Genomic DNA, 57,272 nt, shown 5'->3' on the forward strand with positions numbered 1-57,272 from the left:
CAGGGGTGACCGGCACGGCAGGGGTGACCGGCACGGCAGGGGTGACCGGCACGGCAGGGGTGACCGGCACGGCAGGGGTGACCGGCACGGCAGGGTTGACCGGGGTGGCCGGCCGGTACCTGCTGGGCGTGGTCGCCTACTTCACCGGCCGCCTCGCCGACGCCGACGCCCTGCTGACCGGGGCCGTCGACCGGCTCGACGCCCGGCTGCTCGTCGGCCGCACCGGGCAGACGCCCGCGCTCGCCACCCACGACTTCCGCGCCCTGGTCCGCTCGCTGCGCGGCGACGCCGACGCCGCGCGGCGCGACCTGCAAGCCGCGCACGACCTGGCCGAGCGCGCCGACGACCCGTACGGCCGGGCCAACGCCGCGCTGTTCGCCGGGTGGACCGCCCTCCAGGAGCACGACGTGGTCGCCGGGGAGGCCGCGGCCCGCCGCTGCCGGGAGCTCGGCGCGCGGCAGCACATGCCGCACTTCGTGACCGTCGGCGACTTCTTCGCCGAGTGGGCGGCCGTGCGCGGGGGCGACGCGTCGCGCCTGGCCGCCGTGCGGACCGCCGCCGACGGCATCTACCGGCTCGGGTTGCGGTCCACCCGCACGATCACCACCGCCGCCGTGGCCGACGCGCACCTGGCCGTGGGCCGGTTCGACGAGGCCGCCGAGCTGGCGGAGGCGGGGCTGGCCGCCGCCGGGGCCGTCGGGGAGCGGGTGCTGGCCGCGGAGCTGCACCGGATCCGGGGGCTGGCCCGCGGCGCGGCGGCGGACCTGGTCACCGGGGCGCGCATCGCGGCCGAGCAGGGCGCGCACCTGGTGGCCGCCCGGTTCCCCCGTCCCTGAAGGTGCGGCGCGGGTCCGCACAGCGCTCCCACGCGATTCCCACAGCCCTCCGCTGGGATGGCCCGGCACGGTCGGGAGAACGGGGAGGAACAGGATGTTCGACGTGGTCGTGGTCGGGTGCGGGCCGGTCGGCGCGCTCACCGCCAACCTGCTCGGCGTGCGCGGCGCGCGCACGCTGGTCGTGGAGCGCTCCACCGAGCCGCACGGGCAGCCCCGCGCGTTCTCCTGCGACGACGAGGCGCTGCGGATCTACCAGCAGGCCGGGTTGCGCGACGAGGTGGCCGCGGACATGCACCAGCCCGCGGCGGCGGAGTACGTCAACGCCAGGGGGCGCGCGTTCGCCACCATCGCGCTGGACGAGGTCGACTTCGGGCTGGGCGCCGGGCCGCTGCACTTCTTCGACCAGCCCCGGCTGGAGGCGGCGCTGCGCGCGGGCCTGGGCCGGTTCCCCGACCACGTCACCCTGCGCACGGGGGTGGAGCTGCTGCGGCTCGGGCAGGACGGGGACGGCGTGACGCTGGTGCTGCGGGACGTGCGCACGGGCGCGGAGAGCGAGGTCCGCGCCCGGTACGTGCTGGGGTGCGACGGCGCGCGCAGCACCACCCGGGTCGCCGCCGGCATCGACCTGACCGGCACGTCGTACGCCGAGCCGTGGCTGGCGGTGTCCGGGGACGTGGCCCCCGGCGGGGTGCGGGTGCCGACGACCCGGTTCGTGTGCGACTGGCGGCGTCCGGCGTTCGTCTCGCCCGGCGCGTTCGGCACCCACCGGCTGGAGTTCGCGCTGCGCGACGGCGAGGACCCGGAGGCGATGACGCGGCCGGGGACCATCGCCGGGCTGGTCTCGCCGTACGTGGACCCGGAGCGGTTCGCGGTGACGCGGGCGGTCGTCTACACCTTCCACCACCTGGTGGCCGAGCGCTGGCGCGCCGGGCGGGTGTTCCTGGTGGGCGACGCGGCGCACCAGATGCCGCCGTTCCTCGGGCAGGGGCTGTGCAGCGGGCTGCGGGACGCGGCGAACCTGACCTGGAAGCTCGCGCTGGTGCTGCGGGGCGAGGCGGACGACGCGCTGCTGGACACCTACGAGCGCGAGCGCCGCCCGCACGCCGAGGAGATGGCCCGCACGAGCGTCCGGCTGGGCCGGGTGTTCCTGGTGCGGGACCGGTTCGCCGCGTTCGCGCGGGACGTGCTGCTGCGGGCCGTGCAGCTGGTGCCCCGGGTGCGGCGGGCCGTGCGCCGGTTCGAGTTCAAGCCGCGGCCCGCGCTGCCCGGTCGGCGCGGCGCGGTCGGCACGATGTTCCCGCAGCCGGAGGTGCTGGTCGACGGCGCGCGGCGGCTGCTCGACGACGTGCTGGGGGCGGAGTTCGCGGTGGTCGGGCCGGGGGTGGACCTGGGTACGGCGACCGGGTGGCGCGGTCCGGCCGCGCGGTTCGTGCGGGTGGTGCCGCCGGGTGGGGCGACCGGTGGTGGGATCACCGAGGTGGTCGACGAGGACGGCGTGCTGACCGCGTGGTTCGCCCGGCACGGCACGGACGTGGTGGTGCTGCGCCCGGACCGGTTCGTCCACGCCACGGAGGTGGACGCGGCCGGGGTGGACGCGGCCGGGGTGGTGCCGGCGGTGCGGTGAGCGGTCGGGGGCGGGGGTGGTGAGGGCCGGGGTGGTGAGGGCCGGGGTGGTGAGGGCCGGGGTGGTGAGGGCCGGGGTGGTGAGGGCCGGGGTTTCAGGCGGTCCGACCGGCCGGCGGTGGCGGCCGGCTGCCGGGTTGGACCAGTCCGCTGTGGTAGGCGGCGGCGATGGCCTGGGCCCGGTCGCGCAGGCCGAGCTTCATCAGGATGCGGCCCAGGTGCGTCTTGACGGTCGCCTCGCCCACCACCAGGTGGGTGGCGATCTCCGGGTTCGACAGGCCGTGCGCGACGAGCACCAGCACCTCGCGCTCGCGCGTGGTCAGCTCGCCCAGCTCGGCCGAGGTCGGCGCGCTGCCCGCGGGCCGGCTGGCGAACTCGCGGATCAGTCCTTTCGCGACGGTCGGGTCCAGCCACGCCTCGCCGGAGGCGACCGTGCGCACCGCGTCGACCAGCTCGCGCGGCACGGCGTCCTTGAGCAGGAACCCCGACGCGCCGGCCCGCAGCGCCGCGTACACGGCCTCGTCCACGTGGTAGGTCGTCAGGATGATGATCTTGGTGGCGTGGTCCTCGACCTCCGGGTCGGCGTTGACGATCCGCCGGGTCGCCTCGACCCCGTCCACGCCGGGCATCCGCACGTCCATCAGCACCACGTCCGGGTGCAGCTCGGCGGCCAGCGCCACCGCGTCCGCGCCGTCGTCGGCCTCGGCGACCACCTCGATGCCGGGCTCCGCCTCCAGCAGCATGACCAGGCCGGCCCGCACCAGGGGCTGGTCGTCCACCAGCATCACCCGGATCATCCCGCCTCCTCGACGTGCTCGACGCGTTCGGCGTGCTCGACCCGCTCGGCGTGCTCGGGCGCCCACTCCGGTTGCGGGGCGGGCGCGGGGAGCACGGCGGTGAGCAGGAACCCGCCCTCGGGGCGCGGGTCGGCGGCCAGCCGCCCGCCGACGATGGCCAGCCGCTCGCGCAGCCCGGTCAGGCCGTGGTGGGTGGACAGCGCGCGGTCGGGCGGCCGGCCCCGGCCGTCGTCGGCGACGGTCACGGTCAGCTCGCTGTCGCCCCAGCTCAACCGCACCTCGACGGTCGCGCCCGGTCCGACGTGCTTGGTCACGTTGGTCAGCGCCTCCTGGGCCACCCGGTAGGCGGCCAGGTCGACGCTGGCGGCCAGGCGGCGGGGACTGCCCTCCACCCGCGTGTGCACGCGCACGCCCGCCGAGGACACCGCGCGCACCAGGTGGCCCAGGTCGGCCAGGCCGGGCTGGGGCCGGCCGGCGAGGCCGTCGGGCGGGTGCCGGTCGTCGTGGTAGCTCAGCCGCAGCGCGGTCAGCATCCGGCGCAGCTCGCCCATGGCCTGCTCACCCGCCTCCTCGATGTGCCCGAGCGCCTGGTCCACCCGGGCCCGGTCGGTGGCGAGCACGCGCCGCGCGCCGGCCGCCTGGAGCACCATGACCGTGACCGCGTGGGCGACGATGTCGTGCAGCTCGCGCGCGATGCGGCTGCGCTCGGCCAGCACCGCCTCCCGCGCGGCGAGCTGCCTGCTGACCCGCGTCCACCGGCCGGCGGCCCAGACGCAGCCGTAGAGCAGCAGGGAGAACACCGTGGTGACCGGCATCGCCACGGCGCGGTCCCCCGGCGGGTTGGCCGCGGCCTCCTGCACCCCCGCCAGCAGCGCGAGCACCGAGCAGGTGACCACCGCGGCGGTCGACACCCGGCCGGGCCGGGTGAGGGCGACGGTGAACAGCGCGACGCCGGACACCGCGGTCAGGCGCACGTCGACCCCGCTGACCGGACCGGCGAGCACACCGGCCACCCACACGAACGCGAACACGGCCACCGGCCGGCGGCGGCGCAGCAGCAGGGCCGCCGCGCCGGCCGTGAGGAACGCGGCGGCCAGCCACCCGCGGGCGTCGCCCTCCCAGCGGTTGACCAGGGCGGAGAACACGTAGGCGTCCACCAGGCAGGCGGCCACCGCCAGGGCCAGGTCGACCGCCGGCTCCCGGGAAATCCGGGGCCGGGTCATCCCTTCTCCTCGCCGAAGCAGCCGCCGACGAGGCAGCACAGCGACGAGCAGGGGTCGGGGACGTCGTCCAGGTGGTGCTGGAACCTGATCCTGCGCTGGGCGTCCTCCACGGCGGGCACGGCGCGCAGCAGCTCGTCGGTGACGGCGTCGCGCAGCCCCTCCTCGACGACGCCGAGGGCCTCCAGGGCGGCCCACACGTCGTGGTCGTGCTCGGCCACGGACCGGTCGAGCGCCTCCCGGGTGACCCGCCGGCGCCGGGGCCGGTAGCGCGAGGCGTTGGCGGCGGAGACCCCGCCCGCCTCTCCCCCGCCGCCGGTGGGCACGAACCGCACCCGCACGCCCGCGAGCCGTTCCAGCCGCCGGTCGGTGTCCAGGCCGCCGGGGTCCGGGGCCAGGGGCAGCACCAGCAGGTCGATGCCCGCCGCGGCCCCGGTGAGCACGGCGGCGCCCGCCGGCACCAGCACCTCGTCCGGCGTGACGAGCACCCCGGTGACGAGGTGCCCCTCCCACGGCGCGGCCTCGAACCCCCGCGCCTGCACGGACACGACCAGTCGCACATCGGATCCGGCCATTGTTCCTCCCCGTTCTCCGCCTCGCCCCTTTGTCGTGGGGACCCGGCCGGGCGTGCTCCGCGTCGAGCGCGAGTCATTTCCCGGGCCGCTCCGACAATGGGACCACCCCCTGTCGGTCCGTATCGTCCCCCCGGCGGTTGACCTTGACCGTCCCCCCGCGGTCTTACCTCGATCGAGCGACGACGAGGGAGGAAGACCAGGCCGGGAATCCACCCCAGGACAGATGAAACACCTCCCCCGCATTCGACACCATTGCTCTCGAAATCGAACAGCGAGCATCGCGGGGGAGGCGGCCTCGATGTCGATCGAAACCATTCCGAGTGCTTTCGGGTCGGGATTGTCGGAACGGGTGGGCGCGCGGCCGGCGGCCCAGCAGCCGCCGTGGCCCGAGCACCGGGCCCGGCGGTTCCGGGCCCGGCTGGCGGCGCTGCCCGGCCTGGTCACCTCCGAGGAGGTGGCGGCGCTGGGTTCGGCGCTGGCCGAGGTGGCGGCCGGGAGGCGGCTGGTGCTCCAGGCCGGTGACTGCGCCGAGCCGTTCGCCGAGTGCCGGCCCGAGCACGTGGCCCGCAAGGTCGCGCTGCTGGGCCGGCTGGCGCGGGGTCTGGGCCGGGGGCGCCCGGTGGCGCGGGTGGGCCGGATCGCGGGCCAGTTCGCCAAGCCGCGGTCCAGCCCGACCGAGGTGGTCGACGGCGTGGAGCTGCCCGTGTACCGGGGCGACCTGGTCAACGCGCCGCAGCCGGACGCACGTGCCCGGCGGGCCGACCCGGCTCGGCTGGTCGCGGGCTACCACGCGGCGCGCGCGGCGACGGAGTACCTGCGCGAGCACGGCCCGTGGACGTGGACCAGCCACGAGGCGCTGGTGCTGGACTACGAGCTGCCGCTGGTGCGGCGCGACGAGCGGGGCGCGCGGCTGCTCACCTCGACGCACTGGCCGTGGATCGGGGACCGCACCCGCGACCCGGGCGGCGCGCACGTCGAGCTGCTGGCCTCGGTGGCCAACCCGGTGGCGTGCAAGGTCGGGCCGGGCACGGGTCGGGACGAGCTGCTGGCGCTGTGCGAGCGGCTGGACCCCGACCGCACGCCGGGCAGGCTCACGCTGATCGCCCGGCTGGGCGCGGACCGCGTGTCCGCGCTGCTGCTGCCGCTGGTGACCGCGGTGCGCGCGGCGGGTCACCCGGTGATCTGGCTGTGCGACCCGATGCACGGCAACACCGTCGTCGACGCCGACGGCCACAAGACCCGGTTCGTCGACGCGGTGGTCCGCGAGGTGGCGGACTTCCGGGCGACCGTGCACGTGGCCGGCGCGGTGGCCGGCGGCCTGCACCTGGAGGCCACGCCCGACGAGGTGGCCGAGTGCCGGTGGAACGGCTCGGCGACGCGCTCGGGGCCGCGCCGCAGCCTGTGCGACCCCCGGCTCAACCCGGAGCAGGCGCTCGCCGTGGTCGCGGCGTGGCACGGGATCGACTGAGACAGCGGAAGACCCTGGGGAGGACGAAGTGTTGCGCACCAACGAGACCACACCGTCGCTGTGTTCGTTCCGGACGGCGGCGGAGTTCGAGGGCACGGCGGGCGCGGGCGTGCTGGGGGCGGTCCGCCACGGGGACCGGGCCGGCCCGGTCCGGTGGGAGCACGGCCGCCCGGTGCTGCCGCTGCACATGGTGCGGCCGGGGGTGCCGGAGGTCGTGGAGGTCTGGGAGGCCACCGGGCCGGTGACCACCGGCGAGCACCGGGGCCTGCACTACGCCCACGACGGCGAGGTGCTGTTCGGCGCGGTGGACCTCGGGCCCTCGGCCGGGTGCGGCGGGGCCGCGCGGGCGGCGTACCTGGCGGCGTTCGACCTGGTGGACCGGTTGGGCTACCCGCACCTGTTCCGGATGTGGAACGTGATCGAGGGGATCACCGCCCCGGACGCCGACGGCGCCGAGGTCTACACCGGGTTCTGCGTGGGCCGGGCGCGGGCGTTCGACGAGTCGCCGCGCCCCATGCCCGCCGCCACCGGCATCGGCGCGCTGGGCGGCGGGGCCGGGTTCTACTTCCTGGCGCACCGCTCGCGGCGCGCCGTGCACCTGGAGAACCCGTTGCAGGTGCCCGCGCACGAGTACCCGGAGCGGTACGGGCCGCGGTCGCCGAGCTTCGCCCGCGCGACGTGGCTGGAGCCGGAGCCGGGGCGCGACCGGGGCGTGCTCTACGTGTCCGGCACCGCGAGCATCCTCGACGACGCCACGGTGTGCCCCGGCGACGTGGTGCGGCAGTGCCAGGTGACGCTGGCCAACATCGCCGCGCTGATCGGCCCGGAGAACCTGGCCCGGCACGGGCTGCCGGGCGGGTGGGCCCTGTCGGACCTGCGCCGGGTCAAGGTCTACGTCAAGCGCCCCGGCGACGTGCCGGTGGTGACGCGGCTGTGCCGCGAGGAGTTCTCCCGCCGGGCGGAGGTCGCCGTGTTCGCGGTGGACGTCTGCCGGCCGGACCTGTTGGTGGAAGTGGAAGGGATCGCACCGTGAACGACAACCGAGCGGACACGTCCGTCCTCGCCGAGCCCCGGGTCATCCGGGTGCTGGTGGTGACCGACGGCGAGGCGAGCTTCGACCGGGCCGACTTCGGCCTGGCCACACTGGTGGACGTGCTGGAGGAACCGGTCCTGCCGTGGGCGCGGGTCGAGGTGACCAAGGCGCACCGCGAGCGCAACCTGCCCGCGCTGTCCGCCGAGATCACCCTGTTCCGCTTCGACGGGCACGACCTGTCGCGGTACGACCAGGTGTGGTTGTTCGGCGTGGCCCGGGGCAACCGGCCGTCGCTGGAGGAGACCGAGCTGCGCGCGCTGGCGGAGTTCATGGACGGAGGTGGCGGCGTGTTCGCCACCGGCGACCACGAGGACCTGGGCGTGTCGCTGTGCGGCGGGGTGCCCCGGGTGCGCTCCATGCGCAAGTGGCACTGGCCGCGGCCGGGCCCGAACGGGGAGCCGGTGGCGCCGTCGATCGACGGGCCGGCGCGGCACGACACCCTGTCGGAGGGGCACGACCCGCTGTTCCAGCTCAACGACCAGTCCGACGACGTCCCGCAGGTGGTCACGCCGCGCATGTACGCCACGTCGGACTCGCCGAGGTGGGCGCACCAGTCCTACCCGCACCCGCTGCTGTGCGGGCCGCGCGGACCGATCCGGGTGCTGCCCGACCACCCGCACGAGGGCGAGTGCTACGTGCCGGAGGACCTGGGCGCGACGTTCTCCTTCGCCGGCTACGAGGTCACCGAGTACCCGGGCGGGCTCGCGCCGGAGGTGGTGGCGTGGTCGACGATCCGCTCCCGGCCGGCGGAGCGGGACCCGCGCAAGGGCAGGCTCGACGCGCGGACCTTCGGCGCGGTCGGCGCCTACGACGGGCACCGGGCGGGGGTGGGCCGGGTGGCGGTGGACGCCACGTGGCACCACTTCTTCAACGTCAACCTGGTCGGTGACCCGACCGTGCCCCGGGACCCGGTCAAGAGCGTCGGGTTCGCCGCGTCCGACTCGGGGCGGGCGGCGTACGAGGAGATCAAGTCCTACTACCGCAACCTCGTGGTGTGGCTGTCCGGGCCCGGCGCGCAGGAGGACCTGTGGTGGCGGGCGGTGTGGGCGGCGCGCTGGCACCACCGGGTGTCGATGGACCTGCGGCCGGGCTCGCTCGGCTCGCCGGACCTGGCGGAGCTGCTGCGGATCGGCGCGGAGGTGCGGGAGGTGCTGGCCACCACCGCGACGCGGGCCGACGCGGCGCAGTGGGCCGGGCGGTTCGGGGTCGGGGCGGTGGACGCGGCGCTGTGGGAGGCGCTGCGGCCGAGCCTGGACCCGTGGCTGCCGCGCTCGGGCGAGGAGCAGCCGGGGCACCTGCCGAACCTGGTGGCGTCGATGCTGCCGGAGCTGGTGCTCGACGCGGTGCTGGGCGCGGTGGTGCACGCGGTGGCGGCCGAGTTCCCGGAGCCGACCGAGCAGGCCCGGGAGCGGGCCGGCGGCGTGGAGTGGCCGGGGGTCGTGGGGCCGGCGGTCGCGCGGGCGCTGGAGGCGGTGTCCGGGCAGGTCGCGCGCACGGACGAGGTGCTGCGGTCGGTCGGTGTGACGCTCGCGACCGTGCGCGCGGCCGGCGGCTGACGGGTTTTCCGGGCACCGTGGGTGGTGGAAGTCGTTCCCGAGGGGGGTCTTGGGAACTTTCGTCAGGGGGGAACATGAGTCAGGAACTGTTGAGACCGCCGGAGACCCCGGCGCGGGAGGTCCCCGACCGGGGGTTCACGGCGCTGCGGGTCGCGCTGGGCGTGGTGTTCGTGTGGTTCGGGGCGTTGAAGGTCACCGGCGACTCGCCGGTGCACCGGCTGGTCGCGGACACCGTGCCGTTCCTGCCGGGGTCGTGGTTCGTGCCCGCCGTCGGGGTGTTCGAGGTGCTGGCGGGCGCGGCGCTGGTCCTGGGGGTCGCGGTGCGACCGGTGGCGGCGCTGGTGGCGCTGCACCTGCTGGGGACGTTCCTGGTGCTGCTGGTGCAGCCCGGGGTGGCGTTCGTGGGCGGCAACCCGCTGCTGCTGACGGTGCCGGGCGAGTTCGTGGTGAAGAACCTCGTGCTGGTCACCGCCGCCCTGGTGGTCGCGCGGCGGAGGTGAGGTCGTCGCGGTGAGCCGCGACGACCTCGCCGAAGGTCCGGGCGGGGCGGCCGGTGACGGAGGGCACGGTGTCGGTGACGCGGTCCTCGGCTCCGTGCCGGATCGCCTCGTCCAGGCCGGCGAGCACCCGGGCGAAGTCGAGGGGTACGCCCGAGTCCGCCAACCGGTCGGTCAGCGCTTCGGCGCTGACCGACCGGTGGCGCGCGGGCCGGCCGGTGACCCGGGTGACGACCTCGGCGGCGTCGGCGTAGGACAGGGCCTCGGGGCCGGTGATGACGTGGTCGGTGTCGTGGGGTTCGGGGTCGGTCAGGGCGCGGGCGGCGACCGCGGCGATGTCGCCGGCGTCGACGAACGCGACCCGCCCGTCCCCGGTGGCGGTGACGATCTCGCCGGTGGCGCGCAGGCCGCGGGCGAGCAGGTGGTCCCCGGTGAAGTTCTGCATGAACCAGGACGGGCGCAGCACGGTCCACTCCGGGACGGCGGAGCGCACCAGGCGGGGCAGGGCGCCCAGGCCGGTGTCGGACTCCTCGACGGCGGAGGAGCCGAGCAGCACCACGCGGCGCAGGCCCCCGAGGGCGAAGAACGGCGCCACGAGCGGCACGGGGTCGGTCGTGCCCAGTGGTGGCACCAGGTAGGCGCGGTCCACGCCGCGCAGCGCGGGCGCGTGGGTGGCCGGGTCGTGCCAGTCGAACCGGACGTGCTCGGCGGTGGTGGGGGTGCGGGTGGCCACGCGCAGGTCGGTGGTGCCGCGCAGCAGGTCGACGAGGCGGCGGCCGGTCGTGCCGGTGCCGCCGATGACGAGCGCGGTCACGCGGCCGCGCCTTCCCCGAAGCCGATCTCCCCCGCGGCCGCGGGGCTCCAGTAGTCGCGGTAGCGGGTGATCTCGCCGTCCCGGGCGGTGACCACGGCGATGTAGCCCATCCGGTAGTCCGCGCCGGTCGGGACGAGCCGGCCCGTGATCTCGAACTCCGCCACGACGACCTCGGGGTCGGTGGTCAGGTGCACGGTCAGCGCGGTGACCTCCTCGGGCGCGACGTGGTCGGTGTAGTCGCGCAGGTAGTCGCGGACGGCTTGGCGGCCGACCAGGCGGCGCGGCCGGTCGGGGGTGGCGAACGGGAACTCCAGCACGCCGTCCTCGGCCCACAGGTCGGCGAACCCGGCCATGTCGTGCGCCAGGACCAGCCTCAGCGCCTCGTCGACGATCTCGCGTGCGTTCACGGTGGGACCTCCAGTTGGACGGAACGGTACCGTCCCGTTCAACCTACGCCGGACGGTACCGTTCCGTCCACACCTATGCTGGTCCGCATGAGCCAGCACCCCCGGCGCACCCCGACCGGCGCCGCCGTCCTCCAGCCGCACAAGACCTCGGCCATCACGGAGGCGGTGCTGGACGAGCTGGCCGAGCACGGCTACGGGCGGCTGTCCATGGAGGCGGTGGCCAAGCGGGCGGGGGTGGGCAAGAGCGCGCTGTACCGGCGGTGGCCCGCGAAGCAGGACATGGTGGTCGCGGTGCTGTCGGAGTTCAGCGTGCCCCTGGCGGAGGTGCCCGACACCGGGTCGCTGCGCGGGGACCTGCGCGCGACGCTGCGGGGGCTGCACGGCTGGCTGACGCACCCGCGGTTCGCGCGGATCCTGCCGGACCTGGCGGCGGAGGCGGGGCGCAACCCGGCGTTGGCGCGGGAGGTGGAGCGGGCCGTCGGCGAGCCGCGCCGGGTCCGCGGCGCGCGGGTGCTGGCGCGGGCGGTGGAGCGCGGTGAGCTGCCCGCCGACCTGGACGTGGAGCTGGCCCTGGATCTGGTGGCGGCCCCGCTGTACTGGCGGCTGTCGGTGCGCCGCGTCGAGGTCGGCGAGGGCCACCTGGACCGGTTGGCCGAGGTGCTGCTGCGGGCCCTGGGCGCGACGGACCGTTGACCGACTGTGACCGGGATCTCTCCCCCGGTAGCGCTCGTGACGACGGTTTTCGCTCCCCCGGGCGGTCTTGATCCGGACCGAACCCGACCACCGCCCCGGAGCACCCGATGACCGACCCTTCCCGGACCGGATCCCCGCAGGCCGCAGCCCCGCAGGCCGCGTCCCCGCAACCCCTTCCCTTCCGGACCGCCGTGGTCACGGGCGCCGGCCGCGGCTTCGGGCGCGCGATCGCCGCCGCGCTCGTCGCCGCCGGAGCCGACGTCGTCGGCATCGCCCGCAGCGGACCGGAGCTGGCCGCCGTGCGCGAGGAGCTCGGCCCGGCCTTCACCCCCGTCACCGCCGACGCCGCGGACGAGGCGCTCGCGCGGGACGTGATCCGCGCGCACCGCCCCGGCCTGCTGGTCCTCAACGCCGGGGCCACCCCGCACCTGGCGCCCCTGCCCGAGCAGACCTGGGAGACCTTCAGCCGCAACTGGCACGTCGACACCCGCCACGTCTTCGGCTGGACCAGGGCCGCGCTGCGGGCGCCGCTGGCGCCGGGCAGCACGGTCGTGGCGATGTCCAGCGGCGCGGCGCTGGGCGGGTCCCCGCTCACCGGCGGGTACGCCGCCGCCAAGGCCGCCGTCCGCCACCTGCGCGCGTACGCGGCCGACGAGTCGGAGCGGGCCGGGCTGGGCATCCGGTTCACCGCGCTGCTGCCGCAGCTCACCCCGACCGGGGGCGTCGGCGCGGCCGGGGTCACGGGGTACGCCGCCCGCCAGGGCCTCGACCGGGACGCCTTCGTCGACCGCCTGCGACCGGTCCTCACCCCGGAGCAGGTCGCCGGCGCCGTGCTGGAGCTGGCCCTGCACCCCGACCGCGCGCCCGAGTACCGGGTGGCCGCCACGGGGATGAGCGCCGTCGCCTGAGCCGTGCCGCCCCAACCCCGACCAGCCCGGCCCCGACCAGCCCGGCCCCGACCAGCCCAGCCCTGACCGCCCCCAGCCCCGCCACCCGAGCCCTGGTCACCCCAGCGCCGCCCGCCGCCCGCCGCCCGCCGCCCGAACCAGCCCACCGTGACACCCAGCGGAGGAACCACCATGCCCTCGGACGCCGAGTTCACCGCCCTGACCGAGCAGTTCCGGCCGGAGCTGCGCGCGCACTGCTACCGGATGCTCGGCTCGATCCACGACGCCGAGGACCTGGTGCAGGAGACCTACCTGCGGGCGTGGCGCGCGTTCGACCGGTTCGAGGGCCGCTCGTCGGTGCGGCGGTGGCTGTACCGGATCGCCACCACGGCCTGCCTGACGGCGCTGGAGACGCGGGCCCGGCGACCGCTGCCGTCGGGGCTGGGCGCGCCCGCGGAGGACCACCGGATCGCCGTGGCGCCCGGTGAGTCGTCGGTGGCGTGGCTCCAGCCCGCGCCCGACGCGCTGGTGGGCGTCGACGACCCGGCGGCGATCGTGGCCGGCCGGACCGGGGTCCGGCTCGCGTTCATCGCCGCGCTCCAGTACCTGCCCGCCCGGCAGCGGGCGGTGCTGGCGCTGCGCGACGTGCTGGCGTTCCGGACGGCCGAGGTCGCCGAGATGCTGGACACCACGACCGCGGCCGTCGACAGCGCGCTGCGCCGCGCCCGCGCCCGGCTGGCCGAGGCCGGGCCCGTCGAGGACGACCTGGCCGAGCCGGACGCGGCGGCCCGGCGCGCCCTGCTCGACGACTACGTCGACGCGTTCACCCGCGCCGACCTCGACGCGCTGGTGGGGCTGCTGCGGGCCGACGTGGAGCTGGAGATGCCGCCGATCCCGACCTGGTTCACCGGCCGGTGGGCCGTGGCCGGGTTCCTGGCCGCCCGGGTGCTGAACGAGGGCCGGTGGCGGCTGGTGCCCACCACGGCCAACGGCCAGCCCGCCTTCGTGCTCTACGAACGCGTCGGCGCGGACCGGTACCAGGCGCGCGGCGTCGAGGTCCTGACCCTGGTCGGGACCCGGGTCGCCCGCATCACGGCGTTCCACGACCCGAGCCTGGTCCCGGTGTTCGGCTTCACCCCCGCGCTCGCCGGCTGAACCGGGAGGCGGGCACGGGACGGGCCCCGACCTCGGCGGAGGTCGGGCCTACCGGCGGGCGTGGGGCCTGGTCTCGGCCCAGTCGGGGACCCCGGCGACCAGGTCGTCCGGCGCGGACAGCCGCCACGCCTCGAAGACCAGTTCGGACAGCTCGTCGAGCTCGATGCCCGCCAGGTGCACCACCACCCAGCCGAAGCCGCCGGACGTGAACTGCTCCTCGAACACGTCCGGCCGCTCCGACACCAGGGCCCGCTGTTCGGACAGGGTCTGCTTCACCCCGACGGTACCGGTGCGCGGCCAGTGGTAGCCGAACCGCTTGCCCCGCACGCTGAACGAGCTGTACTGGTCGCCCCGCGCGCGTTCCACCTCGGCCAGCCCGTCCAGCAACCGGAAGAACTCGTCGTCGCCCACCGCCACCGCAACCCCCCGGAAGTCGTGGCCGGTGAGTATAGGTGCGTCAGGCGAGGGTGATCGCGTACACCTCCACCCTGGGGTCGTCGGGCAGCGTCACCGAGTGCACGGTCCTGGCCGGGTCGAGCGGCACGGACACGCCGAACAGCCGCACCGGCGGGCCGTCGACGCCCTGGCCCGCCCGGATGCGGTGCGGCATCTCCAGCACGGGCGCGGCGCCCGAACCCGCCCAGTCCGGCACGGTCACCGGCGCCTCGGCGGTGCTGCCGTCGGCGTAGCGCACGACCAGGCCGGTGGTCACCGGCCCGTTGTGGGAGGCCGCCACCAGCCGCAGCGCGCCGTGGGCGCCGGCGGGCAGCAGCAGCGCCTGGCCGCGGGCCTCGACGAAGTTGGCGGTGGTGCCCGACGGGTCCGGCGCGGCGTAGGTGGTGCCGTCGCGCACGACCTGGCCGGTGGGCAGCAGGGCCGCGTCGTAGCTCCAGCCCTGGCCGTCGAAATCGCCTTCCGCCGACCGCGCGACCGTGGCCGTGCCGTCGTGGTTCGCCTCGCGCGCCAGGTCGACGGCGCACTGCCCGCCGGCGGTGACCGCGCAGGTCGCCGGGTCGCGCACCTCGACCACCGCCTCCCGGACCACGGTCTCGGGGCCGCGGACGGTGACGCTCACCGGGTAGGACCCGACCGGGGTGCCGGCGGGCACGGTCACGGTCATCCTCGCGGTGCGCTGCACGGGCAGCCGGTTGGACCTGATCACCAGCATCCGGTCGACGGACGCCGACCACCCGGCGGGCACGGTCGGCGAGAGGCCCACCGGGACCGCGCCGGGCGCCTGGGCCAGCACGTCGAGCGACAGCACCGCGGTCCGGGCGGTGCCGGCGGCGGCCACGACCACCGAGGACTCGCGCAGCGCCGCGTCCACGTGCCGGCGGTCGTCGGGCCGCTCGCGGTTCACCGACGGCGGCCGGTCGCCCGGTCGGGTGCCCCAGTCGGAGGGCGCGGTGCCGAGCCGGTGCGCCAGCGTGCCGCCGCGCAGCACGTCGTCCCAGCGCAGCCAGGTGTCGCGCACGTCGCGGCCGTCGAGCGCCACCCGCTGCACGTACCGGTTGGTGTCGCTCGCGCCCGGCGCGGTGATGGCCAGGGTGGTCCCGCGTCCGGTGTGGACGGTGGCGGACGGGAACTGCGGGCTGGACAGGGCGAGGAAGTCCGCGCCGCTCATCGTCGGGTACAGGCCCAGCGAGGAGAACACGTACCAGGCCGACATGGTGCCCAGGTCGTCGTTGCCGGTCATGCCGTCCGGGCCGGTGGTGAACAGGGTCATCGCCGCGCGCACCACGGTCGCGGTCTTCGCCGGCGCGCCGACCGACAGGTAGAAGTACGGCGCGTGCAGGTCGGGTTCGTTGTTGGGGTTGTAGGTGGGCTTGCCGTAGTAGTCGTAGGGCTGGGTGATCCAGTCGGTGCGGACCGTGCCGGCGGGGTCGGCCAGCAGCTTGTCGTGGGCGAAGAAGGCGTCCAGCCGGCGCTCGGTGGCCTGCCTGCCGCCCATCAGCTCCACCAGGCCGTCCGGGTCCTGCGGCACCAGCCACTGGTACTGGAACGCGCCGCCCTCGTGGAACTGGTGGCCCGCGTCGACCGGGTTGTAGGGCGACACCCAGGTGCCCTCGGTGGTGCGGGGCCGGAAGTGGCCCGTGCCGGAGTCCCACAGGTTGCGGTACCACTGGCCGCGCCGGGCGAACAGGCCGGCGTCCTCCCGGTGGCCCAGGCCGCGCGCCATCAGCGCCAGCGCCGCGTCGGCCGCCGCGTACTCCAGCGTCGCCGAGGCCGGGTGCGCGCAGTCGTTGTCGCCGCCCTTGTGGGGGCAGTCCACGCCCAGCTCCAGGCCGGAGGGGAGGTAACCGCGCTCGGCGTAGTGCTCCACGCCGGAGCGGCCGTTGTAGGGCGAGTCGGCCGGCGGCAGGCTGGTGGCGTTGCGCCGCAGCAGCTCGTACGCCTCCTGCTCGTGCCCGGCGAGCAGGCCCTTGGACCACGCCTCCACCAGGAACGGGGTCACCGGGTCGCCGGTCATGATGTTGGTCTCGCTGTTGGCCAGCGCCCACCGGGGCAGCCACCCGCCGTCGCGGCCGGCGGCCACCACCGACAGCGCGACGTCGCGCGCCACCTCCGGGCGCAGCAGCTCCAGCAGCTGGTTCTGCGGGCGGTAGGTGTCCCACAGGGACAGGTTCTGGTACGGCGTGAAGTCCTGCGCCACGTGGGTCTCGCCGTCGAACCCGGTGTAGCGGCCGTCCACGTCGCCGGCCACGTTCGGGTGCAGCAGCGAGTGGTACAGCGCGGTGTAGAAGGCGGTGCGCCGCTCGGGGGCGCCGCCGCCGATCTCGACCGAGCGCAGCGCGTCGGTCCACGACCGGTGCAGCGCGTCGCGGGTGGCGTCGAAGTCGTGGGAGTCGCCGGTCTCGGCGGCGAGGTTGCGCCGCGCGCCCTCGACCCCGGTGTAGGACAGGCCGACCTTGAGCACCACGTCCCGGTCGGCGGTGGCGTCGAAGGTCACCCACGCGCCGTTGCCGCCGCCGCCCGCCGCGTCGGGCACGCCGGGGGCGGGCGTGGTGCCGCGCCAGGTGCCGAAGCCGGTGAACGGCCGGTCGAAGGTGGCGGTGAAGTAGACGGTGTGCTCGTCCTGGCCCGCGCAGAACCGGCCCGCGCGGACCCGGCCCTCGATGGTGCGGTCGCCGACCACGTGGACCTCGGAGTCGAGCACCTGCTGGTTGGCCTTGCCCGTGTTGAACAGGACGTTCGCCTGGGAGGTGGCCGGGAAGGAGTAGCGCTGCCAGCCGGTGCGCGGGGTCGCGGTCAGCTCGGCGTCGATGCCGTAGCGGGACAGGCCGACCCGGTAGTAGCCGGGGCGCGCCTCCTCGTCGTCGTGCGAGTACGCCGACCGGTAGCCGTTGGTGTCAACGTTGTCCACCGGGCCGGTGGTGGGCATGATCGGCAGCTCGCCGGCGACCGGGCAGCCCACGCCGGACAGGTGCGTCTGGCTGAAGCCGTGGATGTGGCCCTGGAGGTAGTCGTAACCGCCCTGGCCCCCGGTGTCCGGGCTGACCTGGACCATGCCGAACGGCGCGCTGGCGCCGGGGAAGGTGTTGCCGAAGTTCTGCGTGCCGATGAACGGGTTGACCAGCGCGGTGGGGTCCTCGGGGGCCGCGGCGGCGGTGGTCGGCGGGAGGCCGGTGACCAGGCCGGCGGCGAGCAGGGCCGCGAGCACGGGGGCGGCGGCGCGGGGTGACGGCAGAGGCATGGACAGGGGACCTCTCCTTTGACAACGTTGTCAACTCATGGCGGCGGGGCCACGGCTTCGAACGCTGTCACGGGTCCGGCGCGGGTGTCAACGGCGCTGGTGCCGGACCCGCAGGAGCCGGTGCGGGTGCCGACACCATCAGGACGACCCGGCGCGGGTGCGCCGGCGCCAAGAAGGCCGACGGCGTCGACACCGCGACGGGAGCGCCGCGCCCGTACCGGTGCGGCGCTCCCGGGACCCGGGGCCGCTCAGCCCCTGGTGTAGGTCAGGCAGTTGGCGTCGTGCCCGCCCTCGCCGGGCGCGACGCGCACCCCGCCGGGCGCGGTGCACTCCAGCTCCCTGTTGTGGACGCAGTCGCTGCGCGAGCAGGCGCCCACCTGGGCGACGGCGCGCGGCAGGCCGCCCTTGCGCGCCAGGGGGATGAAGGTGGCGCAGTCGGCGGCGCCGTCCTCACCGCTGACGGTGATCGCGAAGGCGTGGCAGCCGTCGTGGTTGTAGGAACAACCGGTGACGGTGCACTCGTTGACGGCAGGCATTTCTGTGGTGGTCATGACCGCTCCTCCGGACCTTGGTGCTCGGTGTTCTCGAACGTTGCCACCGGATACCCGCCCCCGCAACACGAAAACAATTAGGAGAGCCTTACCTAAAAGCGCCGAACGATTTTCACATCTGCCAAGTCGGGCGGAAGTACCAGGTCAGGACCGTCCGGTGAGGACTCCACCGGGCGGTCCCGACCCGACGCGCAATTCATCCTCCGGGCCACCCGGCATTACCGCCGACAACCCGGGAGGATCACGGCGCGACTGGGATGTTGGTCAATCCGGTCACCGCGCGGGTGACGGTGTTGGAGGCGTGCACCACGTTGGGCAGGCCGGCGCACTTGGACGTCGAGGTGATGCGGATGGCGTAGGCGCCGACGCCGCCGAGGTCGGAGCGGTTGCCGCGCCAGGTGTTGCCGCAGCCGTTGGGGAACGCCGGCGTGGTGACCGGGTTGTGGGTCTCGTAGCCGTTGGCGAACGTGCCGGGCGCGGTGAACGAACCGGTGTTGTCCTCGACGAGGTAGCCGGAGCCCTTGACGTCGATCCAGGAGTCCGCCGAGTTCTGGCCGGAGATGCCGGTGCCGTCGAAGGTGTTGCCGCGCACGACGCCGCCGGCGGTGCCCTCCTTGACGTCGATCGGCTCGGCGGTGACGTGGGGCCCGATGTGGTTGCCCAGCACCAGCACCCGGTCGCTGCGGTCCGCTCCCCCGGTGTTGCCGTGGCAGTCCCAGTTGGAGTGGGCGGACCCGAGGTAGACGCCCTCGCCGTAGCCGGGCTGCACCAGACCGGTGTGGCTGATGGTGGAGCCGCGCAGCACGCCGTCGGACGAGGAGCGGCGGAAGTGCACGGCCTCCTCGTCCACGTGGTGCACGCGCACCCGGTCGATCACGGTGTGGCGGGAGTCGTCGACCACGATGCCCTTCTTCGACTCGCGCACGGTGAACCCGACCAGGTTCCAGTGCGGCGCGCCGTACAGCCACAACCCGTAGCCGGGGTCCCAGCCGGCGGTGGGCACGGGACAGGCCGGACCGCTGCCGGAGGGACCGTCGTTGACCAGCACAGCGTCCGCCGGACCGGTCAGGGTGATCGGCGCGGCGGCCGTGCCCGGCGAGGTCGCGGTGAACGAACCCCGGTAGACGCCGGGCGCCAGCCGGATGGTCACCCCCGGCACGGCGGCCGCCAGCGCCGCCCGCAACTGCGCGGCGGTGGCCACGTCCACGGTGGACGCGGCGGGAGCGGTCGTGGCGGTGACGACCGGGCTGGGCGCGGAGGTGTTGCCCGCCGCGTCCCGCGCCCGGACGGTGAACGCGTGCGCGGTGCCGGGCAGCAGACCGGTCGCGGTCGCGGAGGTCGAGGCGGTCGTGGTGACCACCTCGGCGCCGGAGAGCACCTGGTAGTCGACCACCCCGGTGTCGTCGGCGGCCGCCCGCCAGCTCAGCGACACCGAACCGGCCGTCACCCCGGTCACCCGGGGCTCGGTCGGGGCGGTGGGCGGCGTGGTGTCGCGGGCGGGACCCCGGCACGGCACGCCGTCGACCACGCAGCCGGCCGGCAGGCCGCCGCCGGAGGCGGTGAAGCCGAAGCCCACCGCGCCACCGGGCGGGATGCGGCCGTTGTGGGCGGCGTTGGCGAACCGGTGGCGCTGCCCGTCGCGGATGAGCACCGAACTCCAGGAGTTGGTCACCGAGGTGCCCGGCGGCAGGTCGAACTCGACCACCCAGCCGGTGCTCTCGGCGTCACCGGTGTTGGTGAGCGTGATCCGCCCGCCGTAACCGGTGCTCCACACCGACTCCTGGGCGAACTCCGCGGTCACGCGCGCCGCCGCGGCGGAGGCGGGGACCGGGGCCAGGGCGCAGATCACCGCGACGATCAGCGCCGGGACAACTCTTCTCATGCCGTCGCACCTTCCGGTAGCGGGTCGGGCTCGGGGGCGTCGCGGCCCACCCCTCGGGGACCCGCTCTTCATAGCAAGCCGCGAGGCGTCCGGTCACGGAGTCCACCTCCGCCCCCCCTTTTATCGTGACTTGAATCAAGCTCTCCAGTAAGGTTCCGCTCGGTCGCCGCCAGAACGACCTGGAAAAGGACACGCCCATGCGGTTCTCGGCAACACCCCGGCGGCCACGCCTGCGCGCCGCCCTGCTCGCCCTCGCCACCGCGGCAGCGGGCCTCACCGTCGCCACCACCACGGCGCCCGCCGCCCACGCGGCCCTGCCCGCCGGCTTCAAGAGCGTCGGCTACATGCCCTCCTGGGCCGGCAACGTCAACAGCGTCCAGTACACCAAGCTCACCCACATCAACTACTCGTTCGCGCTGCCCAACGCCAACGGCACCCTCCAGGGCATCCCCGACCCGGGCAAGCTCACCTCGTTGGTCAACCTCGCCCACGCCAACGGCGTCCGCGTCTCCCTCGCCATCGGCGGCTGGAACGACGGCAACGACTCCGCCTTCGAAGCCCTCGCCGCGAACGCGAGCTCCCGCACCACCTTCGTCAACAGCGTCGTCAGCGCCGTCAACCAGTACAACCTCGACGGCGTCGACATCGACTGGGAGTACCCCGACCCCGGCGCGTCGGCCACCAACTTCACCAACCTGATGAGCCAGCTCTCCAGCGCCATGCGCAGCCGCGGCAAGCTCCTCACCGCCGCCGTCGTCTCCGGCGGCGGCACCGCCGAAGGCGTCCAGACCGCCGTGTTCGGCCACGTCGACTGGCTCAACATCATGGCCTACGACGGCGGCAGCCCCCACGCCAACTACGACTGGTCCATCGCCAGCGCCAACTACTGGAAGAGCCGCGGCCTGCCCGCCGCCAAGACCGTCCTCGGCGTGCCCTTCTACAGCCGCCCCGGCTACTACACCTACGCCCAGCTCGTCGCCATGGACCCGGCCAACGCCAACCGCGACTGCGCCACCGTCAGCGGCGCCCAGCAGTGCTACAACGGCCTGCCCACCATCCGCCGCAAGACCCAGTGGGCGCTGGCCAACGCCGGCGGCATCATGAACTGGGAGCTCTCCCAGGACACCACCGGCAGCACCTCCCTGCTCAACGCCATCTACGAGACCGCGGGCGGCACCAACCCCAACCCGCCCGTCGGCCGCACCGGCCCCATCACCGGCATCGCCGGCAAGTGCGTCGACGTCGCGAGCGCCAACAGCGCCAACGGCACCGCCGTCCAGCTGTGGACCTGCAACGGCTCCAACGCCCAGACCTGGACCGTCGCCTCCGACAACACCCTGCGCGCCCTCGGCAAGTGCCTCGACATCACCAGCGCCGGCACCGCCAACGGCACCACCGCCCAGCTCTGGGACTGCAACGGCAGCGGCGCCCAGACCTGGCAGGCCCAGTCCAACGGCACCCTGCGCAACCCCGCCTCCGGCCGCTGCCTCGACGCCACCGGCCCCAGCTCCGCCGACGGCACCCGGCTCCAGATCTGGGACTGCTTCGCCGGCACCAACCAGGTCTGGCGCCTCCCCGCCTGACCCCCGCGCGGGCCCGCTCCACCCCGGGGCGGGCCCGCACCGGCTTGCCCACCCCGCCCCGACCGACCAGAGTTGGGGAATGGGTGACGAACGCGACGGCGTCGCGCTGACCAACCTCGACCAACCGCTGTTCGACGGCGCCGAGGCCACCAAGGGCGACCTCGTCGACTACCTCGACGCGGTCCACGACAAGATGATCCCCGTCCTCGCCGGCCGCCCCCTGTCCGTGGTGCGCGTGCGCCCCGGCCAGGAACCCTTCATGCAGAAGAACCTCCCCAAGTACACCCCCGCCTGGGTAGACAGCACGACGCTGTGGGCCGAGTCCTCCCGGCGCGAGATCCGCTACGCCCTCTGCGACGACCGCCGCACCCTGCTGTGGTTCGCCAACCAGCGCGCGGTCGAGTACCACGTCCCCCTCGGCACCGCCGACGCCCCCGACCGGCCCGACCACCTGGTGCTCGACCTCGACCCGCCGGAGGGCGCCGGCTTCGGCGAGGTCGTCGCCGCCGCCCGGCTCGTCCACCGCGCCCTGACCGACTGCGGGCTGACCGGGCTGGTCAAGACCAGCGGCTCCAAGGGCGTCCACGTCTTCGTGCCCGTCGACGCCTCCGACGAGGACGCCGCCGCCGCCACCCGCGCCCTGGCCGTCCGCGCCGAGCGCCTGGACCCGGCGATCGCCACCACCGCGTTCATCAAGGACGACCGGGGCGGGCGCGTGTTCCTCGACTCCACCCGCGCCTTCGGCTCCACCGTGGCCGCCGCCTACAGCCCCCGCATCCGCCCCAACGCCACCGTGTCCTTCCCGCTGGAGTGGGACGACCTGGACTCCGTCACCCCGGCCGACTTCACCATCCGCACCGCGCCGGCCCTGCTCGACAAGGCCGACCCGTGGCACGAGCGGATGCCCGCGCCGCAGCGGCTGCCCGACGACCTGGTGGCCGAGGGGCACACGATCCCGGTGGCGCGCGTCCAGGCGATGCACGAGGGCAAGCGCCGGGCTCGGGCCCAGCGCGGCGGGTAGCCGGTCGTTGTCCCGGGTTCACCGGGGCGCACACCGGAAAGCGTTGCTTTTGAGCAACACTGAAGTTATCGAGACCACTGGTACCGGAGGTGGCGGCGTCGCAGGACCCCGCCACCTCCGGTACTGGAACCGCAGACCTTCAGAGCCGGTCCTCCGACCGCGTCGGCACCGGCCCCTCGTCGCTCACCACGCGGACGCGGAGCACGGCGGCGGCCCCGACCGAGAGCGCGGCCCCCAGCAGGTAGGGGGCCCAGACCGCGACGTCGAAGAGGGCTCCCGAGCCGAGCGGCCCCGCCACCCTGGCCGCGGCCGCGGTGGACTGGGCCTGCCCCAGGCGCTCGCCGCGCGCCGCGGCCGGCCCGGCGCCCGCCACCAGGCTCGTCACCCCGGCGGTCAGGAACCCGTTGCCCGCCGACAGCACCAGCACCGCCGCGACGAACCCGACCAGGCCCGCGAACGGGGCCGCGGCCAGCCCGGCGGCGGTGAGGAGCGCCCCGGCGACGGCCACGCGCGGTTCGCCCCACCGGCGCACGGCGGGCGCGACCAGCGCGCCCTGCACCACCACCAGGCACAGCCCCGCGCCGCACAGCAACCACCCGACGAACGCGGGTCCGGCGTCGAAGCGCCGCTGGGCGAGGAAGGCCGCGGTGGTCTCCATCCCCACGAACGCGGCCATGCCCGCGAACCCGGCGACGAGCAGGGGCCACGGCACGAGCAGCCGGCGCGCGCGGGCGCCGGACCGCGGCGGGGCGTCCCGGGGCGGGGCGTCCCGGGGCTGGTCGGCGGGCAGCACGAGGTGGGCGAGCACCAGGTTGGCGGCGGCCAGGCCCGCGGCGGTCCACGCGACCGCGGCGAACCCCAGCGGCGCGGCGAGCGCGCCCAGCGCGGGCCCGACGGTGAACGCGAGGCCCACCGAGGCACCCACCAGGCCGACCGCCCGGGTCCGCCCGGCCGGTCCCGCCACGTCGACGGCGAACGCCTGGGCCACCCCGATGCTGCCGCCGCAGGCCCCCGCGACCAGGCGCGCCAGGGCCAGCGACCACAGCGCGCCCGCCGCGCCCATCAGCGCGAGGGACGCGGCGGAGCCCAGCAGGCTCAGCAGGAGCAGCCGCCGTCGGCCGTACCGGTCGGCGAGCCGGCCCAGCACCGGGGCGGCGACGGCCTGTGCGAGCGAGTACGCGGTGAGCACCGCGCCGAGCCAGGCGCCCGTGCCGCCGAGCGCGCCGACGTGGAACGGCAGCGACGGCAGGACGGCGGTGAAGCCGAGCAGGTCGACGAACACGGTGGCGCACAGCGCCAGGAGGACCCGCCTCGGCCTCGGCCGCTCGCTCCCCGCCGGGCGGTTCGTCACGGGGCGTGACCCTACCGCCCCCGGTGGTCGGACGCCCAGGGCTCCGGTCTCCCCTGGCCCGCCACCGGGTCGACCACCCCGGTACCCCACCGGGCGGCGGGCCGTGCGCGCGTGGCACTACGGTCCGATGTGGACAGTGCACCGCAGGAGCGGCCGCCCGGAACGCGGAGGTGTCCCGGGCGACCGGTCGCGCGTCAGCCGGCGCAGGCGGTGGTCAGGTTGGCCACCTGCGTGGCCCTGGTCTCCAGCCACTGGGCGGGACCGCTGACGAGGTCGTTCAGGGTCACCGCGGTCAGCGTGTCGGCCAGCGCGGTGATGGCCTGGCTGAGCGTGGTGTTGGCCGCGTCCGCCGCGAGGTCCGACAGCGTGGCCCCGGCCTCGTGCGCCCGGCCGAGCGCCTCCTCCGGGGCGGCGATGTCGACGTTGACCGCCGCCTGGGACAGGGCGTCCGTGCAGAGCTGGACCGTGTTGGCCGTGTTGGCGACCGCCGCCGCCGTGTCGGACGCCTCCTGGAGCGTCCCGCAGGCGCTCAGCGCCGCGACGGCGAGCAGGCCGGTGATGGTGGTGGCGAGTCGGGTTGCGGTGCGCATGGGCTCGTCCTTCCCGGTCGGGAGCCGTCACTTGTCAAGACGCGCGGACCCCGTCGGGGTTGTTCCGCCGGGGTGGGCGGCGGGCACTTGTCCCGGGTACCGCCGCACTGGGATGGTTGGCGCGGGAGGTGCCCTTCATGTCGATCGGCGCGTTGACGGGGATCTGCATCGCTCTTTTCGTGGCCGCGGCGGCGTTCTTCCGGCTGCGCGGCCGCCCGACCACCGGGACGCCCATCGGGCGGGTGCTGCGGTGGCTGGCCTTCGCGGGCACGGTCGGCACCACCGTCGCCGCGCTGCCCCTGGCGCTCTCCGACAGCGCGGTGGTCCTCCTGCTGCTGGCGGTGCCCCTGGTGCTGGCCGTGCTGGTGGTGGTCTCGGACGCGACCGGCAGGCTGGTCGGCACGACGACCGCCGCGGCGGCGCTGCTGATGCTGCTCTGGGGCGTGTTCCTGGCCTCCTTCCTCACCCCGTACTTCGTGTTCCCCGCGCTGCTGCTCGGCGCGGCGGCGCTCGCCTCGATCCGCCCGCGCGCCGCCGGCAGGCCGGCGGGGGTGGCGTAAACCCGTTCGTCCGCTCCCCGCGCCTTGTTACCCTCTGCGGACGCCGGGCGCGGGACTCCGGTGCGACTTCCGGAACCCGCCTTGGAAGCGATGCTTCGCAGTTCGCGCCCCCATTCCCCGCCCGGCGCCCACGACCAGGAACGGGTGCCGGATGGACCGCCTCGCCGCCGAGGACATGCTGCTGTTCGTCAACGCGGCGATCACCGCCACCGGGCAGCGCGAGTTCCGGGGCGACGCGGCCGGGCAGCGCCTGTCGCTGGACTTCCTGCACGAGTACATGGCGGTCAACTACCGCGACCTGTACGCCGCCGCGCTCGCCCTCGACGTCAACGACCACAACGCGGCGCTGATCGCGCTGCGCCTGCTGACCACCGCCGGTGACGCCTCCGACGGGCAGCGGCGCGTGGAGGGGCGGCTGATCGCGGCACGGCTGCGCGCGCTGCCCCCGCAGCGCGTCTACGGCCTGTTCCGCGACCTGCGCCGGGCCCGGGTGAACAACCGGCGCACGCGCGCCCTGATCCGGGACTGGCTCGCCGCGCGACCCGACCCGGCGTTCGACGCGGTCAAGTACCGCGCCGGCGTGAAGGTGGCGCTGCGCCACGCCCACCTCGCGCCCGCGCGCGATGAGCTGGGGCCGTTCCTGTTCGCGCCGTTCAGCCGCCCGCGCTACGCGACGCCGCTGCTGGAGACCTGGCGGCGGGCGCACTACGAGAAGGCCGCCGTGTACGAGCTGCCCTACACCGTCGCCGAGGGGTTCGCGGCCCGGCACCGCATCGGCCGGACGGCGTTCCTGGAGCGGATCGCGCCGCGGCTGACGCGGCTGGAGCGGTTGCGGTTGCAGGGCGCGGCCCGGCGCGACGGGGTCGACGCGGTGGTCGCGGACCTGGGGGGAATGCCGCTGACCCGGCTGGCCGGGTACGTGCTGTCGCTGCCGGTCGCCGACCGCGCGGCACGGCGGGAGGAGCTGACCTCCGCCCTGCGCGCCGCCGCCCGCCGGGCCTGCGGACCGGACGCCGGCCGGTGGGGGCGCGTCGCCGCGGTGCTGGACGACAGCTTCTCGGCCTCGGGCTCGGCCCAGAAGCGCCGCCGCCCGCTGGCCGTCGCGCTGGCCTGCCACCACCTGCTGGAGGCGCTGGCCGGCGAGTACGTCGCGCTGTGGACCTCCGGGCGCACCGACGCCCTGCTGGTCCGCCCGTACGGGATGACCCCTCTGGGCGACCGCGTGCTCGACGCGCTGGAGCACGAGCCGCAGCGCCTGGTCGTCGTCTCCGACGGGTGGGACAACGCGCCGCCCGGTCTGGCCGCCGAGGTGCTGCGGGTGTGGCGGACCCGGCTGGACCCGGACCGGCGGGTCAGCGCGGTGCACCTCAACCCGGTGTACGACGCGGACGCCTTCACCGCCCGCCGCCTCGCACCCGAGGTGCCCACCGTCGGCGTGCGCCGGGCGGAGGACGTGCCCGCCCTGGTGCGCTTCGCCCGGCTCGCCGAGGGCACCACCGGGCTGGCCGAGCTGCGCGCGCACCTCGCCGGCCGCGTGGACCGGCTCCTGGAGGAGCGGTGAGCGCGCGCCTGGACCTGACCGGCCTGACCGCCGCACCCGGGCAGGTCCGGGGCGGCGTGCGGCTCGTGCCGCTGGTCCGCGACGAGCCCATCACCGACCTGCGGCTGCACGCCGAGCTGTACGACGACGGACCCGGGGTGGTGGAGGTGGACCGCCGGACCCGGTACTGGTCCTACATCCCCCACGGGTTCGTGGCCACGTGGTCCGGCGACACCGCGCCGACCGCCGCCTACGGCACCTCCCTGGGACGGGCGGGCGAGCACGGCGCGCCCGCCCGCGCGCCGGTCCGCCCGCACCGCCGGATGGCCCGCCGCGTGGACGGCCGCCGGCTCCGCTTCCTGCCGCTGCACCTGGCCCTGGAGGGGTACCTGGCGCTGCACTTCGGCGGCCCGGCCGTGGTCTGGGAGCAGTGGTCGCAGCGCGCCGTCCGGCACGGCCTGTCGCCGCGCGAGGAGCAGGCGTACGCGGGCGCCGAGGTGCGCGACCTGGCGGACGCGCTCAAGGTCTTCGAGATCCACCCCGGCCAGTGCGGCGTGGTGGTGCACGTCGCCGACGCGCTCGCCGCGGCGTTCGTCGTGCCGCACCCGGACGACTACCGCGCCCTGCACCCCACCCTCGTGGCGGACCTGTACGGCGAGCTGGTCCACCACTACGCCACCTACGCGGCCCCGGTGCCGGAGTTCCGCGCGCGCCTGTCCGACGAGCACGTGCGGTCGTTGGCCGACCTGCGCGCCGCGGCCCGGCGGCAGCGGGCGGACTGGGCCCGGTTCCACGACGGCACGATGGCGGCCGACCTGCTCGACGCCGCGTACTCCGTGCGCCGCGTGCACCGCGTGGGCGACTACACGCTGTCCCGCTTCCTGCCGGGGTTCGGGCCCAAGCGGGAGAACCACATCGGCGAGCTGATCACCGACCACCGCGGCCGCACCGCCTACCTCAAGACGTTCCGGCTGTCCGAGGCGCAGTCGCGCCGGGGCCACCTGCTCGACCGCCTCGCCGGCCACGACTGGCACCTGCCCGGCGCCGCCGCGTCGCTGGGCCTGACCGAGGCGCAGCTCGGGCTGCGCCTGGACTCGGCCGGCCTGGGGCTCCTGCTGCGCGAGGACGTGCTGGCCCGTTACCGCGCTTCGGCCGCCGGGGGGTGAGCACCGGCACCGTCCACTACGGATGCGGCTGCGGTATGCCGAAGTTCCCGGTGGCGCGGCGGGCCGCCCGCCGGGTGAGCGGCGCTCGCCTCGTCGCCGGGTCCGGGGCAGGTCACGCGGGAGTTCGGGGCGTCCGACCGCCGCCCGGCGCACGCCCGGTCGCGGCGGCGCCGGGACCGTAGCGGGCTGCGGGCGAACCGGACACCCACCCCGAGCGGCGCGGTTAGTCTCCTGGCGGTCCGCACCGCGGCAGGGACGCGGCGCGGACGACGACCGACACCGTCGAAGGGGGACGCGGTGGACCAGCAGGCTGATCTCGCCCCGCAGATGAAGCAGTACGAGGACTTCGCGGGCGGCGACGTGCGGTGGCTGCCCTACCTGGTGTTCTTCAACCGCACCGACTACCGCTCGCCGGTGCTCAACACCGACGCGGGCGGGTTCCGGCTCGGCTCCGGCCCCGACGGGCCGTGCTCGCTGCTGGAGAACCACCCCGGCGGCGAGGTGAGCGTGCTGCTCGGCGGTTCGCCCGCGTTCGGCTTCGGCGCGTCCGCCGACGAGCGCACCATCACCTCGGTGCTGTCCCGGGGCGAGGGCGCCGCGACGTGGTTCAACCTCGGCGCGCCCGCGTACAACTCGACCCAGGAGCTGGTGCTGTTCCTGCTGCACCGGCACCAACTGCCGAGGGTGCGCGACATCATCGTGTTCTCCGGGCTGAACGACCTCGTGGTCGCCGGCCTGCCCGACGCCCGCGCCGACTACGGCCAGTTCTTCTTCTCCGGCGAGTTCTTCACCCAGCTCGGCGTGCCCGAGGCGGGCAACCAGCTGCGCCAGCCGAAGTGGGCGCTGGGTCGGCTGGCCCAGCGGATCGGCCTGTCGGGCGGGGCCGCGAAGGACGACGAGCCGCGCGTGCCCACGCCCGAGGAGCGGGTGGACACCGCGGTGGCCCAGTGCGCCCGCGACCTGGACCGCCTGCTCGAACTGGCCGCGCCCACCGGCGCCCGGGTGCACTTCGTGCTCCAGCCCACCGCGCTGTGGACGGGCAAGCGGCGCACGGCGGAGGAGCGGGCCCTGATCGACGACGCCGACCGGGAGCGTGCGGCGGTGTGGAACCTGTTCCGGCCGATCCTCGACCGGCGGGTGCACGAGCGGTACCGCGACCGGCTGGCGGCCGTGTGCGCCGAGCGGTCGGTGTCCTTCTTCGACGCCAACCCGGCGCTGTCGGGCGACGAGTGGTTGTTCGTCGACCTGGTCCACCTCAACGACGAGGGCAACCGGGTGGTCGCGGAGGCGATGCGGGACGCGCTCGGGCTCGACGGCGAACGACCCGGTGACGGACGGACCGGTGGCGGACGAACCGGTGGCGAGCTGGAGGAGGTCGGCTGATGTTCCGCAGGATCGTGCAGTTCTTCCGGCGGCGCAAGCGCAAGCGCCGCAACGACAACTCGATCTACCCGATGTTCTGACCGGTCCGGACCTGGGGGGCAGCCGTGTCGGACGCGGAGTACCGCACCACGTACCTGAGGGCGCTCGACCCCGAGTGCCCGACACCCCGGACCGACGAGCTGCCCCGCCTCCGGGCGGCGCTCGCCGCGGTCGGGGAGCACGACGGGTCCACCCCCGACCTCGCGACCCTGGTGGACGGCGCCCGGGGGTGGGCGGCCGAGGAGGGGCGCCGGTTCCGCGAGGTCCTCACCGGACCGGACCGGGACCCGGCGCGCGCCCGCGTGCTCAACAACTGCGCGCCGCTGGCGCTGTCCGCGGGCGCGTGGCTCCAGTGGCTGTCCAGCGCCGGCAACGCCGAGACCGAGCCGGTGCTGCGCGTCCTGGCGCTCTACGCCCAGGACGTCGGCGTGGGCTACCCGCACGCCGACCGCGGCAGCGACTACCGGGCGGTCCTGCGCGCGCACCGGCTGCTCGACGAGGCGCCCGGCGTGCGGCTGGCGGGCAGCGACCAGGTGGAGAGCTCCGGCTTCCGGTTCCCCGCCCTGCTGCTGGCCATGAGCCGCCTGCCCGAGGAGTTCCTGCCCGAGCTGGTCGGCGCGGACCTGCACCTGCGCGCGGTCGGCCTGCTGCCCCCGCTCGCCGGGCTCGACCCGGCCTGGCTGGGTGTGCCGGTGGGAACCCTGGACCTCGGCGGGCGGCGGCACGACGACCCGCGCCCGGCGCTGGAGCTGTCCCTGGCCGCCGCGGCGGCGGTGCTGGACGACGGCGGGGGCGACCGCCTGCGGCTGGGCTTCCGGTGGGCCGGGGAGGAGCTGCGCACCTGGTGCGGCGCGCTGCTGCGGGAGATCGAGCTGGCCGTCCACCCCGACTACGACATGTGGCGGCTGATCTGGTCCCGGGCCAGGCAGGCGGCCGTCTACCACGCCGACTTCCCGCTGGCCGGCAGGCCGCTCGCGGAGTGGTTCGCCGACGTGGACGCCGGGCCGGGCGCGTTCCTGGACGCACTGGCGCGCAGCACCCTGGTGCGGCCGGGGCGACCCGACCGCAGCCCGCTGCTGCGCGGCCTGATCGGTGAGAAGGGCCGGATGTTCCGCATCTTCACCGAGGACGAGATCGCGGTGCTGCGGCGGTGGATCGCCGGCCTGTCACCGGACGGGTCGGCCCCGGACGCCGCCGGGCACGAGCGGCTGCACCACGCGCAGCGGTCGTGGCACCGCCCGGACACCCCGCTCCCGAACACCTCCCCCGCCGGCACCCCGAACCCCGGCACCCCGAACCCCGGCACCCCGCTCCCGGACACCCGGGGCGCCGGCGCCCCGGTCACGGGCCCCCCGCTCCCCGGCACCACCCTCCCCGACACCCCTCCCCCGGCCACCCGCCGGACGAGCGCCGGCGACGACTTCGGCCGGCCCTCCGCCCGGGAGGCGTACCGCACGCTGCTCAGCCGCGCCGACTCCCCCGGCGTGCGGCGGTTCGCGCACGACTACGTCACCCGCTGGCTGACCCGCTCCCGCTACGGCCTCGACCGCGCCCCGCGACGGCTGCCGCCGCGCTGGGACCCGGAGACCGGGTTGCGCGGCTGGCTGGCCGCCGAGCACGACCGGCACGCCGCCGAGCACGACGCGGGCGCGCCCCGCCTGCCCACCCGGGAGCAACTGGTCGACTCGACCCTCCAGCTGGCCCCGCTGATCATGATCGACGGCGGCTGGTTGCAGGGGTTCACCGACCACCAGCTGGCCTCCTCCCCCGCCGGCCGGTTCCTGTTCCAGACCTACTGGGACGAGCTGGGCAACGGCGTGCGGGAGCTGAACCACCCCGTGATCTACCGCGACCTGCTCCGCCAGATGGGCATCGACCTGCCGCCGACCGACTCGCCGGGGTTCAGCGCCTTCGCCGGCTTCCACGACGAGTCGTTCGAGCTGCCGGTCTACTGGCTGGCCGTCTCCCGGTTCCCGCGCACGTTCCAGCCCGAGATCCTGGGCCTGAACCTGGCCATGGAGCTGTCCGGGGTGGGCGGCAGCTACCGGGACGCCCGGGTGGGCCTGCTGCACCACGGGTTCAGCACCCAGTTCGTGGACCTGCACAACACCATCGACAACGTCTCCACCGGGCACTCCGCCTGGGCCGTCGACGCCATCGACAGCTACCTGGCCGACCAGCCCCGCGACGACGGCGAGGTGTGGCGGCGCGTCCGGGTGGGCTACCGCTCGCTCAACCCGCCCGAGGGCCTCGCGGCCTCCCTCTACAGCACCCTGACCTCCCGTACCGCACGGTACGCCCGGCGATGAGGAGCCGATCCGCGTGGCCACCGCAGCACTCGGTATCTCCGCCTTCTACCACGACAGCGCGGCGGCGCTGGTCGACGCGGGCGGCGTCGTGGCCGCCGCGCAGCAGGAGCGGTTCAGCAGGCGCAGGCACGACCCCGCGTTCCCGGACCTGGCCGTCCGGTACTGCCTGGAGGAGGCGGGCGCGAAGCTGGACGACCTGGACGTGGTCGCCTACTACGAGGACCCGCGGCTGAAGTTCCGCCGCGTCCTGTCCACCTTCGTCGCCACCGCGCCCTCGGCGTGGCGGGCCTTCCGGGACGTCGTGCCGGGCTGGCTGGCGTGGAAGGCGCGGGCCGGGACCGAGGTCCGCGAGCGGCTGCGGGAGTTGGACCTCGGCGCGCCGCCACCGGTCCGGTACTACCGCCACCACGAGTCGCACGCCGCGTCCGCGTTCCTGCCCAGCCCCTACGCGTCGGCGGCCGTGCTGTGCGTGGACGGGGTCGGCGAGTGGGCCACCACCACGATCTGGCACGGTCGCGGCAACCGCGTCGAGCCGGTGGCCGAGCTGCGCTTCCCGCACTCGCTGGGCCTGCTGTACTCGGCGTTCACCTACTTCTGCGGGTTCAAGGTGGACTCCGGCGAGTACAAGCTGATGGGCCTGGCCCCCTACGGCCGACCCGTCTACGCGCCGCTGATCCGGGAGCGGCTGGTCGACGTCAAGGCCGACGGCTCGTTCCGGCTGGACACCGCGATGTTCGAGTTCCTGCGCGGTCGGGTGATGACCGGGCGGGCGTTCGAGGAGCTGTTCGGCGGGCCGCGCCGGGAGCCGGAGGGGCCGCTCACCGAGCGCGAGTTCGACCTCGCCGCCTCGGTGCAGCAGGTGACCGAGGAGATCATGCTCGGCCTGGCGCGGACCGCGCGGGAGCGCACCGGCGAGGCGACCCTGTGCCTGGCCGGCGGGGTCGCGCTGAACTGCGTCGCCAACGGCAGGATCGTCGAGCGGGAGCTGTTCGACGACGTCTGGGTGCAGCCCGCGGCGGGCGACGCGGGCGGCGCGCTGGGCGCGGCGCTGCTGGCCGTCGACCCGCCCCGAGAGCACGTCCGCGCGGGCCGGGACGCCATGCGCGGCGCCCGGCTGGGTCCCGCCTACGGCGACGAGGAGATCCGGTCCTACCTGGACGCGCACGGCCTGCCGCACCGGCGGCTGACCGAGACGGAGCTGTCCGACGAGGTCGCCGGGCTGCTCGCGGACGGCAAGGTGGTCGGCTGGTTCCAGGGCCGCATGGAGTTCGGGCCGCGCGCGCTGGGCTCGCGCTCGATCCTGGGCGACGCCCGCGACCCGCGGATGCAGTCGACGATGAACCTGAAGATCAAGTTCCGCGAGTCGTTCCGGCCGTTCGCGCCGGTCGTGCTCGCCGAGGACGTCACCGACTACTTCCGGCTGCGCGGGTCGAGCCCGTACATGCTGGTCGTCGCGCAGGTCGCCGAGGCCCAGCGGCTGCCGGTGCCGGACGACGCCGGGGCCGACGGGCTGGACCTGCTGCGCGTGGCGCGGTCGACGATCCCCGCGGTGACCCACGTCGACCACTCGGCGCGGGTGCAGACCGTCACCGCGGACACCGACCCGGCCCTGCACCGGCTGCTGACCGGCTTCAAGGCCAGGACCGGCTGCCCGGTGCTGGTGAACACCTCGTTCAACGTGCGCGGCGAGCCCATCGTGGCCACGCCGGAGGACGCCTACCGGTGCTTCATGCGCACCGACGTCGACGCGCTGGCCCTGGGCAACTCCCTGCTGCTCAAGTCCGAGCAGCCGGAGTGGCGCGAAGAGGGCGACTGGCGCCGCGACATCCCGCTGGACTGAAAAAAACCGAGCGCAGGAGGAGAACGTGGTGGTCGTGGTGCGCCGAGTCGTCGTCCCGGCGGTGCTGCTGGTGGTGTACCTGCTCGTGGTCACGCCGATCGCCGTGGTCGCCCGCCTGCTGGGCGACCCGCTGCGGCGGCGACCCGACCGCGCGGCCGACAGCTACTGGACCGACCTGCGGTAACGCCGGTTCGGTGTGCCGAACGGCCCGGGTTCACCGTCAGTAGAGTTCCCGGTCCCGACCGGTCGCAGGAGCTCCGGCAGCAGGTACCCGGCCATCGCCAGGACGAAGCCGCCGGACAGGGCGATCAGCGGTGGTACGGCCGGTTCCGCCGCCGCGCCCACCGCGAAGACCACCGCCCGGCCGACCACCACCCGGGTCACCGGGCCCTCGCCGCGGAAGCACCCGCAGGGGGCGCCGGGGCGCTTCTTCCTCAGCCGTACCAGGTAGACCGTGAAAGCCGCGTACAGGGCGGCCACCGCGTACGGCGTCACCACCACCGATACCGCGACCGCCACCTCCAGCGCGGCCAGCGCCCGCCGGCCGCGCCGGTGGCCGAGCGCGGCGAACACCAGCAGCAGGGCACCCCCGACGGCGAACACGGGTTCAAACCTACTTGCGCCACACGGCTTCGGGGAGCCCACCAGGCGGACCAACCTGCTGGTGAGCGCCCTCCCGGGTGTTCTAGCGTGCCCGCCGTGACCGCCGAACAACGCCTTGACCTCGTGGCCCCCGGAGGGGACCGCGTCGTCGTCACACTGCCCGGGACCGCCCCCGTGTCGAGCGTCGCGACCGCCGTGCGGTTCGCCGGCGGCTCGTACGGCACCGGCTTCCAGATCGGGCCGCGCGGCTACCACGACTTCGCGCGCGCGCACGTCGCCCCCGCCACCACCACCGACCGCTTCCTGGTGCACGGCCGCGAGGTCGTCGTGGCCGAGGCGCACGACGGGGAGTCCTCGTGGGCCACCCTGGTCGGCACCTACCACGAGCTGATGACCGTGTACGCGGGTCCCGCACCGCGCCGCGACCGCGTGTTCGCGCTGTTCAACTCGCTGCGCGTGGACGACCGCGTGGGCGGCATGGTGGTGCGGCCGCGGTCGGCGACGCTGCTGGAGAGCATGAGCGAGCACGTCGTGGTCGTGGTGCGCGACTTCGGGTCGGTGTCCGTGCCCGGCCCCCGGCAGGCCCGCGACCACGTCCCCGCGCACGCGGGCGCGCCCACCCGCCACGGCGAGGTGTGGAAGGTCGCCCTGCCCGGCGCGCGGGGCTCGACCGCCCTGTCCGACCACACGTTCGTGGTGGGCTGCGCGGCGGGCGTGGCCGAGGTGCACCTGTCCGGCACGCCGCACCGCACCGACCGGGAGCGGCTGGACTGGCTGGCGGGCATCGGCGTGGCCTGGGAGCCGGCGTGAACCCCGGCACCGCGTTCCTGGTCATCACCTGGGCGGCGATCGTCGTGCTGTTCCTGGGGCTGGCGGCGGTGCTGCGCGAGGTGCGGCTGCTGCGGGCCGCCGTGGCGCGCGACCCGGAGGGCTTCTCCGCGGCGCAGCCGGACATCGTGCTGGGCGAGCGGTTCGCGGGCCGGGTCGTGCTGGCCGCCGACTCGGGGTGCCCGCTGTGCGTGGCGGTGGCGCGGCGGCTGACCGACGCCGTGCTGCTCACCCACGAGCCCCCGGACGCGTGGGACACGCCGCTGGACGTGGTCAGCGACCGCGAGGCGTGGCGGTCGGTGTCGCACCTCGCGCCGCCGGTGCTGATGCGGGTCGACGCGACCGGGCGGGTGGCGCGGCTGGCGCTGCCGGTGCGCGAGGAGCAGGTGGACGAGGTGCTCGACGAGTGGGGGGTGCGCGGTGCTGGCGTTCGACTCGATTCCTGACCACGACCGGGGTGAGGGGCGCAGCGGCGCCCTGCGCGACCTGCGGGTGGGCCGCCGCCGGACCGTGCTCAAGGCCGCGGTGCTGGGCGCGCTGACCATCGGCGCGGCCGCGCTGACGCCGCCGCGCCGGGCCCGCGCCGAGACCGGCCCGAACGCGCTGACCGGGTGGGACCGCAACGACTGCCGCGACGCCTACCCCACCGGCTACGCCGAGGACGCCGACACCGGCGGCGAGTTCGTCAACACCTACGCGGCCTGCTGGGCGGGCGGGTGGCGCAGCAGCGAGTTCTGCGAGGCGGGCTGGCACAAGTTCGGCACGGTGGTCGTCGGGGACGTGCACGTCGACCACGCGCCCATCGCCACCATGTGCGGCACCACCACGACCAAGAACGCCTGGCGCTGGACCACCCCGGACGGCAAGGTGTACCGCTGCTCGGACGGGTTCAGCACCTACTGGGGCGGCGGGCAGAGCGGGCTGACCTACCTGACCATCTGCCGGGCGCGGGTGTGATGCGCTGGCACCCGCTCCTGCTGGCCGCGGTGCTCGCCGCGGTGGCGTCGGTCGGCGCGGCCGGCGCGGTCGGCGGCCTGGCCGGCGCGGCGCTCGCGCCGTGGCTGCTGATCGGGGTGACGGCCGGGTTCGCCACGTCCGGCTCCACTTGAAGCCGGAACTCGGCCCACGTGCTGAGCTCGCCGGTCTGGCGAGGTCCACCCGCGCTGGCGTTCCGCGCCGGCCTGCTCCTCGGGGGCGCGCTGAGCGCCGCCGTGCTCCTGGTCGTCGGCTCGCTGCTGCGCGTGCCGCTGCCCTGGTGGGCGCGGTGGGCGGTGGTGGCGCTCGCCCTGCTCGCCGTGCTGCTGCGGGAGCTGCGCGTGCTGCGGTTCACGCTGCCGGAGAACCGGCGGCTGGTGCCGGAGAGCGTGTTCCGGCTGGGGCGCCTGCTCGGCCCGCTCCAGTTCGGCCTGGAGATGGGCACCGGGGCGCGGACGTACCTGCCCAGCGGCCTGCCCTACGCGGCGGCGGTGGCGGTGCTGCTGACCGCGCCGACCGCGGGCGCGCTGGCGGCGGGCGTCGGGTTCGGGCTGGGACGGGCGCTGATGACGACGGCCGCGCTGCGCCACCCGGGCGACTGGCACGCGCTGTGGGGGCGCTGGTCGGCGCGGCTGGCCGTGGTGCTCGGCTGCGCTTTCACCGTGTCGCTGGCGGGCGCGTTCCTCGCCGGCTGACCGTGTCTTGAGGTTTTCGCGAAGGGAGGGCGGACGTGCGTTCGCCGAAGCTGGTTCTGGTGGTCCTCTTGGCGGCCGGGGTGACGACCGCGCCCGCGGCGGTCGCGGTGGGCGCGCCCGCCGACGAAGCCGGGCAGGTGGTCACCCTCGTCACCGGTGACCGGCTGCGGGTCTCGCGCGGTGCGGGCGGGATGGCCGTGGAGGTGCGGCCGGTGGCCGGGCGGGAGCACGTCGGGTTCCTGCGCGACGGCGACCGCGTGGTGCCCTCGGACGCCCTGCCGCTGATCGACGCCGGGCGGCTGGACCCGCGACTGTTCGACCTGGCGCGGCTGCCGCGCGACCGGCCGCCGGCGCTGATCGTCACCGACGCCGGCGGCGAGGTGCCCGCGACCGGCGTGCGGGCCCTGCCGAGCGTGCGCGGCGCGGCGCTGCGGCCCGCCGACGGCTTCTGGGACTGGTTCACCCGCTCCCGCGCCTCGGTGTGGCTGGACGGGGTGTCCAGGCCGACCCTGGACACGACCGCGCCGCTGATCGGCGCGCCCACCGCGTGGGACAGCGGGTTCACCGGGGCCGGCGTCGCGGTCGGCGTGCTGGACACCGGCGTGGACGCCGGGCACCCCGACCTGGCGGGCCGGGTCGTCGAGCAGGCCGACTTCACCGGCTCCGGCCCGGCCGACGAGGTCGGCCACGGCACGCACGTCGCCGGGATCATCGCGGGTGACGGCACGGCCTCGGGCGGCCGGTACCGGGGCGTCGCCCCGGACGCCACCCTGATCAGCGGCAAGGTGTGCACGACGTTCGGCTGCCCGGACTCCGCGGTGATCGCGGGCATGGAGTGGATCGCGCCCCGCGCGGCCGTGGTGAACATGAGCCTCGGCGGCGCGTCCAGCGACGGCGAGGACCCCGTCTCGCGCGCGCTCAACGACCTCACCGCCCGCCACGGCACCCTGTTCGTGGTGGCCGCGGGCAACGACCGCAGCCTGGACCAGATCGACCCGCTGGCCTCGGTCACCTCCCCCGCCGCGGCCGACGCCGCGCTGGCCGTGGGCAGCACCGACCGCGACGGCGCCACCAGCCCGTTCTCCCCGCGCCAGCCGCGTCCGGGCGACCACGCCGTGAAGCCCGACATCGCCGCGCCCGGCGCGGACGTCGTCTCCGCCCGCGCCCCCGGCACCCCGGCGGGCGACACCGCGCCCGTGGACGAGCACTACGCGACCCTGTCCGGCACGTCCATGGCCGCCCCGCACGTGGCCGGCACCGCCGCCCTGCTGCGGCAGCGGCACCCCGGCTGGACCGCCGACCGGCTCAAGCCGCTGCTGGTCAGCACCGCCCACCCGACCGCCGACGTGTTCGAGCAGGGCGCGGGCCGGGTCGACGCGGCCCGCGCCGTCGCCCAGGACGTGAGCGCCTCCGGCGGCCTCGGGTTCGGCTTCCTGCGCTGGCCGCACGACGCCCCGCTGGACCGCACCGTGACCTACCGCAACGACGGCGCCGCGCCCGTGGCGCTGACCCTGTCCACCGACTCCCCGCGGTTCACCGCCTCCGCGCCGGGCGTCGTCGTCCCCGCGCACGGCACCGCGTCGGTGACCGTGCGCCTGGACCCGGCCGGGGCGTCGGGTCGGCTGGGCGCGCGGCTGACCGGGCGGGCGCCGGGCGTGGTCGTGCGGACCGCGCTGACCGCCGTGCTCGAACCGGAGGCCCACGAGGTGCGGGTGACGCTGCGCGGGCGCACCGGCACGTCCGCGTCGACCGTGGTGAAGGCCGTGGACAACGCGACCGGCGCGGCCTACGGCGTGCGCGTGGTGAACGGCGTCGGCACGGCCCGGCTGCCCGTGGGCCGCTACGACGTCACCGCCCTCGAGGTGTCCGACGCCAACGACGTGACCCTGCTGGCCAGGACCGGCGTGACCGTGGACCGGGCGACGACCGTGGCCCTCGACGCGACCACCGGCACCCCGGTGACCACCACCGTCGACCGCGCCGGGGCGCAGCTCGTGGTCGGCGAGCTGCTGCTGGTCTCCGGCACGGCCGAGCGGAACTCCAGCCTGGGCTGGTTCGCCCGGCCCGGCCAGCGCGTGCACCTGGTCGCCACCCCCGGCACCACCACCGTCACCGACCACGTGTTCTCGCTGTCCTACCGGGCGACGCTGACCGCCCCGGGCGCCGCCTACCACCTGGCGTTCCTGTCCCGGGGCGCCATCCCGGACGGCCGGTTCGCCGTGCGCGACCGCGACCTGGCCCGGGTGGACTCCCACTACCACGCCCAGGGCGCGCCGACCGAGGGCCTGCGCTCGGACTACGCGTTCCTCGACGACCCCGGCGCGAACAGCGGCATCTACGAGGCTTACCCGCACCGGATCCCGAGCCGCCGCACCGAGTTCTACACCGCCTCGCCCGGGGTCCGGTGGCAGCACCTGGCCGCCATGTTCCCGCCCGGCGCGGAGGACGTGGAGAACACGGTGTCCTACCGGACCTACCGGCCGGGCCGCCAGGAGACGCACTGGAACAGCGCGCCCCTGGGTCCGGCGTTCGGCGACGAGGGGCTGGGCTTCGGCATCCGGCGCGACGGCGGGCAGCTGTCCGTGGGCGTGACCCTGCTGTCCGGCGGCGCCCCCGACCACTTCACGCTGCCGCCCTACAGCGCGACCGGCACCACCGAGCTGTTCCGCGACGGCCGCTCGCTGGGCGTGAGCGACCTGCCCGGCACCGGCGTGTTCGAGGTGCCGGAGGAGCCCGGGACCTACACCCTGCGGTCGACCGTGACGAGGTCCGTGCCGTGGTCGGTGATCGGCACGTCGGCGGACGTGACGTGGACCTTCCACGACTCCGGCGGTCCGGCGCCGGTGCTGCTGGTGCGCGCCTCGGGGGACGTCGACGAGCAGGGCCGCGCCCCGGCCGGGCGGCTGTTCCCGCTGCGGCTGGTGGCGCAGCACCAGCCGGGGGCGACCGCGTCCCGGATCGTGTCGCTGCGGGTCGAGGCGTCCTCCGACGACGGGGCCACGTGGCGCGCCGCGCCGACCACGTTCACCTCGTCGGGCGTCGGCTTGGCGCTGGTGTCGCACCCGGCCGCGCCGGGCTTCACCTCGCTGCGGATCACCGCCCGTGACGCGGCCGGGAACTCGGTGGTGCAGACGGTGGTCCGGGCCTACCAGACGCGGTGAGCGCGCCGGTGCCCCGGTCGGTCCACTGTGGACCGACCGGGGCACCGGCCCGGCCGGGCGCGGCCCGCGACCCCGTCACGGCCGGCACCGGGCGCCCGCGGGCGCACCGCACGACCGGTACCCGAGGTGGAGGCGGAACGGGCACCGAGGGGGAAGCGCCGCACCCGCCGTCCCGGTCAGCATGAGGGGCATGGTCGACGAGGCGGTCACCCCGGAACCCACCCGCACCCGCATCGGGGCCCTGGACGCGCTGCGCGGGTTCGCCCTGTGCGGGATCGTCTTCATCAACATCCCGCAGACCATGGGGATGGCCACCGACCTGTCCGCCGTGCCCGAGGGGTTGCGGCTGTTCGTGCTGGGGAAGTTCTACCCGATCTTCTACCTGCTGTTCGGCATCGGCTTCGGGCTGTTCCTGCGGTCGGCGGCCCGGCGCACGGCCGCGCCCCGGGTGCCGGTGCTGCGGCGGCTGTCGGCGCTGGCCGCGCTCGGCGCGCTGCACCACCTGGCGCAGCCGGGAGAGGTGCTGCTGCCGTTCGCGGTGACCGGCCTGGTGGTGCTGCTCCCGCTGAGCTACGCCTCGACGCGGGTGAACCTGGTGGTCGGCGTGGCGCTCACGGTGGGCGGGGTGCTGGCCGGGGTCGGTGGGTTCGGGGTGCTGCCGGGGTTGTTCGCGCTCGGGTTCGCGTTGGCGCGGGCCGGGTTCGCCGAGCGGGTCGAGCACCGCACCGGTGGGACGGCCGGCGCGGCGGCCGGGTGCGCGGCGCTGGCCGCGGTGGCGTACCCGGTCGCCCTGGCCGGCGGGGGCGGGCTGGTCGGCCGCTGGGCGGGGCTGGTGTTCTCCCTGGCGGTGGCGGGCGCGTACGCCGCCGGGTTCCTGGTGCTGCTGCGCACCCCGGTGGGGCCGGCGCTGTCCCGGGTGCTCGCGCCGCTGGGGCGGATGGCGCTGACGAACTACCTGACCGCCACGCTGCTGTTCGTGCCGCTGGGCACCGCGCTCGGGCTGCGCGGCTCGGCCGACTGGGGCGGCGCGGCCCTGCTCGGCGCGGGCGTCCTCGCCGTCCAGTTGGCGTGGAGCCCCTGGTGGCTGCGCCGGTTCGACTATGGTCCCCTGGAGTGGGTCTGGCGCACGGTGACCTACTGGCGGTCGATCCCGATCCGGGGGGCGGGTCACCGCGGTCGCACGAGCCTGAGGGGGCGCGGTGGCGGGGCGGTGGGGGGCGCTGGCGCGGCTGGGCGGGGACACCCCGGCCGGCCGTGACGCGGTCGCGGCCGCGGTGCTCGTCGTGCTGGGCCTGCTGCGGTTGCCGCTGGCGCTGCTGGTCAACGGGGGCGCGTTCCCGTCCCCCGGTTGGGTGATGGGCTGGGCGGCGGCGGCCTCCACCGCGGACCTGGCGACCCTGGCCCTGCGCCGCCGCGCACCGCGTACCGCGCTCGCCCTGGCCACCGCCGTGGTGCTGGCCGCGACCGCGTTGCCCGCCGTGCTCCTGCCCACCGGGGTCGGGGTGCTCGTCTGCGCCTTCTCCGCGGCCACCCTGCTGCCGCCGCGGTCGGCCGCGCCCGTGCTGGTCGCGGGCGCGCTCGTGCACGCGGTGGGCGGCGTGCTGTCCGCCCGGTGGGGCGGCAACGTCCAGGCGGTGATCACGTTCTGGGCCAACGACGGCACCGACGTGGTGGACCTGGTGACGGCCTCCGCCGGCACGTTCGCCATCCCCGGGCTGATCGGCCTGTACGTGCGGGTCAACCGCGCCTACGCGGCCGAGCTGGCGGCCCGGGTCCGGCACCTGGAGGTCGAGCGGGAGCTGCGCGCGGAGGCGGCGGCGGCCGAGGAGCGCGGCCGGATCGCCCGCGACCTGCACGACATCGCCGCGCACGACCTGTCCGCGATCGTCGTGCAGGCGGGCGCGGCCGACCGGTTGCTGGAGCGGGACCCGGCGGCCGCGCGGGCGGTGCTGCTCGACATCCGGGCGCAGGGCAGGCAGACGCTGACCGCGCTGCGCGGGCTGGTGGGTGTGCTGCGCGACCGGGCGGACGGCGCCGGGCCGCGACCGACGCTGGCCCGGGTCGACGACCTGGTGGCCTCCGCCCGGAACACCGGCATGGACGTCGCGCTGACCGTGCGCGGCGACGAACGACCCCTGGAGCCGGTCGTCGACGTGGCCGCCTACCGCCTGGTGCAGGAGGCGCTGACCAACGCCCGGCAGCACGCCGGGGCCACCCCGGTCGCGGTGGAGGTCGAGTTCCGGGCCTCGGGGCTGCGGGTGGCGGTGCGCAACGCCGCCGGCCGGACCGGCTTCGGGCCACACGGCGGGCACGGCCTGGCCGGGATGGGCGAGCGGGTCCGGCACGCGGGCGGCAGGCTGGTGGTCGGGCCCACCGGGAACGGCGACTGGCTGGTGGAGGCGCGCTTCCCGGGGACGGGGGCGCCGTGACGGTCCGGGTGGTGGTCGCCGACGACCAGGCGGTGGTGCGGGCGGGGTTCCGCACGATCCTGGAGTCCGAGCCGGACGTGGAGGTGGTCGGGGAGGCGGCGGACGGCGCCGAGGCGGTGGCCGTCGCGCGCCGCACCCGCCCCGACGTGGTGCTGGTGGACGTGCGGATGCCGCGCGTGGACGGCATCGCCGCCACCGCCGAGCTGGCCGGGCCCGGGGTCGTCGACCCGGTCGCGGTGCTGGTGGTGACCACCTTCGACCTCGACGAGTACGTCTTCGCCGCGCTGCGGGCGGGCGCGAGCGGGTTCGTGCTCAAGGACGTGGAGCCCGACGAGCTGGTCACCGCGGTGCGGGTGGTGGCGGCGGGGGAAGGCCTGGTCTCGCCGGGCGTGACCAGGCGGCTGATCGCCGAGTTCGCCCGCACCCGCGCGCCGCGCCCCACCGGCCCGCTGCCGGAGCTGACCGAGCGGGAGCGCCAGACGTGGCTGCTGGTCGCGCGGGGGCTGTCCAACGCCGAGATCGCCGCCGAGCTGGTGCTCAGCCCGTCGACGGTGAAGACCCACGTCGGCAACCTGCTGGCGAAGCTGGGCTGCCGCGACCGGGTGCGGGCGGTGGTGCTCGCCTACGAGCGCGGGGTGGTGCTGCCGGGTTCGCGACCCGGTGCGGGCGGGGGCCCGACGGGTCCGTAGCTTCTCGCCATGGATGTCGAACGCGTGGCGAGCGTGATCCCCGTGGAGGACCTGGCGACCGCGGTCGAGGTGTGGGCCCGGCTGCTCGGTGTGCCGCCCACGTTCGTCGACGGCGACCGGTGGGCGCAGTTCGACGTGGCCGGCGGGCGGATCGCCCTGGCCGGCGCCGACCGCGCGCACGACTCCCCCGGCCTGCTGGTGAAGGTCGCGGACGTGGACCGCGCGCGGGACGACGCGCTCGCCGCCGGGCTCTACGTGGGCGAGGTGACCGACGGGCCGCACGAGCGCCGGTGCGTGGTGACCGCGCCGGACCGGTGCCCGGTCGTCTTCTACACGCCCACCGCGGGCTGAGCCGGAACCCCCGCGCAGCGCGGGAGGCCCCCGGCGATCGCCGGGGGCCTCGACCTCGCTCGACCGTGCCGAACCCGGGGTCAGACGATCCAGGCGTTGAAGCGCTGGGCCGCGACCACGTCGGAGTTGTCGTCACGGGTCGTGGCGCACGCCCACTGCTGGATCTTCGCGCCGTTGGCCAGCGAACCGTCGCGGACGTCGACGCACTTCGGACGCAGCACGTTGGCGTCCCAGCTGCGCCGCGGCGCGAGGGCCACGGAGCTGTCGCTCTGCGTGACCAGCAGGAACTGCTGCGCCGGCAGGTCGAGCGGGTTGCTGGTGCAGTCCCACTGCTGGAGCTGGGTGCCGTTGGCCAGGCTGCCGCCGCGCACGTCCAGGCACTTGCCCGAGTGCACGAACTGGAGCTGCGACCACACGTCGTCCGGGTTCAGCACGCGCAACTGCTGCTGACCGACACCGACGCAGGTGTACTGCTGGATGTCGGCACCGTTGCCGGTGACACCGTTGACCACGTCGAAACACTTGCGGCTGTTGACGTTCTCGATCTCGATGACCAGCTCCTCGGCGTTGGCCGAGACGTCGGCCGAGCGCTGCTGCGCCGCGCCCGGCTTGGCCTTGCCGACCTCCGCCAGGACCTCCCGCACGGTGGTGCCCTTCGCGTCGGTCGTCGGCTCCGGCGCGCCGGCCGTGGCCGACGAGGAGAGCAGACCGGTGACCGCCGCGAAACCCATGGCGGCCACGAGGACCGAACGGGTGAATACCTTCTTCAACGAATACCCTTTCCCCCACTGATGAACGCCCGGCTACCGAACCGGACTGAAGAACTTTCGCAGAAATCGACCCGGCCGTCAAGCAGAATTGAGGCGGTAACGGATCGGCCCCCTCGGACGATAGACGCCGTCTACCCCCGGTTCGCCCCGGTCGCTATCCGCGGCGACCCGTGCAGCCGGCCGCGAGGAGACCGTTCAACAGTTGTTCACCTGGTCCGACGACAGCACACCGGCGACCGCGAAGATCCCGAAGGGCCAGCTCCGGGCACGTGCCGAGAAATAGAGCCGCTGTTGTCGGGAAGGATGGGGTGCATTGCTCCGGCGGCTTTACCCGAGCATTCCGCCGGACGACCCGACAAAGCACCGAGGAATGGCTCGACGGCCGCACGGCATGTCCCGCCCGGCGGGACATGCCGTGCGGTTCGAACTGGTCCGAGCCCTGCGAGGACGGTGCACCACCCCTCGGGGTCGCCTCTCGCGCAAACCCGTTCCGACCTCGAACACGCGTTCGACCAGGGGCAGTGACCTTCGAGGTGGTCCCGCGCGCTCCGGGGGCGCCGGCCTCGACGTCCCGACCCGGCCGCGCGCTGTGTTAGCTTTCCCCGGCCAGCCGAGCCCGCGTCCGCGCGGGTCCGGACGGGGGAATCCGGTGGAAAACCGGAACTGACGCGCAGCGGTGAGGAGCGCCCGGAAGGGCCTGCTCCGAGTCCGAACACCCACTGGCACCCCGCCGGGGCGTGACCGGGCGGGGCCACCGTACGGACGGGCTCCGCGTTCGGGCCCTCGACGCTTGAGGATGTGCGCTCCGTGCCACCCGCCCGTCTCCCCCTGCTGGTCATCGCCACCGCCCTCACCCTGTCCGCCTGCGGCGGGCCGCCCGCCGGGGCGCCGGCCGAGCCCGGGACGGCGGTGGAGAACTGCGGTCGCACCGTGCGGGTGACCGAGCCGCCGCGGCGCGCGGTGGCGCTGAACCAGGGCAGCGCGGAGGTCATGCTGGCCCTGGGCCTGGCCGACCGGATGGTCGGCACCGCCACCTGGACCGACCCGGTGCTGCCGGAGTTGGCCGAGGCCAACGCGGAGGTCCCGCGCCTGGCGGAGAACAGGCCGTCGCTGGAGCGGGTGCTGGAGGCCGAGCCCGACTTCGTGGCCGCCTCCTTCGAATCGGTCCTGGGCACCGGCGGCGTCGCCACCCGCGACCGGTTCGAGGAGCTGGGCGTGGCCACCTACCTGTCCCCCACCGACTGCGGCGCCAAGGACAACAGCGGCGACGGCGACGGCGTCCGCACCACCGCGCTGAGCGTGGACGACGTCTACCGGGAGATCCGGGACCTGGCGCGGCTGTTCGCCGTGGAGGCCCGCGGCGAGGAGGTCGTGGCGGGACTGCAACGCCGCCTCGCCGCCACCACCGAGGGGCTGGACGCGTCCGGGACCACCGTCCTGTACTGGTTCGCCAACTCCGAGTCGCCCTACCTGGCCGGGTGCTGCGGCGCGCCCGGCGTGATCACGCGGGCGCTGGGCGCGCGCAACGTCTTCGACGACACCGACGAGGAGTGGCCGCAGGTCAACTGGGAGACGGTGGTGGAGCGCGACCCCGCCGTGCTGGTGATCGGCGACCTCACCCGCCGCTCGCAGACCGCGGAGAGCGCGGCGGCGAAGATCGGTTTCCTGGAGTCCAACCCGGTGACCTCCCGGATGCGGGCGGTGCGGGAGAAGCGGTACGTGCCGCTGAGCGGGCAGGCGCTGAACCCGACGATGCGCACCGTGGAGGGCGTCGAGCGCGTCGCCGAGGCGCTGCGGCGGTTCGGGCCGCTCGGGTGACGGCCGCGGCGACACCGGTGGCGGCACCGGTCCGGACCGCGCCCTGGTACGCCGCCGGGTTCGGGCTGCTGGTGGTCTCGGTCGCGGTGGCCATCACCATCGGGCCCGCCTCGATCGGGGTCGGCGAGGTGTGGCGCACGGTCTGGGCGCACCTGCGCGGCGCCGAGCCGGTGCTGACGCCCATCCGCGACGGCATCATCTGGCACCTGCGGCTGCCGCGCACGCTGCTGGCGGCGGTCTGCGGGGCGGGGCTCGCGGTGTGCGGCGTGGTGCTCCAGTCGTTGCTGCGCAACCCGCTGGCCGACCCGTTCGTGCTCGGGGTGTCCTCCGGCGCGTCCACCGGCGCGGTCCTCGTGGTGGTGCTCGGCGTGGGCGGCGGGGCGCTGTCGCTGTCCGCGGGCGCGTTCGTCGGCGCGGTGGTGTCCTTCGCGCTGGTGCTGGCGCTGAGCCACCTGCTGGGCGGCCAGCTGGACCGGGTGGTGCTGTGCGGGGTGGCGGCGATGCAGCTCTTCTCCGCGCTGACCTCGTTCGTGGTCCTCACCGCCGCCGACGCGGAGACCACCAAGGGCGTGCTGTTCTGGCTGCTCGGCTCGCTGTCGAGCGCGTCGTGGGTGGAGGTCGCCTCCTGCGGGGCGGTGCTCGCGGCGACGCTGGCGGTGTGCCTGGGGCACAGCCGCACCCTCGACGCCTTCGCCTTCGGTGAGGACGCCGCCGCCGCGCTGGGCGTGCGGGTGGCCCGCACCAGGGTGGTGCTGCTGTGCGCGACCGCGCTGCTCACCGCCGTGCTGGTCAGCTCGACCGGCGCGATCGGCTTCGTCGGTCTGGTGCTGCCCCACGCCGCCCGCGCGCTGGTCGGGTCCGGGCACGTGCGGCTGCTGCCCGCCTCCGCGCTGGCGGGCGCGGTGTTCCTGGTCTGGGTCGACACCCTGGCCCGGACCGTGCTCGACCCGCAGGAGGTGCCGGTGGGGGTGCTCACCTCGCTGATCGGCGTGCCCGCGTTCGTGCTCGTCCTCTACCGCACCAGGAGGTCCCGGTGACGCTGGCCGCCGACCGCGTCAGCCGCACCGCGGGCGGCCACCTCGTGCTCGACGGCGTGGCGGTCGAGTGCGCGCCCGGCACCACGCTGGGATTGCTGGGGCCCAACGGCGCGGGCAAGTCCACGCTGCTGCGCGTGCTGGCGGGCGTCCTCGCGCCCGCCACGGGCGTAGTCACCCTCGACGGCACGCCGCTGCGGGAGCTGTCGCGCCGCGCCGTCGCCCGCCGCGTCGCCGTGGTGGAGCAGCAGGCCGACACGCAGGTGGAGCTGACCGTGCTCGACGTGGTCCGCCTGGGCCGCATCCCGCACCGCCGCGCGTGGTCGGCGGGGACCGCGGAGGACGCCGAGGCGGTGCGGGAGGCGCTGGCGGCCACCGGGCTCACCGCGCGGGCCGGCCAGTCGTGGCACACCCTGTCGGGCGGGGAGCGCCAGCGGGTGCACCTGGCCCGCGCGCTCGCCCAGCGCCCCCGCGAACTGCTGCTCGACGAGCCGACCAACCACCTCGACATCGCCCACCAGCTCGACCTGCTCGGACTGGTCGCGGCCCTGCCGGTGACCGGCGTCGTCGCCCTGCACGACCTGAACCTGGCGGCGATGTTCTGCGACCGCGTGGTGGTGCTGCGGGCCGGTCGGGTGGTCGCCGCCGGGTCGCCGGGCGAGGTGCTGACCGAGGAGCTGATCGCCGACGTGTACGGGGTGCGGGCCGAGGTCACGGCCGACGCGGACGGGCGGCCGCACGTGAGGTTCCTCGGGGTGCTGCGGGGAGCCCGGGAGCGGTCGGCGGGGGCCGAAGTCGGGTGACCCCGACCACCGGTCCCGCCCACCCCGGGCCGGTTACAGTTCGTGCCGACCGCCCGGTCTCACGACCACCACGCCCACGGTCCGGTGGAAGGGAGTCGCGTGGCGCACGACGTGGCAGGCGCGGGGCGGCGGCCGACGTCGGTGTTCCGCAGCGCGGCCTTCCTCCGCCTCTGGGCCGGCAGCACCGCCTCCGGCACCGCCACGTGGGCGCTGCCGTTCATCCTCGGCCTCGCGGTGCTCGAACGCTCCATCAGCGCGGTGGAGCTGGGCGTCGTGCTGGCCGCGCGCACCGCGGGCTTCCTCGCCGCCGTGCCGGTCGCCGGGGTCCTGGCCGACCGGTACCCGCGCCGCCGGGTCGTGCTGTGGGCTGGGCTGGTGGCGGGCTGCGCGTCCCCGGTGATCGCCCTGGGCGCGGGGCGCTCGGTGGTGCTGACGGCCGTCGCCGCCGCGGTGGTGGGGGCGGGGCAGGGCGCGTGCCGGCCGGCGTTCCAGGCGCTGACCGCCGAGGTCGTCACCGCCGAGCACCAGCGGCAGCAGGCGAACGCCGCGATGACGCTCTCGGTGCGGGTCACCACGCTGGTGGCCCCCGGTCTCACCGCGCTGCTCGCCGTGGTCGTCGACACCCCGGCCCTGCTGATCGCCACCGGAGTGCTGTGGCTGGTCGCGGCCCTGCTGCCGCCCGCCGGCGGCGCGGCGCCCGTCGCACCGGTCGGGAGGACCCGCTTCACCGCCGACTTCCTGGACGGGGTCCGGGAGGCGCGCCGGCACCCGTGGTTCCTCGCCGGCCTCGGGGCGCTCACCGCGGTGATCGCCACCGGCTACTCCGCCACGGGCGTGGTGCTGCCCCTGGTGAGCCGGGACCGGTACGGCACCGAGGCCGTGCTCGCCGCCGCCCTGACCGCCTACACGGTCGGCGCGCTCGTCGGCGCGGTCCTGGTGTCCCGGTGGCGGCCCCGCGCGCAGGGGTGGGCCGCGCTCGCGGGCCTGGGCTGCTACGGCTTCGCGCCGCTGGCCCTGCTGCTGCCCGTGCCCGCGGTGGTCGTGGTGGCCGCCTACGCGGTGGCGGGGTTGGGCATCGAGCTGTTCAACGTGCCGTGGTTCACCGCCGCGCAGCGGGAGGTGGAACCGCGGCTGCTGGCCAGGGTTTCCTCGCTGGACTTCCTGCTGTCCTACGGCCTCGCCCCGGTCGGCCTGGCGCTGATCGCGCCGGCGATCGGCCACTTCGGGGCGGGACCGGTGCTGGTCGGCTGCGCGGTGGCGTGCTTCGTCGCGCCCGCCGCCGCGGCGCTCGTGCCGTCCTCGCGCGGGTTCCGGGTGGAGCGGTGAGCCGCGGGTCCAGCGGGGAGCGGTGAGCCGCGGGTCCAGCGGGGCGCGGTGAGCTGCGGGTCCAGCGGGGCGCGGTGAGCCGCGGGTCCAGCGGAACCCGGTCGAACAGGCAGGAGTGCCAGACGGGCGGCCTCGACCGCCCGGTGCTCCCCGGGGCCCGGTCAGCCCACGGGCAGGTCCCGGTGCCCGCGCGTCATCGCGAGCCCCACGAACACCACCACGACCACGTCGGTGATCAGCAGGGTCGCCAGGAACAGCGCCGCCCGGTCGGTGTTCAGCGTCAGCGCGCCCAGCCCGGCGACCGCCGCCGCCGCGGCGGCGTACGCGAACGGCGCGGCCGCGCGGTGCACGTGCCGCCAGGTCTCGTCGTCGGCGCGGGACTGGCCGGTGCGCAGGCCGAAGAAGGCGTTGCGGGGCAGCTTCTCGTTGGCCCCGAGGTAGGCCATCAGGAACAGGCACAGCGCGGCCGCGCCCTGACAGGCGAACAGCACGCCGACCGCCAACGCGGGCACCGGCTCCGGCTGCTGCTGCGCGGCGGTGCCGAGGACCTGGACGAGGCTCATGCCCACGACCCCTCTCCCTCGGTGTTCCTCCCGACACCCATGGTAACCGAGCGCTCGGCCGGGAGGTGGGGGTTCCGACAACCGCCCCCGTCCCCCGGATGCCTTCGGGGATCAGGGGCCCCGGGTGCGGGGAACCGCAGCCCCGGCGCACAGCAACCGATTGACCTCTAGCTGATCTCCCCGACCACCCGGCAGGCTTCGGGTACCGCAGTGTCCTGGGGGAACACTCGAACGTGTCGCTGCGTCCTTCTTCCCCTGCGGTGCGCCAGTTCTCCGGTCGAGAGGAAAACCAAGGCAATGCCGTTACCGAGTTCTCCGTCCCGCCCCCGCCGTTCACCGGTGCGGCTGCTCGCCGTCGCGCTGCTGGCCGGCGGCGCCCTGCTGGCACCCACCGCGCCCCTGTCCACCGCGTCCCCCGCAGGGGCGACACCGGACAAACCGGTCGAGGTGGCCGCCCCGACCCCGGATTCGCCGGTGAGCAACCGGCTCGTGCCCGCGGTGCGCGGCGAAGCGGCTCGCGCCGCCGCCGGCCCGGTCGTCAGCGAGGGGGTCCGCAAGCGCGGTGAGTCCCGCCCCACCGCCGGCAGCACCACCGCCGCCCGCTCGGCGGACACCACGACCATCACGCCGTGGAGCGGTTCCCTGCACGTCGTCTGGGGCGCGTTCCCGACCGTCTCGTCCATCGGGGCGCAGGCCACCCACACGGTCAACCCGGGCATCAGCATCCCGTCGGGCAACCCCGACGTGGTCTACGCCCCGACGCTGGTCCCGAGCGGCAAGACCTGCATCGAGGTGACCACGTTCTACTGGCAGGGCGGCAACGGCGTCGGCGCGTGGGACTGGTGCGCGGCCTCGCCCGGGTTCGCCGCGGTGGCCTGGATCGACTCCAGCTTCCTGAGCACCTACACCACCTCGTTCCAGGGGCTGCCCGCCTACGAGGTGCTGGACGTGCAGACCAACGCGGTGACCAACTCCTGGACCGCCTACCTGTACAACTACACCACCTCGACCTGGGACGCGCTGTTCACCAGCGCCGACACGGCCAAGCTCAGCGAGACGCACGGCGGCTGGAGCATGTTCGAGGTCTACACCGAGTACAACTCCGCCACCGGCGAGGGCTACTACTGCACCGAGACCTACGGCACGCAGTACCACGCCGCCAACCTCAAGATCAAGGTCGGCAGCACCTGGAGCTCGCTGACCACGAGCAACTCGACGGTGACGCCGCCCGGCAGCCTGAACAGCACCGACTTCGGGTGCTACGGCCTGTCGTTCACCCTGCAAACGGCGAACAGCCACTGGCAGGTCACGCACTGAGGCCCGACCCGCGTCCGGTGCGGCGCCCGCGACAGCGGGCGCCGCACCACCCTCACCGCGTCCCGAGCAGGCGGCCGTCCCCGGCGCCGTAGAACAGCAGCCGACCCGGCGCGGCCCGCACGCTCAGGGACGCGCCGGCCGCCGGTTCGCCCTGCTCGGGCACGGTGAGGCTGACCAGCACGCCGTCCGCGCACTCCAGGGTCACCAGCGAGGTCACGCCCAGGTTCTCCACCGTCGACACGCGCCCGGTCAGGCCGTCCTCGGCGACCTCCAGGTACTCCGGCCGCACGCCGACCACGACGGGCGTGCCGGCCGGCAGACCGGGCGGGCCCGGCAGCCGCACCCCCGCGCACTCGACACCGCCGTCCCGGGCCGTCCCGTCGAGCAGGTTCATCGGGGTCGAGCCGATGAAGTTGGCCACGAACGTGTCGGCGGGCCGCTGGAAGACCTCGCGCGGCGTGCCGAGCTGCCGCACCCGCCCCGCCTCCATGACCGCGATCCGGTCGGCCAGCGCCAGCGCCTCGGCCTGGTCGTGGGTGACGAACACGGTGGTCAGCGCCAGCTCGCGCTGCCAGCGCTTGAGGAAGGTCCGCGCCTCCAGCCGCAGCCGGGCGTCGAGGTTCGACAGCGGCTCGTCGAGCAGCAGCACGTCGGCCTCCACCGCGATCGCCCTGGCCAGCGCGGTGCGCTGCTGCTGGCCGCCGGACAGCTGGCCCGGCCGGCGGTCGAGCAGCCCGGACAGGCTCAGGCCGGCCGCGACCCGCTCGGCCTCCGCGCGCTGCCGCGCCTTGGGCGCGCGGCGCACCCGCAGCGGGTAGGCGATGTTCTCGGCCACGGTCATGTGCGGGAACAGGGCGTAGTCCTGGAACACCATCGCCACCCCGCGCGCCCCCGGCGGCACCCCGGTCAGCTCGCGCGAGCCGATCGCGACCGCGCCCGCGGCGGCCGGCTCCAGGCCCGCGATGGCGCGCAGCAGCGTGGTCTTGCCGCAGCCGGACGGGCCGAGCAGCGCGAACAGCTCGCCGTCGGCCACGCGCAGGTCGAGCCCGTCCACGGCGCGCACCCCGTTCGGGTACTCCACGGCCAGCCCGGTGATGTCGATGCCCGCCATCAGCTCTTGATCCCCCCGTGGAACCGGAACCCGTAGCGCTTGTTCACCAGCAGGTACAGCACGACCACCGGGATCGAGTACAGCAGCGAGAACACCGGGATCACGGTCAGGTTGGCCGTGCCGCCCTCGTCCTGGAGGGTGCGCAGCAGCACCGCCGCCGGCTGCCGCCCCACGTCGCGCAGCAGCAGGAACGGCAGCAGGAAGTTGCCCCAGGCGTTCACGAACGACCACACCACCACCGCGGCGACGCCCGGTCGGGCGATGGGCAGCACCACGTGCCCCAGCACCTGCGCCGGCGAGGCGCCGAACACCCGCGCGGACTCCTCGTAGGAGCGCGGCACCGAGTCCATGAAGTCCTTGAGGATGAAGATCGCGGCGGGCAGCATCCCGCCCGCGATCACCAGCGCGGTGCCGAACCGCGAGTCGATCAGGCCCAGCTGGAGCACCAGCACGAACACCGGCACCATCGCCGCGGTGCCGGTGACCACGCTGGAGAGCAGCAGCAACAGGTAGAGCAGCACGTCGCGGCCGGGGAGGCGGACCCGGGACAGCGAGTACGCGGCCAGCGCCGCCAGGGCCGCGGTCACCGCGGTCGCCACCACGCACAGCACCAGCGAGTTGAGCAGCGAGGTCAGCGCGTACGGGTGGGCCAGGGTGGCGCGCACGTTCGACAGCGTCCAGTCCGGCCACCGCACGCCCAGCCCCGGTCGCGCGTCGAACGGGGCGGAGGCCAGCCACAGCACCGGCACCGCGAAGAACGCCAGCACCACCGCGATCAGCAGGTGGAAGCCCAGCCGGCGCACCACCTGCGCCGGGCTCACGCCCGCCTCCGCAGCAGCCGCAGGTACCCGAGCGCGACCAGCAGGTTGCCCACCAGCAGCAGCAGGGACAGGGCCGAGGCGTACCCGAGCTGACCGCCCTCCAGGGCCTGGCGGTAGATCAGCACGGGCAGCACCTCCGACTCGTGGTTCGGGCCGCCCGCGGTGAGCAGGAACGGCGTGAAGTCGTTCGCCGTCCACAGGCTGATGAGCAGCGTGTTGGTCAGCATGTGCCCCCTGATGTGCGGGAACACCACGTCGCGCACCACCCGGGGGCCGCTCGCGCCCAGCAGGCGCGCGGTCTCCAGGTGCGAGGGCGGCACGACGGCCAGCGCGGAGCTGTAGAGCAGCATGGAGAACGCCGTCCCGCGCCAGGTGTTGAACACGATCAGGCTCGCCATCGGGTACTCCACCAGCCACGCGGTGGCGGGCCGGTCCAGCAGCAGGCCCAGCGTGCCGCCGTCGCGGCTGAGCACGGCGAACCACAGGAGGGCGACCACCGGGCCGGGCAGGATCCAGGCCAGCAGCACGAACGCCTCGACCACGCGGCGGAGGCGCGGCCGGACCCCGCGCAGCAGCCAGGCCAGCCCGAAGCCGAGCACGTTCTGCCCGATCACGGCCGAGCCGAGCACGAACAGCGCGGTCAGCCCCAGCGAGTTGGCGAACAGCGGGTCGGCCAGCGCCCTGGTGAAGTTCTCCGCGCCCACCACGCTCGGCCGGGCCGCGGCGGGCCCGGTCAGCTGGTAGTCGGTGATCCCGATGTAGAGCGTCCACAGCGCCGGGAACACCAGGAACACCGCGATCAGCAGCAGGGCGGGCGCGACGAAGGCGATCGCCCGCGCCGCGCCCAGACCGGCGACGTCGCGGTCAACCACCCGCAACGGACGCCTCGCCGACCGCCCGGACCAGCGCGTCCCGGTAGTTCCCCGCGGCCTCACCCGGGCTCCGGCCGGCCACCACGTCGGCGGTCGCCTGCTGGAGCGCGGCCGACACCCTCGGGTAGTCGGCCAGGCCGGGGCGGTAGCGGGTGATCGGCAGCACCCGCTCGGCGACGAAGGAGAGCACCGGGTCGCCCGCCAGCACCTCGTCGTTCACGTCGGTGCGCTGGGTGAGCTGCGCGCCGCCGCCCAGGGAGGTCTTGACCGCCTCGAAGGAGTTGAGGAACCGCAGGAGCTCCCACGCCTGGCGCGGGAACTCCGTGTTCGGGTTGACCACCCGCACACCGCCGCCGGACATGCTCACGAAGTCCTGCCCGCCCACGCCGGCCCCGGGTTGCCGGGCGGGCACCAGGGCCCAGCCCACGGCGGTGTCGCGGTCGGCCATCTTGGCCGCACCGTTGCGGGGCTCCACCACCGAGCGCCAGAAGTAGTCGCTCTCCAGCAGGATGCCGATCCGGTTCTCCGCGAACAGCGCGAACGACCGGTCGCGGCCGTTGGCCTCCTGCTGGAGCACCGGGTCGCCGAGCCCGCCGCCGTAGACGCGCCGGTACAGGTCGAGGGTCGCCTCCACGCCGTCGGTGGCGCCCTGCCACCTGCCGTTCTCGTACACCTGCTCGCCCGCGCCGGCCAGCACCGGCAGCACGCCCTGCATGGAGGTGGCCTCCCCCATGGCGGTGCCCGCGTTGAGCTGGATCGGCACCACCCCGGGCAGGGCCCGCAGCCTCTCCCCCGCCGCCAGGAGGTCGTCCCAGCTGCGCGGCTGCCAGTCGTCGGGCAGGCCCACCCGCGCGAAGAGCTTCTTGTTGAAGAACAGCACCCGGCCGTCGGTGCCCATCGGCACGCCGTAGCGCCTGCCGTCGAACTCCCCGAGGGCCCGCACGGCGGCGGGGATCTGCTCCCAGCCGTCCCACGCGTCCACCTCGGGGCGGCCGATCACCTCGTCGAGCGGTCGGACCTGGCCGGCCTGGGCGAACTCGCCCAGCCAGATCCCGTCGAGCTCGACGATGTCGCCACCGCCGCCGGTCTTGAAGTCCAGCGCCACCTTGGTCTTGAAGTCCTCGTCGCCCGCGCCGTTCTGCTCGAAGCGGACGGTCACGTCGACGCCCTTGGCCCGCTGCTGCTCGGTGAACCGGGGTATCACCCAGTCGTTGATCCAGGCCGCGCCGCGGGCGTTCTTCCCGCCCACCGCAGCGTTGGCCACGATCGTCAGCGCGACCTCCTTGGCGTCGGCGTTGCGCCCCGGGTCGGTCCCCTCGCTCCGGCCGAGGCACCCGGCCAGCAACCCGCCCACCGCCACCAGGACGAACACCGTTGTCCGCCGCATGTGCGCCCTCCCGGTCCCGGGCCACGTCGGTCCGGGTTCCAACATGGCACCCGACCGGCCCCGGCGGCAGCGCCCTAACGGGCGACCGGGGGCCCGGGTCGGGTGGTGGTTCGTCGCCTTCGGAAGATCGCGCGAACGACCTTGCCCCACCCCGGGACAGGGGTACCGGGCGCGCCTGCGCGGTGCGGGACCTCGTGGGCGGTTCACCCGATCGGCCCGGCGGTCGCGGCCCAGCGGTCGCGGTCAGGTGAACCGGGTCAGGCGGTCGCGGTCAGGCGGTCGGGGGTGCGGTGCTCCCGCGCACGACCAGCCGGGTCGGGACGAGCGTGGTGCCCGGCTCGGTCCGCTTGTGCTGGACCTGGTGCAGGACGCTCTCCACGCAGCGCCGCCCCACCTCGGTGAAGTCCTGGTGCACGGTGGTCAGGGGCGGGATGAAGGAGGTGGCGTCGGGGATGTCGTCGAAGCCGACCACGCTGACGTCGCGCGGCACGACCCGACCCCGCTCGTGGAAGGCGCGCAGCAGCCCCAGCGCCATCTGGTCGTTGGCGGCGAACACGGCCGTGCAGCCGGGCTCGCCGGCCAGCTCCAGGCCCGCCCGGTAGCCGGAGTCGGCCGACCAGTCGCCGCGCGCCATGGGCGGCACGGGCACGCCCGCCCCCTCCAGCGCGGCCCGCCACGCCGAGGCCCGGCCCTCGGCGGCGTAGGAGTCCTCGGGGCCGGCGACGTGCCAGACGGTGCGGTGACCCAGGTCGAGCAGGTGGCCCACGGCCCGCCGCGCGCCGTCGGCCTGGTCGGTGTCCACGACGGTGTAGCGGTCGCCGCCGTTGGAGTCGACCACCACGACCGGCACGCCGATGGGCAGGCTGACCGTCGCGGCGTCGAGGAGGTGGACCTCCATGATGACGATGACCGCGTCCACCGCCAGTTCGCCCAGCCGGGTGAACGCGCCGAGCACGCCGTCCTGGGTCGGCACCGCCACCGGGATGAGGGTGATGGCGTAGCCCTCGTGAGCGGCGTGGTCGACGATCGCCTCCAGGGTGCGGCTGTTGCCGACCGTGGAGAGGGTGAACAGGATGACGCCGATGGTGCGGAACTCGCCGTACTTCAGCGCCCGCGCCGCGCTGTTGGGGCGGTAGCCCAGCTGCCGCATGGCCTCCAGCACCTGCTCACGCGTGGTGCCCACGACGCTGGGGTGGCCGTTGGACACCCGGGACACCGTCTGGGCCGACACCCCGGCCAGGCGGGCGACGTCGGCCATCGACACGCGGCGCGCGGGCGGCCGCCCCGGGGTGCCCGGACCGGACCTGGTCGGACTCACGCTGCTGGGCTCCTTCCGCGCCGGGCCCGACGACGCCGCGGTGCCGGATCACTATAAACCGATGTTGTTTGCGCAAACATCCCGATCCGCGCCGCGGGTCACGCCTCGGTGTGACCCAGCAGCGGTCCCGGCACGAACCGCGCGACGGGCTCGGTCAGCACGTCGAGTTCGAGCACGACCAGCTCGTTGTCGCCGGACCGCAGCACCGGGCCGGGGACGTAGAGGGTGCGCTGCGGGCCCCGCGACCAGTAGCGGCCGAGCGGGAAGCCGTTGACCCACGCCACGCCCTTGCCCCAGCCGCGCGTGTCCAGGTGCAGGTCGACCGGGTGGTCCAGGGTGAAGCGGGCGCGGGCGAGGGCGGGTCCGGCCAGCGCGACGCCGACCGGGGTGGGGTGGTCGGGCCGCACGTCGGGCGGTGCGGCGAGGTCGATCGGCACGACGTCCCAGCCGGTGAGCGGGCGGCCGTCGAGGGTCGCGCCGCCGATGAGGCCCTTGGGCTCACCGAGGCGGGGGCCGTAGTTGACCCGGCCCTGGTCCTCCACCAGGACGGCCAGCTCACCGGCCGCGCGACGCAGGCCCAGGGCCCGCTGGTGGTGCTCGCGCAGCAGCGTGCCGACCGGTTGGCCGTCCAGGAAGACCGCGGCGCGGTCGCGGACCTCGCCGAAGCTCAGGACCGCCGGGCCGGGCGCGTCGACCCGCGTGGTCAGCAGCGCGAGGCGGGGCGCGCCGACCGGTTCGCCGGGGCCGGGCTGGTCGGAGCCGGGCTCACCGAGGCCGGACTCACCAGGGCCGAACTGATCGGGTGCCAGCTCGTCGAGGGTCGGCAACCGGTCGTGGCGCCGCCGCCGACCCCACCGCTCCGGGGCGTCGAGGAGGTGCACCGGGTCGCACAACGGCACCTCGAACCCGGGCGCGGGTACCGCGGCGGGCGGCGGCTCGTCCGGCACGTCGTGGTAGCGGGCGATCACCTCGCGCAGCGCGTGGTACTTGGCGGTGGGGTTGCCGGCCTCGTCCAGGGGCGCGTCGTAGTCGTAGGAGGTGGTCGTGGGCTGGTAGACGCCCTTGTCGTTGGCCCCGCTGGTGAGCCCGAAGTTGGTGCCGCCGTGGAACATGTAGACGTTGACCGAGGCGCCCGCCGCGAGCAGGGCGTCCAGCTCGGCCGCGCTCTCGGCGGGCGAGGTGGTGTGGTGGTGGCCGCCCCAGTGGTCGAACCAGCCGTCCCAGAACTCGGCGCACATCAGCGGCCCGGTCGGCTGGTGGCGGCGCAGCAC

At 75.3% G+C, this 57,272-nt stretch carries 52 protein-coding genes, 1 pseudogene and 1 riboswitch (1 of these 54 running past the window's edge); of the genes and pseudogenes, 33 read left to right on the top strand and 20 right to left on the bottom strand.

The features are described from left to right. Both Q5530_RS26340 and Q5530_RS26345 read left to right on the top strand, forming a co-directional pair. Window positions 1–836: pseudogene (locus Q5530_RS26340) on the top strand (hypothetical protein); the annotation flags it as partial. Window positions 837–930: 94 nt separating this feature from the next. After that, a complete protein-coding gene (locus Q5530_RS26345; protein ID WP_415365452.1) occupies window positions 931–2,460 on the top strand; it encodes a bifunctional 3-(3-hydroxy-phenyl)propionate/3-hydroxycinnamic acid hydroxylase in 1,530 nt (509 codons plus the stop codon). A gap of 94 nt (window positions 2,461–2,554) precedes the next feature. Here the strand turns inward: Q5530_RS26345 and Q5530_RS26350 are convergent, their stop codons facing one another. From Q5530_RS26350 to Q5530_RS26360, 3 genes are read right to left on the bottom strand one after another with little or no spacing between them, the layout of a single operon-like run. Continuing rightward, window positions 2,555–3,256 (bottom strand): response regulator, encoded by a 702-nt coding sequence (locus tag Q5530_RS26350; protein WP_380631830.1) that lies wholly within the window; start codon window positions 3,254–3,256, stop codon window positions 2,555–2,557. Continuing rightward, complete coding sequence (locus tag Q5530_RS26355) at window positions 3,253–4,479, bottom strand: sensor histidine kinase (protein ID WP_415365453.1); 1,227 nt, start codon at window positions 4,477–4,479, stop codon at window positions 3,253–3,255. Before Q5530_RS26355 ends, Q5530_RS26350 begins: the two co-directional genes overlap by 4 nt. Beyond that, window positions 4,476–5,051 (bottom strand): hypothetical protein, encoded by a 576-nt coding sequence (locus tag Q5530_RS26360; RefSeq protein WP_415365454.1) that lies wholly within the window; start codon window positions 5,049–5,051, stop codon window positions 4,476–4,478. Before Q5530_RS26360 ends, Q5530_RS26355 begins: the two co-directional genes overlap by 4 nt. A gap of 349 nt (window positions 5,052–5,400) precedes the next feature. Between Q5530_RS26360 and Q5530_RS26365 the strand changes: the two genes are divergently transcribed. The 4 genes from Q5530_RS26365 (at window position 5,401) to Q5530_RS26380 (ending at window position 9,668) form a co-directional block, all read left to right on the top strand. Then, a complete protein-coding gene (locus Q5530_RS26365) occupies window positions 5,401–6,519 on the top strand; it encodes a 3-deoxy-7-phosphoheptulonate synthase (RefSeq protein ID WP_415365455.1) in 1,119 nt (372 codons plus the stop codon). A gap of 28 nt (window positions 6,520–6,547) precedes the next feature. After that, window positions 6,548–7,552, top strand: coding sequence for an FkbO/Hyg5 family chorismatase (locus tag Q5530_RS26370; RefSeq protein WP_380631824.1), 1,005 nt, complete (start codon window positions 6,548–6,550; stop codon window positions 7,550–7,552). Beyond that, a complete protein-coding gene (locus Q5530_RS26375) occupies window positions 7,549–9,168 on the top strand; it encodes a hypothetical protein (RefSeq protein ID WP_415365457.1) in 1,620 nt (539 codons plus the stop codon). Before Q5530_RS26370 ends, Q5530_RS26375 begins: the two co-directional genes overlap by 4 nt. A 74-nt stretch (window positions 9,169–9,242) precedes the next feature. After that, window positions 9,243–9,668 (top strand): DoxX family membrane protein, encoded by a 426-nt coding sequence (locus tag Q5530_RS26380; protein ID WP_415365458.1) that lies wholly within the window; start codon window positions 9,243–9,245, stop codon window positions 9,666–9,668. Here Q5530_RS26380 and Q5530_RS26385 read toward each other — a convergent pair. Both Q5530_RS26385 and Q5530_RS26390 read right to left on the bottom strand, forming a co-directional pair. After that, window positions 9,634–10,479: an NmrA family NAD(P)-binding protein gene (locus Q5530_RS26385; protein ID WP_415365460.1), complete on the bottom strand. Its 846-nt coding sequence runs from the start codon at window positions 10,477–10,479 to the stop codon at window positions 9,634–9,636. The genes Q5530_RS26380 and Q5530_RS26385 overlap by 35 nt on opposite strands. Then, window positions 10,476–10,886 (bottom strand): nuclear transport factor 2 family protein, encoded by a 411-nt coding sequence (locus Q5530_RS26390; protein ID WP_415365461.1) that lies wholly within the window; start codon window positions 10,884–10,886, stop codon window positions 10,476–10,478. Before Q5530_RS26390 ends, Q5530_RS26385 begins: the two co-directional genes overlap by 4 nt. Window positions 10,887–10,973: 87 nt before the next feature. Between Q5530_RS26390 and Q5530_RS26395 the strand changes: the two genes are divergently transcribed. The 3 genes from Q5530_RS26395 to Q5530_RS26405 all read left to right on the top strand — a co-directional run bounded on the left by Q5530_RS26395 (window position 10,974) and on the right by Q5530_RS26405 (window position 13,621). Beyond that, entirely contained in the window at window positions 10,974–11,579 is a 606-nt protein-coding gene (locus Q5530_RS26395) for a TetR/AcrR family transcriptional regulator (protein ID WP_380631815.1), read from the top strand. Window positions 11,580–11,686: 107 nt separating this feature from the next. Next, entirely contained in the window at window positions 11,687–12,487 is an 801-nt protein-coding gene (locus Q5530_RS26400) for an SDR family oxidoreductase (protein WP_415365462.1), read from the top strand. 171 nt (window positions 12,488–12,658) lie between these two features. Then, window positions 12,659–13,621 carry an RNA polymerase subunit sigma-70 gene (locus tag Q5530_RS26405; RefSeq protein ID WP_415365463.1) on the top strand — a complete coding sequence of 321 codons (963 nt, stop codon included), beginning with the start codon at window positions 12,659–12,661 and terminating at the stop codon, window positions 13,619–13,621. Window positions 13,622–13,669: 48 nt separating this feature from the next. Here Q5530_RS26405 and Q5530_RS26410 read toward each other — a convergent pair whose 3' ends face one another. From Q5530_RS26410 to Q5530_RS26425, 4 genes are all read right to left on the bottom strand, one after another. Beyond that, on the bottom strand, window positions 13,670–14,038 hold the full coding sequence (locus Q5530_RS26410; protein ID WP_380631810.1) for an MmcQ/YjbR family DNA-binding protein: 369 nt from the start codon (window positions 14,036–14,038) through the stop codon (window positions 13,670–13,672). 40 nt (window positions 14,039–14,078) lie between these two features. Further along, window positions 14,079–17,315: a GH92 family glycosyl hydrolase gene (locus tag Q5530_RS26415; RefSeq protein ID WP_415365465.1), complete on the bottom strand. Its 3,237-nt coding sequence runs from the start codon at window positions 17,313–17,315 to the stop codon at window positions 14,079–14,081. 248 nt (window positions 17,316–17,563) lie between these two features. Beyond that, window positions 17,564–17,866, bottom strand: a complete 303-nt coding sequence (locus tag Q5530_RS26420) for a DUF1540 domain-containing protein (protein WP_415365466.1) — start codon at window positions 17,864–17,866, stop codon at window positions 17,564–17,566. A 241-nt stretch (window positions 17,867–18,107) separates the two neighbouring features. Then, entirely contained in the window at window positions 18,108–19,748 is a 1,641-nt protein-coding gene (locus Q5530_RS26425; protein WP_415365467.1) for a cellulose binding domain-containing protein, read from the bottom strand. 197 nt (window positions 19,749–19,945) lie between these two features. On the opposite strand from Q5530_RS26425, the gene Q5530_RS26430 reads away from it, so the two are divergent. Together Q5530_RS26430 and ligD are read left to right on the top strand one after the other, a co-directional pair. Then, the gene (locus Q5530_RS26430; RefSeq protein ID WP_415365469.1) at window positions 19,946–21,331 is read left to right on the top strand and encodes a glycosyl hydrolase family 18 protein; all 1,386 of its coding nucleotides are present in this window, start codon (window positions 19,946–19,948) and stop codon (window positions 21,329–21,331) included. A gap of 79 nt (window positions 21,332–21,410) precedes the next feature. Then, on the top strand, window positions 21,411–22,352 hold the full coding sequence (gene ligD, locus Q5530_RS26435) for a non-homologous end-joining DNA ligase (protein ID WP_415365470.1): 942 nt from the start codon (window positions 21,411–21,413) through the stop codon (window positions 22,350–22,352). A 139-nt stretch (window positions 22,353–22,491) separates the two neighbouring features. Here ligD and Q5530_RS26440 read toward each other — a convergent pair whose 3' ends face one another. Together Q5530_RS26440 and Q5530_RS26445 are read right to left on the bottom strand one after the other, a co-directional pair. Then, window positions 22,492–23,703 (bottom strand): MFS transporter, encoded by a 1,212-nt coding sequence (locus Q5530_RS26440; protein ID WP_415365471.1) that lies wholly within the window; start codon window positions 23,701–23,703, stop codon window positions 22,492–22,494. A gap of 194 nt (window positions 23,704–23,897) precedes the next feature. After that, entirely contained in the window at window positions 23,898–24,293 is a 396-nt protein-coding gene (locus Q5530_RS26445; RefSeq protein WP_415365472.1) for a bacteriophage spanin2 family protein, read from the bottom strand. Window positions 24,294–24,430: 137 nt separating this feature from the next. On the opposite strand from Q5530_RS26445, the gene Q5530_RS26450 reads away from it, so the two are divergent. The 7 genes from Q5530_RS26450 to Q5530_RS26480 all read left to right on the top strand — a co-directional run bounded on the left by Q5530_RS26450 (window position 24,431) and on the right by Q5530_RS26480 (window position 33,314). Next, on the top strand, window positions 24,431–24,853 hold the full coding sequence (locus Q5530_RS26450; RefSeq protein WP_415365473.1) for a hypothetical protein: 423 nt from the start codon (window positions 24,431–24,433) through the stop codon (window positions 24,851–24,853). 151 nt (window positions 24,854–25,004) lie between these two features. After that, window positions 25,005–26,414, top strand: coding sequence for a hypothetical protein (locus Q5530_RS26455; RefSeq protein WP_415365474.1), 1,410 nt, complete (start codon window positions 25,005–25,007; stop codon window positions 26,412–26,414). Then, complete coding sequence (locus Q5530_RS26460; protein ID WP_415365475.1) at window positions 26,411–27,559, top strand: ARPP-2 domain-containing protein; 1,149 nt, start codon at window positions 26,411–26,413, stop codon at window positions 27,557–27,559. Before Q5530_RS26455 ends, Q5530_RS26460 begins: the two co-directional genes overlap by 4 nt. Before the next feature lie 297 nt (window positions 27,560–27,856). Further along, entirely contained in the window at window positions 27,857–28,942 is a 1,086-nt protein-coding gene (locus Q5530_RS26465; RefSeq protein WP_415365476.1) for an SGNH/GDSL hydrolase family protein, read from the top strand. A gap of 104 nt (window positions 28,943–29,046) precedes the next feature. Further along, a complete protein-coding gene (locus tag Q5530_RS26470) occupies window positions 29,047–31,290 on the top strand; it encodes an iron-containing redox enzyme family protein (protein WP_415365477.1) in 2,244 nt (747 codons plus the stop codon). Window positions 31,291–31,303: 13 nt separating this feature from the next. Then, complete coding sequence (locus Q5530_RS26475) at window positions 31,304–33,130, top strand: carbamoyltransferase (RefSeq protein ID WP_415365478.1); 1,827 nt, start codon at window positions 31,304–31,306, stop codon at window positions 33,128–33,130. A 25-nt stretch (window positions 33,131–33,155) separates the two neighbouring features. After that, window positions 33,156–33,314: a hypothetical protein gene (locus tag Q5530_RS26480; protein ID WP_415365479.1), complete on the top strand. Its 159-nt coding sequence runs from the start codon at window positions 33,156–33,158 to the stop codon at window positions 33,312–33,314. Here Q5530_RS26480 and Q5530_RS26485 read toward each other — a convergent pair. Next, the gene (locus Q5530_RS26485; RefSeq protein WP_415365480.1) at window positions 33,293–33,733 is read right to left on the bottom strand and encodes a MauE/DoxX family redox-associated membrane protein; all 441 of its coding nucleotides are present in this window, start codon (window positions 33,731–33,733) and stop codon (window positions 33,293–33,295) included. The genes Q5530_RS26480 and Q5530_RS26485 overlap by 22 nt on opposite strands. Before the next feature lie 174 nt (window positions 33,734–33,907). On the opposite strand from Q5530_RS26485, the gene Q5530_RS26490 reads away from it, so the two are divergent. The 10 genes from Q5530_RS26490 (at window position 33,908) to Q5530_RS26535 (ending at window position 42,861) form a co-directional block, all read left to right on the top strand. Next, window positions 33,908–34,543, top strand: a complete 636-nt coding sequence (locus Q5530_RS26490) for a hypothetical protein (protein ID WP_415365481.1) — start codon at window positions 33,908–33,910, stop codon at window positions 34,541–34,543. Further along, on the top strand, window positions 34,540–35,007 hold the full coding sequence (locus Q5530_RS26495; RefSeq protein ID WP_415365482.1) for a hypothetical protein: 468 nt from the start codon (window positions 34,540–34,542) through the stop codon (window positions 35,005–35,007). Before Q5530_RS26490 ends, Q5530_RS26495 begins: the two co-directional genes overlap by 4 nt. Beyond that, window positions 34,982–35,518, top strand: coding sequence for a hypothetical protein (locus tag Q5530_RS26500; protein WP_415365483.1), 537 nt, complete (start codon window positions 34,982–34,984; stop codon window positions 35,516–35,518). The genes Q5530_RS26495 and Q5530_RS26500 overlap by 26 nt, the downstream gene beginning before the upstream one ends. Next, window positions 35,518–35,670, top strand: a complete 153-nt coding sequence (locus tag Q5530_RS26505) for a hypothetical protein (RefSeq protein WP_415365484.1) — start codon at window positions 35,518–35,520, stop codon at window positions 35,668–35,670. Before Q5530_RS26500 ends, Q5530_RS26505 begins: the two co-directional genes overlap by 1 nt. Before the next feature lie 18 nt (window positions 35,671–35,688). Continuing rightward, window positions 35,689–36,231 carry a hypothetical protein gene (locus Q5530_RS26510; RefSeq protein ID WP_415365485.1) on the top strand — a complete coding sequence of 181 codons (543 nt, stop codon included), beginning with the start codon at window positions 35,689–35,691 and terminating at the stop codon, window positions 36,229–36,231. Between the two features lie 59 nt (window positions 36,232–36,290). Then, window positions 36,291–39,392, top strand: coding sequence for a S8 family serine peptidase (locus Q5530_RS26515; protein ID WP_415365486.1), 3,102 nt, complete (start codon window positions 36,291–36,293; stop codon window positions 39,390–39,392). Between the two features lie 190 nt (window positions 39,393–39,582). Further along, complete coding sequence (locus tag Q5530_RS26520; protein WP_415365487.1) at window positions 39,583–40,650, top strand: DUF418 domain-containing protein; 1,068 nt, start codon at window positions 39,583–39,585, stop codon at window positions 40,648–40,650. Continuing rightward, entirely contained in the window at window positions 40,592–41,821 is a 1,230-nt protein-coding gene (locus Q5530_RS26525; RefSeq protein ID WP_415365488.1) for a sensor histidine kinase, read from the top strand. The genes Q5530_RS26520 and Q5530_RS26525 overlap by 59 nt, the downstream gene beginning before the upstream one ends. After that, entirely contained in the window at window positions 41,818–42,510 is a 693-nt protein-coding gene (locus Q5530_RS26530) for a response regulator (RefSeq protein ID WP_415365489.1), read from the top strand. The genes Q5530_RS26525 and Q5530_RS26530 overlap by 4 nt, the downstream gene beginning before the upstream one ends. A 9-nt stretch (window positions 42,511–42,519) precedes the next feature. Then, the gene (locus tag Q5530_RS26535; protein WP_415365490.1) at window positions 42,520–42,861 is read left to right on the top strand and encodes a VOC family protein; all 342 of its coding nucleotides are present in this window, start codon (window positions 42,520–42,522) and stop codon (window positions 42,859–42,861) included. Between the two features lie 80 nt (window positions 42,862–42,941). Here the strand turns inward: Q5530_RS26535 and Q5530_RS26540 are convergent, their stop codons facing one another. After that, window positions 42,942–43,631 (bottom strand): RICIN domain-containing protein, encoded by a 690-nt coding sequence (locus tag Q5530_RS26540; protein ID WP_415365491.1) that lies wholly within the window; start codon window positions 43,629–43,631, stop codon window positions 42,942–42,944. A gap of 639 nt (window positions 43,632–44,270) precedes the next feature. Continuing rightward, window positions 44,271–44,349, top strand: a riboswitch (cobalamin riboswitch). An 80-nt stretch (window positions 44,350–44,429) separates the two neighbouring features. Here Q5530_RS26540 and Q5530_RS26545 point away from each other — a divergent pair. The 4 genes from Q5530_RS26545 (at window position 44,430) to Q5530_RS26560 (ending at window position 48,612) form a co-directional block, all read left to right on the top strand. Then, complete coding sequence (locus tag Q5530_RS26545; protein ID WP_415365492.1) at window positions 44,430–45,449, top strand: ABC transporter substrate-binding protein; 1,020 nt, start codon at window positions 44,430–44,432, stop codon at window positions 45,447–45,449. A gap of 17 nt (window positions 45,450–45,466) precedes the next feature. Then, the gene (locus tag Q5530_RS26550) at window positions 45,467–46,486 is read left to right on the top strand and encodes a FecCD family ABC transporter permease (RefSeq protein WP_415365493.1); all 1,020 of its coding nucleotides are present in this window, start codon (window positions 45,467–45,469) and stop codon (window positions 46,484–46,486) included. Continuing rightward, window positions 46,483–47,286 (top strand): ABC transporter ATP-binding protein, encoded by an 804-nt coding sequence (locus Q5530_RS26555; RefSeq protein WP_415365494.1) that lies wholly within the window; start codon window positions 46,483–46,485, stop codon window positions 47,284–47,286. The genes Q5530_RS26550 and Q5530_RS26555 overlap by 4 nt, the downstream gene beginning before the upstream one ends. Window positions 47,287–47,427: 141 nt before the next feature. Beyond that, the gene (locus Q5530_RS26560; protein ID WP_415365725.1) at window positions 47,428–48,612 is read left to right on the top strand and encodes an MFS transporter; all 1,185 of its coding nucleotides are present in this window, start codon (window positions 47,428–47,430) and stop codon (window positions 48,610–48,612) included. 161 nt (window positions 48,613–48,773) lie between these two features. Here the strand turns inward: Q5530_RS26560 and Q5530_RS26565 are convergent, their stop codons facing one another. Further along, window positions 48,774–49,175, bottom strand: coding sequence for an SdpI family protein (locus Q5530_RS26565; RefSeq protein WP_415365495.1), 402 nt, complete (start codon window positions 49,173–49,175; stop codon window positions 48,774–48,776). Between the two features lie 339 nt (window positions 49,176–49,514). Here Q5530_RS26565 and Q5530_RS26570 point away from each other — a divergent pair, with 339 nt between their 5' ends. Further along, the gene (locus tag Q5530_RS26570) at window positions 49,515–50,492 is read left to right on the top strand and encodes a carbohydrate-binding protein (RefSeq protein ID WP_415365496.1); all 978 of its coding nucleotides are present in this window, start codon (window positions 49,515–49,517) and stop codon (window positions 50,490–50,492) included. A 52-nt stretch (window positions 50,493–50,544) separates the two neighbouring features. Here Q5530_RS26570 and Q5530_RS26575 read toward each other — a convergent pair whose 3' ends face one another. The 6 genes from Q5530_RS26575 to Q5530_RS26600 all read right to left on the bottom strand — a co-directional run. Then, window positions 50,545–51,603, bottom strand: coding sequence for an ABC transporter ATP-binding protein (locus Q5530_RS26575; RefSeq protein WP_415365497.1), 1,059 nt, complete (start codon window positions 51,601–51,603; stop codon window positions 50,545–50,547). Further along, window positions 51,603–52,424 carry a carbohydrate ABC transporter permease gene (locus Q5530_RS26580; RefSeq protein ID WP_415365498.1) on the bottom strand — a complete coding sequence of 274 codons (822 nt, stop codon included), beginning with the start codon at window positions 52,422–52,424 and terminating at the stop codon, window positions 51,603–51,605. The genes Q5530_RS26575 and Q5530_RS26580 overlap by 1 nt, the downstream gene beginning before the upstream one ends. Beyond that, a complete protein-coding gene (locus Q5530_RS26585; RefSeq protein WP_415365499.1) occupies window positions 52,421–53,296 on the bottom strand; it encodes a carbohydrate ABC transporter permease in 876 nt (291 codons plus the stop codon). The genes Q5530_RS26580 and Q5530_RS26585 overlap by 4 nt, the downstream gene beginning before the upstream one ends. Then, window positions 53,289–54,683, bottom strand: coding sequence for an extracellular solute-binding protein (locus Q5530_RS26590; RefSeq protein WP_415365501.1), 1,395 nt, complete (start codon window positions 54,681–54,683; stop codon window positions 53,289–53,291). Before Q5530_RS26590 ends, Q5530_RS26585 begins: the two co-directional genes overlap by 8 nt. Window positions 54,684–54,954: 271 nt before the next feature. Next, window positions 54,955–56,001: a LacI family DNA-binding transcriptional regulator gene (locus Q5530_RS26595; RefSeq protein ID WP_380631728.1), complete on the bottom strand. Its 1,047-nt coding sequence runs from the start codon at window positions 55,999–56,001 to the stop codon at window positions 54,955–54,957. Between the two features lie 98 nt (window positions 56,002–56,099). Continuing rightward, on the bottom strand, window positions 56,100–57,272 hold the 3' portion of the coding sequence (locus Q5530_RS26600; RefSeq protein ID WP_415365502.1) for a glycoside hydrolase family 35 protein. 657 nt of this gene lie beyond the right edge of the window; only the last 1,173 of its 1,830 coding nucleotides appear in the window; its start codon lies beyond the right edge, outside the window; the stop codon is at window positions 56,100–56,102.

Origin of the sequence: Saccharothrix sp. BKS2 (genome assembly GCF_047689505.1) — a bacterium.
Classification (GTDB): Bacteria; Actinomycetota; Actinomycetes; order Mycobacteriales; family Pseudonocardiaceae; genus Actinosynnema; species Actinosynnema lopnurensis.

Excerpts from the sequence above, each read along its gene's own strand:
- Q5530_RS26345 (WP_415365452.1), top strand. The coding sequence starts at position 931 with ATGTTCGACGTGGTCGTGGTCGGGTGCGGGCCGGTCGGCGCGCTCACC.
- Q5530_RS26350 (WP_380631830.1), bottom strand. The coding sequence starts at position 3,256 with ATGATCCGGGTGATGCTGGTGGACGACCAGCCCCTGGTGCGGGCCGGC.
- Q5530_RS26355 (WP_415365453.1), bottom strand. The coding sequence starts at position 4,479 with ATGACCCGGCCCCGGATTTCCCGGGAGCCGGCGGTCGACCTGGCCCTG.
- Q5530_RS26360 (WP_415365454.1), bottom strand. The coding sequence starts at position 5,051 with ATGGCCGGATCCGATGTGCGACTGGTCGTGTCCGTGCAGGCGCGGGGG.
- Q5530_RS26380 (WP_415365458.1), top strand. The coding sequence starts at position 9,243 with ATGAGTCAGGAACTGTTGAGACCGCCGGAGACCCCGGCGCGGGAGGTC.
- Q5530_RS26395 (WP_380631815.1), top strand. The coding sequence starts at position 10,974 with ATGAGCCAGCACCCCCGGCGCACCCCGACCGGCGCCGCCGTCCTCCAG.
- Q5530_RS26400 (WP_415365462.1), top strand. The coding sequence starts at position 11,687 with ATGACCGACCCTTCCCGGACCGGATCCCCGCAGGCCGCAGCCCCGCAG.
- Q5530_RS26405 (WP_415365463.1), top strand. The coding sequence starts at position 12,659 with ATGCCCTCGGACGCCGAGTTCACCGCCCTGACCGAGCAGTTCCGGCCG.
- Q5530_RS26415 (WP_415365465.1), bottom strand. The coding sequence starts at position 17,315 with ATGCCTCTGCCGTCACCCCGCGCCGCCGCCCCCGTGCTCGCGGCCCTG.
- Q5530_RS26420 (WP_415365466.1), bottom strand. The coding sequence starts at position 17,866 with ATGACCACCACAGAAATGCCTGCCGTCAACGAGTGCACCGTCACCGGT.
- Q5530_RS26425 (WP_415365467.1), bottom strand. The coding sequence starts at position 19,748 with ATGAGAAGAGTTGTCCCGGCGCTGATCGTCGCGGTGATCTGCGCCCTG.
- Q5530_RS26430 (WP_415365469.1), top strand. The coding sequence starts at position 19,946 with ATGCGGTTCTCGGCAACACCCCGGCGGCCACGCCTGCGCGCCGCCCTG.
- ligD (WP_415365470.1), top strand. The coding sequence starts at position 21,411 with ATGGGTGACGAACGCGACGGCGTCGCGCTGACCAACCTCGACCAACCG.
- Q5530_RS26445 (WP_415365472.1), bottom strand. The coding sequence starts at position 24,293 with ATGCGCACCGCAACCCGACTCGCCACCACCATCACCGGCCTGCTCGCC.
- Q5530_RS26450 (WP_415365473.1), top strand. The coding sequence starts at position 24,431 with ATGTCGATCGGCGCGTTGACGGGGATCTGCATCGCTCTTTTCGTGGCC.
- Q5530_RS26455 (WP_415365474.1), top strand. The coding sequence starts at position 25,005 with ATGGACCGCCTCGCCGCCGAGGACATGCTGCTGTTCGTCAACGCGGCG.
- Q5530_RS26505 (WP_415365484.1), top strand. The coding sequence starts at position 35,518 with ATGCGCTGGCACCCGCTCCTGCTGGCCGCGGTGCTCGCCGCGGTGGCG.
- Q5530_RS26520 (WP_415365487.1), top strand. The coding sequence starts at position 39,583 with ATGGTCGACGAGGCGGTCACCCCGGAACCCACCCGCACCCGCATCGGG.
- Q5530_RS26535 (WP_415365490.1), top strand. The coding sequence starts at position 42,520 with ATGGATGTCGAACGCGTGGCGAGCGTGATCCCCGTGGAGGACCTGGCG.
- Q5530_RS26565 (WP_415365495.1), bottom strand. The coding sequence starts at position 49,175 with ATGAGCCTCGTCCAGGTCCTCGGCACCGCCGCGCAGCAGCAGCCGGAG.
- Q5530_RS26575 (WP_415365497.1), bottom strand. The coding sequence starts at position 51,603 with ATGGCGGGCATCGACATCACCGGGCTGGCCGTGGAGTACCCGAACGGG.
- Q5530_RS26590 (WP_415365501.1), bottom strand. The coding sequence starts at position 54,683 with ATGCGGCGGACAACGGTGTTCGTCCTGGTGGCGGTGGGCGGGTTGCTG.